Here is a 43,955-nt window from a genome sequence, read left to right as displayed (position 1 = left end):
TGGCAGATCGGGGTTATGACAGCGATCACATCCGAAATGTGATCACAAGCCGAGGCGGTACCCCTGTCATAATGGGCAAAGCAAACCGCAAAGTGCCAATCCTCGTCGATACAATAACTTACGCCTTACGAAACCGCGTTGAGCGGTGGTGCGCTTCGCGGCCCTTCGGGTCAACAAACTCAAATGCTCCCGCCGCTTCGCAACACGCTACGATAAAACCGCCGCAAGCTATCTCGGCTTCACTCAAATCATCGCCGCTCGCCTCTGGGTCAAGAGTTTGTCAACGTGACCTAGAATCGGAGCGTCTCCATGAATAAAATCTTCGCCTCCACTGTAATTGCCGTAACAAGTTTAGCGGCCATCCAACCCGCCGACGCGCAAGGCTATAATCAAGGGCGCCCGTCAATTACTTTGTTTACCGGCTTGGACTACAAAGGTCAGTCTGTAACCATTACGTCCGACACCCCGAACTTGCGCGATTTGAACTTCGACGAAGTCAGTAGCAGCCTCGTCGCACGCGGGGAGTGGGAGGTTTGTCTCGATCCCAACTATGGTTCACGATGCCGGACCTATAATAGCTCGATCACCGATCTGCGGTCATTTCGCGGACGCATTTCGTCAATCCGTTATGTTGGACGCGATGGCCAAGCCAACTCTAGACCAGACTATAACGGCGGCTATGGCAATCCACCCCGATACCCGGGACAATCCACACTAGGCCGAGCCACGATCTTCTTTCCGGGCTCGATCAATCTGGGGGGAGCTTCAGCGCGGATGGATGGCAACCAGTTTTGCCGATCACAAGGTTTGAGTGGGGTGGTCTATGCAGGACAGGACCGGAACGGTTACCTTGAAGACGTGTTGTGCCGCCGCTGAGACGATTTTAGCTAAACAATCAGAAAGGTCGCGGTGTTTACAGCGCGGCCCTTTTTTGCCTCTTATACTTCTTTTTATCCACGAGTGCCTTCGACGGAATAGAGCACAGCTATTCGCTGCATCTGGATTTCAAATCATAGCTCTAGATGCTTCTGCGTCTGACAGGGCAACCAATTGCTGCCCTTTTTCGCTTCTCGTGCGCTTAGTCAAACATGAACGGAAGTGAAATGGCCGCCTCACAGGTCGTTCAGATCGCCCCAGTTAGAAGGGTGACATCGCCCCAAGCACTTGGCCTTGGTGCTTTTTCCTGGAGACTTAAGATGAAAAAAGCTCTGTTACTTGCCTTAACCGGCCTTGTCACTCTGGCCAGCGCCCCTGCTGCTGAAGCTCAGCGTTTTGACCGCGGTCGCCCTTCCATCACCTTATACACCGGAACCGACTTCCGCGGCCAAGCCGTAACCATTACCAGCGACGTGCCAGACCTGCGTCAACTCAATTTCGACGAGGCCGCAGGCAGTCTGGTGGCACGCGGGGATTGGCAGGTCTGTCTGGACCCCAACTATGGCAGCCGCTGCCGAACCTATAGCGACTCCATACCCAATTTGGAATCGTTTAAGGGCCGGATTTCATCCATTCGTTATGTCGGCCGTGGGAGCTCCCTTGATCCCCGCCCTGGCGGTGGCTTTGGTCCTCCAGGTGGCGGCTTTGGCAATCCTCCACGTTACACGGGTCAAACAACTACGGGTCGCGCTACAGTGTTCTTCCCTGGTCCCATTGCCCAAGGCCAATTCGGAGGGCGCAATGATGCCAACCAGTTTTGCCGGGACCAAGGTTTGCGCGATGCGGTCTACTCAGGCCAAGATCGCAATGGCAATCTGGAAGACGTTCTCTGCCGCCGCTAATCCCGGTCAGCTCACAACAAAAAAGGCCGCGGTGTTCCCACCGCGGCCTTTCTTTTTGGTTTGTGCGTCAGGCACTTAGAAGTCGAGCGAAACGCGACCGTACACATAACGGCCCGAGAAGCCGAATGGCGAATAACGCGAGAACGCCGATGCGCCCGAGTTATTCAAGGTGGTGAAGGTCGAAGGTGTCAACACCGTGGTGCCTGGCGTCATACGTGGGTAGACGTCGGTTGCGTTTTCAACGCCCAAAGTCAGGCTGACCTTGTCGGTCAGCTTGTAGCGGCCTTCGATGTCGAACAGGACCTCTGGGGTCAGCACGATATCGCGCGCGGCATCGGTGCCGGGCTCAGTCACTTCACCATAATAGGTGGCCTTGAAAGTCGTACCAAACTTGCCAAGGCTCCAATTGGTGTTGAAGGAGGCCTTTTGCTTTGGCTGGCCTTCGGTCAGCGTCAGGGTGTTGATGCGGTTGAACAATTGGGTTGGGGTCAAGCCAATTGCGGTCAAGGCTGGGATGACCGGGGTCTTGTCCAACTTGGTTTCGTTGACGCTCAAGCTACCGGTGAAGTCAAAACGACCAAAGTCTGTGCGCAAGCGATAGCTAGCAACCAGATCAGCGCCCTTGGTGGTGCTGTCCACACCGTTCAAGAAGAAGCGAACGGCGTTGATGCCGACGATGCCATTGGCAGCAAGCAAGGTCGCCACGGCTGGCTGGTTCAGGTTTTCCGACAACACGATGCGGTCGGTCAACTCGATCTGATAGGCATCCAAGGTGAGGTTGAAATCACCAAAGCGCAGAACGCCGCCGAACGAATAGTTCACCGATTCTTCTGGCTTCAAAGCCGTGCCGCCCAAAGCGAGACCAATCCGGTCGGTCGAAGGCACAGTCAGGATTTCCAGAGGCACACCAGCAACCACGTTTGTGGAAGAGGCGGTGAAGAATTGCTGCTGCAAGCTTGGTGCACGGAAGCCGTTAGAGACCGAACCGCGCAGGGCGAAAGATTCGGTAAAGTCATAACGACCCGAAATCTTGCCGCTGACATTGTTGCCAAAGTCAGTGTAGTCTTCGACGCGAACCGCGCCCGAGACCAACAACGCGTCGGTTACATTGACTTCAAGGTCGATATAGCCCCCGATCGCATCGCGCGAACGACCGACTTCGTTAGATGGCTTAAAGCCACCAAAGCCTTGCGAACCAGCCACAAAAGCGCCCTGTTGGAAGTAGGAGCCAGATTCACCAGCGAAAATCTCATAATGATCGCGACGGGCTTCAAGGCCGACTGCAACGTTCAAGTCAGATGCCAAGCCAACATTATAGCCCTTAACGCCCGACAAATTGACGACGGTTTGGGTATTGTTAAAGCCACCGGCATTGAACGAGGTTGGGCTTGCGACGCCCAAAGACCGGTTCAGCGTGTTACGGATTACGAATTCCATTTCGTTGAAGCCGCGGTTCAAGCTCAGATCAACGTCCCAACCATTCCAATTGGTTTCCATGCCCAGAGCAAACGAGCTATCGGTGATGAGCGAGTTGATCTTTGGCAAGAAGCCGTTTGGATAGATTTCGACAACGTTGCGGCTGTCAGCTGGCCAACGGAAGAAGGCTGCAGACGTCGAGTCGCGGCCTTGAACGCTTGCCCAACCATAGAGACGGGTGGTGTCGCTCAACTCGATACTGGCGTTAGCGAACAAAGTTCCTTGGATCAGCTCACCGTCACCATATTGTTGGTTCCAGCGGTTGATGGTGGCTTCACGTGGATCGAGCGCGCCACCTGGCAACAAGTTATAAAGGCGACGGGTGTCATAGCCTTGACGGTTGATCGACTCGCGGTTTTGAATTTCCGCTGCAATGGTCAAAGAACCATTGTCGAACAAGGGCAAACCGACCCAGGCGTTGACCGTCGTGGTGGCACCGTCGTTCGCATCGCGCGACTTGATTGTTTGCCAGCTTGGGTTGGCAACAATGTTGGCTGCGGTGAAGTTAGTGGTGCCGTTTGGCAAAGCAGGTGCCGGATCGGTGGTCACCGTGGTTTGGCGTTGGCCATAAGATACGGTGACATTGCCGCCTTCGCGGCGCTGCTTGAGGCGCAAGTTGATCACGCCCGCGATTGCATCAGAACCATATTGAGCCGACGCGCCATCGCGCAACACTTCAACCGTTTCCAAAATCCCGGTTGGAATGGTGTTCATATCAACTGCAGAAGAACCGCGACCGATCGAGCCATTGATGTTGACCAAGGAAGCGGTGTGCCGGCGCTTGCCATTCACCAAGACCAAGGTTTGGTCAGGAGCCAAGCCGCGCAAGGTTGCTGGACGTACCGAGTCGGTGCCGTCCACAATGGCAGGGCGTGGGAAGTTGAAGCTTGGGAGCGCGGTTGCCAATTGCTGGTTCAATTCTGGCGAACCTTGTTGAGACAATTGGGCAGACGACACGACGTCCACTGGTGCAGCAGTGCTGAGTGCAGAGCGCGCTGCCACACGGGTGCCGGTCACAACAACGACTTCGGCTTCCTTAGTGTCTGGCGCTACTTGCGCAAACGCTGGAGCAGCCAAAGCGGCAGCGCCCATCGCGATGATCATCGCGCGTATAGAAATGTCCATGATTTTTCCTTTAGAGCGGGTACTAACCTCGGAGGCGTATGTGACGTTCGATCTTCGAGGTTTCAAGTCAACCCGTCACACAATCGTGACTTAAGGGGGGGGAATCGCCGCCTTACCTAGCCACATGTTGCACAATGGTCACAATTTTGGATTCACACGGAACTGACTTGCATCCTGCTGCGTGGGGTGGCACGACTATCGTTGCGCCGAGATCACGAAGAATCTTGCACTTTGGGAGACGTCCATGCATCCAGTTCACCATGCGGCACAAACACCAGATAAGGCTGCTGTCATCATGGCAGGCCGTGGCCAAAGCTTAAGTTATGCCACGCTTAATTCTCGCTCGAACCAAGTCGCCCATCTCCTCCGTAGCCATGGGCTGAAAGCCGGGGATACCATTGCCGTCTTGCTCGACAATTGCCCCGACTATTTTGAGATCGCTTGGGGTGCCCAGCGGGCGGGCCTTTATTTCACCTGTCTTTCCACCAAGCTGCAAGTCGATGAGATAGCCTATATCCTTACAGACTCCCACGCCAAGGTCTTATTTGTCGGGGCTAATCTGTTGGCACTGGCGGAAGAAGCATTAGCACATGCTGGCGTGAAACTTCCTGTTCTAGTTATCGGTGGCGAGCCCCAGGGCCATACCGCTTACTCAGACGCGCGAGACGCACAGCCAGAAGGGCCAATTGCCGATGAAAGTGCTGGGGCCGATATGCTCTATTCTTCCGGCACCACCGGTCGGCCAAAGGGTATCAAAATTCCTCTGACCGGTGCACCGATCGACGCACCCAATGCCCTACAAATGATGGCTCAAGCCATTTATGGCATCTCAGCAGATAGCCAGTATCTCTCACCCGCGCCCCTTTATCACGCGGCACCGTTGCGCTGGTGTATGTGCGTCCACAAGATTGGCGGCACCGTTGTGGTGTTGGAGAAGTTTGACCCTGAGACCTATTTGGCCACCGTGGAGCGCCACGCCATTACGGACAGCCAATTAGTACCTACGATGTTTGTGCGCATGCTGAAACTCGATGAAGCGATCCGCAACGCTTATGATTTGTCATCACTCAAAATGGCCGTTCACGCGGCAGCACCCTGCCCGGTCGCCATCAAAGAGCAAATGATGGATTGGTGGGGCCCGATCATCCATGAATATTATGCGGGAACCGAGGGTAATGGCTTCTGCACCATCTCGCCACAGGATTGGCTGCGCAAAAAGGGAAGCGTCGGTAAAGCTTTATTGGGTGAGCTCCGGATTGTTGGTGAAGGTGGCGAGGTTGTGCCAACGGGCGAGTCGGGAACCGTCTATTTCGCCAATGGCCCGCAATTTGAATACCATAATAGCCCGGAAAAAACCGCCGACAGCCGCAATGCTTTGGGATGGTCGACTTTGGGTGATGTTGGCTATGTCGATGAAGAAGGCTTCTTATTCCTGACAGACCGCAAAGCCTTCATGATCATCTCTGGCGGGGTTAATATCTATCCGCAAGAAAGCGAAAATGTGTTGGTGACCCACCCCAAAGTGGCTGATGTTGCCGTGTTCGGGGTACCGAATGAAGAATTTGGCGAAGAAGTCAAAGCCGTGGTTCAGCCGATGGATATGGCCGATGCGGGTCCGGAATTAGAGGCCGAACTCCTCGCCTTCTGTCGCGCCAGCATCAGCCATGTAAAGGCACCACGCTCCATCGACTTTATGGCGGAATTACCTCGATATACGACTGGCAAACTGTACAAGCGGCTGTTGCGCGACCGCTATTGGGCCGGTCGGGAGAGCAAACTTGTCTGAAGGTAAAAACCAAGCACAAAAAGAACTATGGAACACATTTGCGGGGGAGCGTTGGACGAGGCGGCAAGTCGAAATTGATGCCATGCTGCTGCCCTTTACTCAGACCCTGATGGAAGCATCAGGGCTATTGGATAGTGCGCCGCAAATTGTTCTGGATGTGGGCTGTGGCTCTGGCGAAACATCCTTGCTAATGGCAGACCTTGGTCATACGGTAACAGGGGTGGATATCTCGACCTCTTTGCTGGCCCTGGCCCGCAAGCGGGCGGGCGCTCGCAGGAACGTATCGTTTCTAGAGGCTGATGCCTCTGACGCAACCTTTAATGGTCAGTTTGACCTATTGATCTCCCGCTTTGGGGTGATGTTCTTTGACAATCCACAAGCAGCCTTCAACCATTTGGTGCAACAGATAAAGCCCGGCGGGCGGGTCGTGTTTGTCTGTTGGCGACCGCCTAGCGAGAATGAATGGGTGACCATGCCCATGGGGGTTGTGGTCAGTGTAACTGAACCACCCGCCCCGCCGCCACCCGATGCGCCTAGCCCGTTTGCATTTGCCAATCCAGAGCGGGTCACCGCTATTTTGGAAGGGGCAGGCTTAAAAGATGTGAGGTTTACTCCAGTCAATGCGGCCATGCCGATGGGTTCCGACAAGGGTGCCGTCCAGGCCGCAGATTTTATCATGGAAGTTGGCCCTGCCGCCCTTCCCATCGCGCAATTGTCGCCTGAAGGTATCGCGATGGTCCGCGAGAAAATGGAACTGGAAATCCAACCGCGTCTTGAGGATGGCCTCTTGACCCTAGGAGGCGCGATTTGGGTTGTTGAGGCGCGAAAGCCTTAAGGGCGCGCGATTTAAGGCTTATCCCGATACTTATTGGTGATGGGATAGCGCCGGTCGCGGCCAAAGTTGCGCGTGCCAATTTTTACGCCAGGGGGCGCTTGGCGGCGCTTATATTCAGCGACATAGAGCAAATTCTGGATCCGGTGCACCACCGCCGGATCGTGACCACGCGCGATCACATCCTCAATCTCGGCCTCTTCTTCAACAAAGCCATGCAGCATGTCGTCGAGTGCCGGATAGGGCGGCAGACTATCTTGATCGGTCTGGTTCTCGCGCAGCTCAGCTGAGGGGGCTTTGTCGATGATGCGCTGGGGAATGACTTCCCCGGATGCTCCCAAACCAATGTGGCAAATATGGGCATTACGCCAGCGCGACAGGCCATAAACCTCCATCTTATAGAGGTCTTTCAAGGCATTATAGCCGCCACACATATCGCCGTAGAGCGTCGCATAGCCGACTGCCATCTCGCTCTTATTCCCCGTTGTCAAAACCATGTGGCCAAACTTGTTGGATAGCGCCATCAGCAAAACAGCCCGGCTACGGCTCTGGATATTTTCCTCAGCGATCCCAACTTGGGTGCCCTCAAACTGGCCGCTCAGCATGTGAGCGAAAGCGTCCACCGCTGGCTCAATTGAAATGACGTCGTAGGGAATGGCCAAGCGGCGCGCATTGTCTGCAGCATCTTCAAGGCTTTCTTGGCTGGTATAGCGCGACGGCATCATAACACAACGGACCCGGTCCGGTCCTAAGGCATCAGCGGCCACTGCCGCACTCAGTCCAGAATCAATTCCGCCCGAAAGTCCCAAAAGAACGCCGGGAAAGCCATTCTTGGTGACGTAATCCCGTAAGGATAAAACCATGGCGGCATAATCGGCCGCCTCGCCTTCAACCTGGTCAAGTTGTTCCGCAGCAAAACAAACCCAAGCCCCACCTTGTTTTTCCCAATGCACGCTCGATAGGCACTCTTTAAAATTGGGTAGAGATTGGACACACTCCCCGTTTGCATCCAGAGCAAAGCTACCGCCATCAAAGCAGAGCTCATCCTGACCGCCGACTTGATTGACATAGATGAGCGGAAGCCCGGTTTCTGAAACCCGCGCCCGCGCGCTGGCTAAACGCTCTTGCTTTACGGGACGACGATAGGGCGAACCATTGGGCACGATGAGAAGTTCGGCACCTTGTTGCTTTAAGCTCTGCGTCACGCGGTCGAACCAGATGTCCTCACAAATGGGGATTCCGACTTTGATACCCGCAATGCTCACCGGCGCAGGCAACGGCCCAGAGTTAAATACTCGCTTCTCGTCAAACACGGCATAATTGGGCAATTCGTGCTTAAACCGCAGCTCAGCCACACGCCCCTCTGACAGGATAGCCACCGCATTATAAAGGCCATCTGCATCGCGCCAGGGTGTGCCGATGATAACAGACAGCCGCGTCCCAGCCGTTTCGACCGCTAATTCCGCAACAGCCGCCTGACAGTCTTTCACGGCTGCGGGCTTCAGCACCAAGTCTTCTGGCGGATAGCCAATCAAGAACAGCTCAGTGAAAACAAGGATATCTGCATCAAGGCTCAAAGCCTCACGCAGGCTTGCCTTAGCTTTGGCGAGATTGCCCGAGATATCCCCGACAATCGGGTTTAATTGGGCAGAGACGATGTGCAGTTTCTGTTGGGTCTGGCTCATAGGCCTAAACTAACCCGTTACGCGGCTCGGTTCAAAGGTTTGCGCTGAGAATGGTTTCAATCTGCAGGGCAAGGTCCATTGCAGATAGCGCATCTTGATTGGAGACCTCGGCATAGGGGGCGGCGCAGGCGGCCAAAAACTGAGCCAACATTTGGGCGACTGGGTCTGAATCTTGGACCACAAAGGGCTTTGGGTTTGGCCAATTGACCCCGTGAGAAACAACGCCGCGCACAAAGTCGACGCTCATGTGCGATTGCCCTTGGCCTGTGTCCATAGTCCATTGCGTGGTCCGAACACTGGCGGTGCGTGTCGCCCGCAAGCGGGCTTCGCAACCACCTTTGAAGCGGATGCGCGCTTCAGCAGAATCAATTGCAGCACCCCGTCCACCCAGTTTTGTTGCTCGAACTGAAACCGCGCGCGCGCCAAACAAAACGGCCGCGACATAGATATCTTGAATCATCAGGTCCAGAATAACCGACACATCGCTAACATGTTCACGCGGGGGGGCTTCGCGAACGGCCTCAAAACTTCGCAATCCGGCCATCCCAGGTGCGAGGCCGAGAGCGGCGAGCATTGGGCCTTCACGGTGGCCGACTTGTAAGATTAACTGCCTAGCGCGCGCCTCTCCTACCATCTTTTGAGCTTCGTCGCGGGAAGTCGCAATCGGTCGCTCAACAAGCACATGACAGTCATGCGCCAGAGCGTGCAGACTCAAGCGCCCATGCGTGCCCGCGGGCGCTGCGATGATCACTGCATCGGCCTGCTCTAACAAGTTGTCTAGCGGCAAAGGTTCAATCCCAAATCGCGCGCACAAGCCCTCAGAGCGCCGCTCATCGGGTTCATAGAGACCGATCAGGCTTGCCCCCGGCGTCACGCGTAGCGCGGCAGCATGCCGCTCGCCTGCAACACCGGCACCAATGAGTCCTACCTTCAACAAGCGCTTACCGGCCCCTTTACCCATTATTTGGCAACCATCATCGGGCACCTATTTTCGGGCCTGTCGTCCCGGCTTGTCACAGAGATTTCACGTTTCTGTCACAAGCGAGAGGTGCTCAAGCATAAAACGCGGGCGTCCATCAATCGTGCGCCAAAAAAAACTTCAGTAAACCAGCGATTTCCCTCAATCATTTGCAGCAAGCCCCAAAAGCCTTCGTCAAGATGACTTGACCCGCCTCTAAAAAGGCCGTCATTCCCCCTCACAAGCGCACATGCGTGCCAATAACTTACAGGGAGAAGCACATGCCAGCAGTCACATCAAAGGAAGTACGCTTGAAGTCGCGGCCAGAAGGTTCGCCGCTTGCGGAAAACTTCGAGATCGCCAGCGTCGAAATCGCAAGTCCAGCTGCTGGCTTCGTCCAAGTCAAGAACCATTGGATGAGCGTCGACCCCTACATGCGCGGGCGGATGTATGACCGCCCCAGCTATGTGCCACCTTTCCAATTGGGCGAAGCGCTGCAAGGCCACGCCATTGGCGAAGTGATTGAGAGCGGCGATCCTGACTTCCAAGTGGGCGATATCGTTACCCACATGCTGGGCTGGCGAGAATATGTTACCGGGCCCAAAGTTCTGTTCACCAAGATCGACACCCACGGAATTCCATTGCAAGCCTTTTTGGGCGTGATGGGCATGCCCGGCATGACCGCCTATTGTGGTTTCCTCGAAATTGGCGCGCCAAAGCCCGGCGACACCGTGTTTGTTTCCGGAGCTGCTGGGGCTGTAGGCTCGCTCGTCTGCCAGATCGCTAAGATAAAGGGCTGCAAGGTCGTGGCTTCATGCGGCTCGGACGAAAAAGGTGCTTGGCTGAAGTCCGTCGGCGTGGATGAGGTCGTCAATTACAAGAAGGTTCCAAACCTGTTAGACGCAGTTCGCGCCGCCGCACCGCAGGGCATTGATATCTATTTCGACAATGTCGGCGGCGAGCATCTGGAAGTCGCGCTCGAAGTGGCCCGCCCGGGTGCGCGCTTTGCCGAATGCGGCATGATCAGCCAATATAATGCTACGGAGCCCACCCCCGGCCCAAGCAATTTGGTCTACATTGTGGGCAAGAGCCTGAAGATTCAAGGCTTCATCGTGTCCAATTATGCCAGCATGCAAGGCCAGTTCTTGGCGGAAATGGGCGGCTGGATCAAAGACGGTCAAATCAAGTGGGAAGAGACCGTGATGGACGGAATTGATCAGGCTCCAGCTGCCTTCATGGGTCTGTTCAGTGGGGCCAATGCTGGTAAAATGCTAGTCAAACTCGCCTAAGAGGCTGGCCTATGACCGAAAAGCCTAGGCCAGTTCTGCACGCCTGCGCGGACTGGCCTTGCGCATTGTATTTCTTGGGTGACGAACGTCGTCTTGCCCTGTAGAAGCCGCGCTTCAAATTTCGACCCTGAATAGGAAACGTCCCATGAGCCGCCTTTTCGACAATTATGTAATGGTTGACTGGTCGGCTGCGGCCAAGCCTGCAACTGGGGCGGATTCCATCTGGATCGGGACGTTGCGGCGCGATGTGCGTCTGCAATTGCGTTTTGAAGCGCAAAATCCACCGACCCGCAAAGCCGCCCTTGAGGCAATTAGCAGCCTATTGGCCGAGTTTGACAAGCGCGGCGACCGTACCCTGATCGGCTTTGATTTCCCTTTTGGCTATCCGCAAGGAACCTCTGCTGCCCTGAAGTTTGAGGGTGCCCCATGGCTTACCATGCAAGCCTTTCTTTCTAAGGAAATCAAAGACAAACCCGATAATGCCAACAATCGTTTCCAAGTGGCTGCCATGATGAACCGCCTGATTTCAGGTGGGCCATTCCCATTCTGGGGCTGTCCGCCACGCGATGTGCTGACCACACTTCAATCGAAGAAGACCCGCCCACATGGGCCAGGGGATCTGCCGGAGCACCGTTTGGCAGAGCAGGCCGCAAAGGGCGCTAGCCCGATTTGGAAGCTTTACACGGCAGGTTCAGTAGGTTCGCAGGCTTTGATGGGGATCCCGGTTGTTAAGAAGCTGCGCGACGCCCGCGCTGACGCTCGCATTTGGCCCTTTGAAACCGGCTATAAGGCTTTGACGCGAGAAGACCTCGACGGCGTCAAAATTGTGATGGCCGAGATTTATCCATCCATCGTCAAGGCAGTACATGCCAGCGGCGAGGTAAAGGATTTGGCACAAGTTCGCGCGATTGCTGAGCATTTTGCCGCTCTGGACGAAGCTGGAAAACTAGCAGCCGCATTTGGCCCAGCTAAAGGCATGACCGAAGCGCAAATCGAGACGATTGAGCAAGAAGAAGGCTGGATTTTGGGGGTCTAGCTGGGCCAAGCGAGCTTTAGCGTCTTAAGACCCAGCCAATGACTGCGCCACCGACAACCGATGCTCCGGCATACAGGGTCCAGTGCGCGGGCTCGCCTTGATTAAACACGGCGAAAATGGCGATTGGTAACAGCGCAGCTGATGTGCCGAGCAAGCCTAGAAAGGCGGTTGCGCCCGCTGTGCGTAAATGCCGATTGCCAAAAGTGCGCACGATTGCCTCCCATCCTGTGCCGAAACCGTACAGGTGGGTGAAAGACAGCAAGATCGAGTCCAGCGCAAATCCTTCAATCGCTATTTATGGGGATAAGTCCTCACTGGCTTGGGGATTGGCTGCCTTTGCAACTTCGGTCGAATTGATAGGCCCTAGGAGCAAGAGACGAAGCACCAAAATGCCCGCAGAAACGATACTGGCGAGGGCAACCGCTTCAACAAGACCCCGCGCACCGCGTTCAAAATGGATACAAAACAGCCATCCCAAGGGCGACATCACGAGCACGTAGGAGACAAAGTGGCTTATTGTGGGAAACCACGGTTTGCCAAGCGCACGGAGTGCTTGGGCTGCAACCACTTGGATGAAGTCGGGCACCGCCATCAACCACAAAAGGCCAACTAAAACAGCGCCATAGGCGATCAAGCTGGGGTCGGTCGTAAAGGCGCTGGCAATGGGCTTGGCGGCAAGCCACGTCACCACGGAGAATAAGGCAGCATAGACTCCAGACAAGCCAAGGCCAATCCAAGCAATCTTGCGCGCCCCCACCAAATCGCCTGCACCGCGCGCATTTGAGGCGATCACAGCGGTTGCGGACGCAATGCCCATCGCCGGCATAAAGCCGATCGACATGATATTCATCACAATGTTGAACGCGCCGACTTGAACAACGCCAGCCAGACCGGCGATAATCGTGAGGATATTGAAAGAGCCTGCCTCCAAAATCCCACTACCTGCCGCCGAGAGGCCAATGGAGACTTGTTCTTTGGCCTCGCCCGGCGCGGCACGGGTGGTGAAGTCCAAAAATCCAAATTGCTTGGCATCTGGCATATTTAAGAGCCAGATCAGGGCACCCACAGCGAGGAACAATCGCGCACCTAGCGTACTCCAAGCCGCACCGTCTGCCCCTTGTAGCGGCACAAGGTAGGTGGCTAGCGCCAGATTGACCACATTGGCACCTGCCATCAGGGCCAGGGCCACACGTGGTCGTGATAGGGCTTCGAGGGTTTTCGCGCAGGTTAGATAAATGGCATTGGGCAGCAAGCTGAGACCCAAGATAGCCGCACACGATGCCGCCCCTTTTGCCAAATCGGGTTGTTGGCCCAAATGGTTCAAAGCCCACAAAGCGCCAAAGTGCAGCACAATGGCCAAGATGAAACCCATAGCGATGGAGGTCACGATGCCACGCCGCCAAATCAGGCCAATTGCAAGGGGATTGTTCTCGCCATAGCGGCGCGCAGCCAAGACCTGGACGCCCACCAACAGGCCGATAGTCGCCACCAAGGCGGTACCATTCAGGCTCCATGCCAAAGCCAGTTCTGCAAGCTCGTTAGCAGAATGGCGGCCTACCAAAATGGCATCGACCAGGCCCATCAACATGACGAGGACATTCGACCCCGCAACGGGACCAGCTAACAGTAGGAGTTTTTTCAACAGCCCACCTTGCGGCAGAACTGCCGCATCGGGGGCAGAAGTCATGGTTTACCGGCGTCCTGACACCATTTTCGAGCGTGCCCACTGACGGCAATCGTCAGCGACCTCGAAGGCAGAGCGAATCTGCGCTTCACCCGGCATTTGTGGATCGATATGGGTTGCAGCGTCCACGGCTTGCTTAAACGCAATCTCTGCCGCCCCAATCTGGCCAGAACGCAGATAAGCCCAAGCCTCCACTAAGGATGGGGCGATTGGATCACGTGCCAGAAGCGTGAAAAACGGTTCGTCGGTCTCAGCCTTAGAGTAGGCGTCAAACTGGCTTGGCTCGATCTTGCTGCTCATGGGTGCTTCCTGTTCCGTTGATCGACCATAGCAATCCGCCCGAGATAAGAAAGGGGGCGAATGAGGGAGAGATGCGAATTCTTGGCCGAATCCGGCATAGTGTTGCAGCGATGCCCGACATGACCCTTGAAACAGACTATGCCAAACAATTGCGCGTGCCGCTGCATTCGGTGTGCGGGATTGATGAGGCCGGACGCGGGCCCTGGGCGGGCCCCGTTGCCGCTGCAGCCGTGATCCTGAACCCTAATGATCTACCAGAGGGAATTGATGATTCTAAACGTTTGACGCACGCTCAGCGCGAGGCCTTGTATGACGTCATTCGCGATCAAGCTTTGGCAAGTTGCGTTGTGATGATCTCTGCGCAGGAAATTGATTCTACAAATATTCTCAAAGCGACTTTAGAAGGCATGGCTCAAGCGGTTCAGGGATTAGCCTGTGCACCCAGTCTCGGGCTGATCGATGGCAATCGCGCACCGACGCTTCCATGCCCCAGCTTTTGTGTGATCGGCGGCGATCGTCTCTCTCTGTCCATTGCAGCCGCTTCCATTCTGGCCAAGGTCGCGCGCGATCGGCTTATGGCCGAGGCGGATGATCTATATCCCGGCTATGGCTTCGCCCAGCATAAGGGCTATGGCACAAAAGCCCATCAGCAAGCCTTAGAACGGTTGGGCCCCTGCCCGATCCATAGGCTGAGTTACAAGCCGGTCGCGAAAGTCCTTCAGGGCCTGCAACATTAAACTTCTGCAACATTGCAACCACTGCAGACGGAACTGCGACACGAAAGACGTTTCTTATCTCGACGGGAACAAACCTATGGAGATGTGAAATGAAACCTATTCAAAGCTTGTTCGCTGCTGCCGCAGCGCTCGTCCTCTTGTCCGGTGCCCCTGCTACTGCCAAGGATCGCGACAATAATCCCCCCGGTCGAGCTGGTGGCCCCGGTACCAATTGGGAAAACCCACCAGGTGCCCGTGGTGGCCCCGGCGCTTCACCTGATCGCATTTACCGCCACAAAGGGACACGCTACACCTTCGCGCCTCATCATCACGGCTATTACTACAATGCCCATTTCGGCTATTGGCACCCGACATTTGGGTTCTGGAACCAAAAATCGCGCTGCTGGCTCGACAACGACAATAATCCACCAGGTCCAGTTGGCGGACGCGGCACCAATTGGGAAAACCCACCGGGCATCCGCGGTGGCGCAGGTGCATCACCCAATCGTTATCGCAGCTGCCGCTAGGTTTGGAGCGGGTCCTTACAAAGGCCCGTTACCAAGGATCGCCTAAGCCCTGAGGAGGTCTAACACGTGCCGCCCTCTGACACCCCCCTTCAGAGGGCGGCCAACGTGGAAAAAAGATTTTACTGCAGGATTGCAGAAAAAAAGAATCACTGACTCAATTTGTGAATCCTTTTTTAACCCTAATAGATTCAATTGCCCCTAATACTCAAAGGGGCAAAGAATGTCAGCAAATTATGAAAACCGCATTTTGATTGGCGATTGCATCGAGCTCATGAACAGCCTGCCTGAAGGCTCTGTCGATATGATTTTTGCAGACCCCCCTTACAATCTTCAACTGGGTGGCGATCTGACCCGTCCCGACAATTCTAAAGTTGCTGGCGTCGATGACGACTGGGATAAGTTTGCTGACTTCGCAACTTATGACGCCTTTACCAAGGCTTGGTTGGCCGCGGCGCGACGCTGCCTATCCGACACCGGCACGATCTGGGTGATCGGTTCTTACCATAACATCTTCCGCGTCGGCGCGGCTTTGCAGGACCAAGGCTTCTGGATCTTGAACGACGTCATCTGGCGCAAGACCAATCCAATGCCAAACTTCAAAGGCACGCGCTTCCAAAACGCTCATGAGACCATGATCTGGGCAACCAAATCCGCCAACCAGAAGCGTTACACCTTTAATTATGATGCGCTGAAGGTCCTCAATGACGACCTGCAAATGCGTTCTGACTGGTCCATCCCCATTTGCTCAGGGCATGAGCGCTTGAAGGATGTGACTGGCAAGAAAGTGCACCCGACACAAAAACCAGAAGCTCTGCTGCATCGCATCATGATGGCTGCCAGCAAGCCAGGCGATCTGATCTTGGACCCCTTCTTCGGCTCGGGCACCACCGGAGCGGTGGCTAGAGCCTTAGGACGCCGCTGGATCGGCTTAGAGCGTGATGCTGGCTATGCCTTGGCCGCTGAGCAACGCATTTCGCGGGTTGAGCCCGGCCATCTCGACGACCTCGCCGTCATGAAGTCAAAAAAGGACGAGGTACGCGTACCCTTTGGCACCATTGTGGAACAGGGCCTCTTGCGGGCTGGTGATGCGATTTACTCGCCGCGCGGCGATGTCGCCGCCCGCGTGCGCGCCGATGGGTCGATCATGGCGGGTGAGATGGTAGGCTCCATCCATCGGGTGGGTGCACAGGTTCAACACGCACCTGCTTGCAATGGCTGGACCTATTGGCATCTGCGCACCGATTCCGGCCTCGTTCCAATTGACACGTTGCGGCGTGAGATGCGCGCTCGCATGGCGGCCTAGAAGCTAAAAATCGCAACGGGCCGGCGAGAAATCGGCCCGTTTGCATGCAATTTCCCAATCATCTTTAGCCCAATAATAACCTCAGGGTCGTATACGAAGGGTAATGAACCTGCGTATTGTACTCCCTCGTGCTTTCAATTTGACAGCCAGCCTGACGGTTGCGGTTGCTGCGTTTCTTGCACCGATTGCACTTCTGCTTATCTTGTTTCTGCAAGAACAGCAGAAAGCTATCGACTTTGCGCAAAAAGAAATTCGTGGCGTTGAAATGGCCAAGGCCATCAATAAGGCCGACATCAGCCTGGGCCAAGCGATGTTTCAGTCCGAAACCAGTGGCGCGCTAACCTCTCAGCTTTTTACCTCTATGTCAGACCTCAAGCGGGCTCAAAGCCGCTATGGCCAAACATTTTCCACCGAGGCCACAGTTGAGCAAGTTTCAGAAGATTTACTCGAAATTGCAGCCAGTGGCAAAGCTGAGATCGGCGCAGTGAACTCTAGTCGTTCAAAATTACGGACGCTGACCAGTCAAGTTGGGGACGCGTCCAATTTGATCTTGGATCCAGAACTCGATTCCTATTATCTCATGGACCTGCTGATTGTTCGCTTTCCGGAGACACAAGCGATCCTAGACGCCAAAGCCGCAGCGATGGGCTATTTCCGGAGTGAAGATAAGTCAAATGTCACGACGGATGGCAATGAGCTTCTGCGCCTAAGTGGCGGCTATCGCGTGGCGATCAGCCAACTTCAAGACTCAGCTTCGTCCAGCTTACGCCATTCGCGTCGCGCAGAGCGACTTGGGATTTTCCAGCATGAATTTGCTGAAGGTATTCGCGCGCTAGATCGCCTCGAAGTCTATACGCGCCGCCTATCGGGTGGGACAGAGAGCTTTGACCCGAAAGTGGCCGCCTCCCTTGACTGGCAGGCGCGCAAGCAATTTCATGACGTCAGCCTGATTGTTGCGAACGAGCTTACTAGTCTTTTGGAAGATCGGATTGAGCGCCTAGAGACGGCGCGAAACCAATCGCTCTTCGCAACATCTTTTCTGTTTGTGATAGCATTGGTCTTTGTGTTCGCTTTTTTACGCTTACGCGTCACGAAGCCTTTGACACTTCTGACCCAAGTCGCCGAGCGCTTTGTAGGCGGTGACCTGAGCGAAGAAACACCGCTTCAGGAACGGGCCGATGAAGTAGGTGCCTTATCGCGCGCCTTCGAGCGTTTGCGCATTGATGCAGCGGGGCGGCTTGAGGCCGAGGCAGAACGAGCAAGTGCGGTTGCGGCCAATAAGGCGAAGTCCGCATTCTTGGCCATTATGAGCCATGAATTGCGCACGCCGCTCAACGCTGTGATCGGCTATGCTGAACTCCTTGAAGAAGACCTGCAAGTTACAAACCAGTCCCAAAGCCGTGCCGATGCAGAACGGATTAAGGCCGCAGGCAAGCATTTGCTGGGTGTTATCAACCAGATCTTAGATTTGTCGAAGATTGAAGCAGGTTCCATGGAGACCGAGGTGATACCTTATTCACCGACGGTTATTCTGCAAGAAATCGCCGATACCATACGCCCGACTCTTGAGGCCAATGGCAATGTGCTCGCCATCCAATCTGAACCGATCACAAACGCCCTCGGTGACCCAATGCGTTTGCGGCAATGCCTCTATAATCTTGCCTCCAACGCAGCGAAATTTACGAGCAATGGAGTTGTCACGCTTGAGTTGAAGCAGCGGGGAGATCATTTCCTGTTCCAAGTCAAAGACACTGGAATCGGGATGACGGCTGAGCAAGTGACGCGCATCTTTGAACCGTTTGTGCAGGCAGATGATTCAACGACACGGAAATTTGGTGGCACAGGCCTTGGGCTGGCTATCACGCGCAAGCTTGCTCGATTGATGGGTGGAGATGTGACGGTTAGCAGCGAGCCCGATGTCGGCTCGATGTTTGAATTGACTATCTTGCAATATGACGAAGCGCACCGTGTCCCTGAACCAGTTTTTGAGCAAAAAAGTTAAGCAAAAGCGTCGTTCATTGGCTGCTTAGGGATTGCTCGCCAAATCGAGGGCGCGTTGACCCGAGGCGATTATCTTCTGCATCAGACTGGGAAGAGCCGCCGTCGCCAAAGCCCCCAAGGCTAAATGATGATAGCCGTCCAAGCTTTTTATGTTGGCGGTGTAAATAGTGAAAACGCGCATCCGAAGCTCGAAATGGGTGAAGACGTGGCGAACAACTTCACCCTCAATCCACGTGGCTTCTGGATCCATTTCCGAAGTCACCATTTCAGTCTTCTTATAAGGCGTATCGCGCCAAGCTAAGTTTGGCACCTCCAACATGCCACCCAACAGGCCTTCATTCGGCCTGCGCCGAACCAAAACACCGTTAGGATCGAGGTAAACAAAGGCGACTCCAAAACGAACGAGCTTAGCCTTTTTGGCTTGCTTCTTAGGATAGTCGGCAGCAGATCCGTTCGCATAAGCGGCACAACTTCCAGACCACGGACAAAGCCCACACGCATGGTTGCGTGGCGTACAAATTGTCGCACCCAGATCCATTATCGCTTGGGCGAAATCACCGGGCCTATGGGGATCCTCGAACTTAGACGCCGCGTCGCGAAAAATAGGTTTGGCTGCAGGCAAAGCCGCTTCAATCAACCATAGGCGTGACAAAACCCGCTCAACATTTCCGTCCACAGGCACATGGGGCAAGTCAAAGGCGATGGCCGCTACCGCTGCGGCCGTATAGGGGCCAATGCCCTTGATCGCGAGTAGGCCCGTCAGAGAGGCTGGAAATCCTCCCATTGCTGCAGCCGCTTTTGCCCCTGCATGCAGATTGCGAGCCCGGGCATAATAGCCAAGCCCCGCCCACAGGCCCAAAACATCGTCCAAAGGCGCAGCGGCCAAGTCTTCCAGTTTTGGATAGCGCGCCAAAAAGGCAGCAAAATAGGGCTTAACCGTAACAACACCGGTTTGCTGCAACATGATTTCCGATAGCCACACATGATAAGGGTCCGGGCGTCGCCCTGCTTGGCCCTCAGCCGGTGGCACGCGCCACGGCAGTTGACGTGCATGCGCGTCATACCAAGCCAGCAATTGGTGTCGCAGGACGGCAATCATATCAGGCGGCGGTTTATCCATGACCCGTCCCTAACTGCTTCGCGCCTCAAATACATCAGGGCCTCGCAGAGTGGCATTGAATAGGGTAAGTATCCCTAATGCCCGATCAACCTTTGCCGGATCACGACGACCACAGCTTTGACCCGAACTTAGAGGTTGCAGCAGCGGCATGGCTGTCGCAACGGCGCGGTAAACCCGTTTGGGCCGGGCCACCGCCAGTAGCGCGCCTCATCGCGAATTTGGTCCCACAGGATCAACGCAAAGCGGGCATGACCGCACGAGAGCTACAAACCCGTTGGGCCGAGATTGTGGGTGACAAGATTGCAACCATTTGTCAGCCAGATCAGATTAAAGGCGAAACACTGGTTCTAAAGGTCGTTGCCGCAGCAGCCCCCCTGCTTTCGATGCGATCAACCGAAATTATCGGACTAGTTCGTCTCGCTGGGGCCAGCAAAATCAAGAAGTTGTCCTTGGTTCGTGCGCCACTCAAACAAGCAGTGAAAGCACCAGCCACAGCGACTAAACGAAAATTGAACGCCACTGAGCAGCGAAAACTGGATGAACAGCTTGAACAGGTGACACAACCAAGCTTGAAAGCAGCCTTGACTCGGCTGGCCGAAGCCACCGCAACTATCGACTAAGTGATGACCTTGCCCGATAAGGGCTCTTAGGATGACAAAGCGGCCTCGCCTCCAAACGATGCAGGCGCAAGAGGAGTGACCAGATGTCTATACAATACCGCACTTTTGGTTTTGCAGCCAAATTCGCCGTCGTTGCCGCAGCTTTGGCTTTGAGCGCCTGTAGCCCATCGGCTGGCGGCAAGTCTGGGGGTGCGCCAAGCAGCGCGCTGGAGAACGCCACAGATTTTCCCATGGGCTCTAAGGATGCCAAAGTGGTGATGATTGAATATGCTTCAATCACATGCCCACATTGCGCCAATTTCCATACTAACGTTCTACCATCGATCAAAGAAAAGTACATCACGCCCGGAAAAGTGCGTTATGTGTTCCGCGAATTCCCAACCTTGCCGGTTGAACTGGCAACTGCTGGCCATTTGTTGGCGCGGTGTGCAGGCGGTGAAAAGCGCGACCAAGTCATAGACGCTTTGATGCGCGGGCAAACGGATTTAGTCACACAAGCCCAAGGCCCATCGGGCGCCAAACAAGCGCTTTTGAATGTTGCGGTTTCGGTTGGTATGAATGAGTCCCAGTTTGACGCCTGTATGGCCAATCAGGATCTGCTCAAAGTCTTGGTGGAAGTGCAAGAAGGCGGCGTCAAAGCAGGCGTACAGGGCACCCCAGCCATCTTCATCAATGGTGAAAGCTTCGAAGCACCAGGCGGTCGCGAAATGACTGCCGATGATGTCAGCAAAGCACTCGACGCGGCACTGGCTAAGGCGAAGTAAGGTCATACGCCGTTGCACCAACGCCGCCCGTTGCAGGACTGTCGTCGCGCCATAAACTGGCAGGCACGGGCGGCTGCTTGCCTAATCGCAGGGCTCGCCGCTTTGGCGGTGCCAAGCGATGGGGCGGTGGCTAAGGAAAAGCCGAAAACATCAGCGGCAAAAGCACAAGCACCTGCTGCTCCGCCACCTGTGGCGGATTGGCCATTAGGATCAGAACGCGCGCAGGTTACGCTGCTTGAATATGGCAGCCTCACCTGTTCGCATTGCGCAGACTTCAATAATCAAGTCTTGCCTAGGATAAAGGCGACTTATGTCGACACAGGGCGCGTACGCTATGTGTTTCGCGCCTTTCCAACCCCACCCATGGGGCTTTCTTATCCGCTGCATAGCTTAGCCCGGTGTGCGGGGCCTAAGGCTTATCATCGTGTCGTGGATGCTTTCTTCCAACAGCAAAAGGTCATCTTTGACGCCGCCCAGCAAGGTACGGGCGCGAAAAATGCGGTCTATTCGATCTTTACCGAAGCAAGCGGCATGAATGCAGCCCAAGCAGATGTGTGCTTGCGCACCCAATCCCATGCTGATGCCGTCAATCAGCAATCCGTGAAGGGGGCGGAGATGGGGGTTCAGGGCACCCCCACGATCTTCATTCAAACCGCCAAGGGCGCTACGCTTCTGGCTCCGCCCTATGATGTCGAAGGCGTAAGCCGGGCTTTAGATGCCGCCCTTGCCGCCCTGCCGCCAAAACCCGCTGCGAAGCCAGCTAAAGCCAAAGCGCCAACAAAGGTCAAACCCAAGGCCAAAAAGCCATGAGGGTAACCGATCTACGCGTGGTCGGGTTTAAGTCCTTTGTGGACCCGGTGCATCTAAAGATCGAGCCGGGCCTGACTGGCATTGTTGGGCCTAATGGCTGTGGCAAATCCAATATTCTTGAATCCCTGCGGTGGGTGATGGGGGCAACGTCGGCCCGCGCCCTGCGTGGCGGCGAAATGGATGATGTGATCTTTGCGGGCACCGATAAGCGCCCTGCCCGCGATATTGCCGAGGTGGTTATCAGCCTAGATAATCGCGAAGGCCGCGCCCCTGCCCCATTTGATCAAGATCCGGTGCTGGAAGTTTCGCGCAAGATCCGTCGGGCTGCTGGCTCTAGCTTCAAGATCAATGGCAAAGAAGTTCGCGCCCGCGACGTGCAGCTTCTGTTTGCCGATGCGTCTACGGGAGCGAATTCCCCTGCTTTGGTTCGGCAAAACCAAGTCAGTGAATTGATCAATGCTAAGCCTGAAAACCGGCGGCGGATTCTGGAAGAGGCGGCAGGCATTTCCGGTCTTTATACCCGCCGTCATGAAGCTGAACTGAAACTGCGCGGCGCGCAAACAAACCTTGAGCGGCTCGACGATGTCATCCAAGCGATGCAGGACCAATTGAATGGTCTGCGTCGCCAAGCCCGCCAAGCGACAAAGTATCGTGCAGTCGCTGAGGAAATCCGCACGCTGGAAACCTTCCTATTCGCGCAGCGCTACAACGAAGCCCAATCCGCCCTAACTCTGGCGCAGGAAAACCAGCGCAAAGCCGAACAAGAACTGGCAGACGCCACCTTGGCTGCCAATAAGGCCGCTGCGGCAGCAGAGAACTCAGACGAAAGTTTGGGCAGTCTTCGCGAAGAACAGGCAGTAGCCGAAGCCCTCCTACGCCGACTTGAGGGTCAACGCATCGCGTGCGAGCGCGATTTGCAAAGTGCGCGGGATGCCTTGCAGGCCGCTGAAGGCGACCTTGTTCGCATTCGCAACGATAAAGCCCGCGAACAAACCCTGTTTGAAGATGCCAACCAGAATCTCCAACAGGTCACAGAAGCTCTGGCAAACATACCTGACCGCAGCGCTTTGGATGGCGAGATCGAACTAGCAAAGGCCGCGACTGCGCAGGCGAATGAGATACGCGAGGCTGCTGAGGCTACTTTGACCGCGGCCATTTCGCAGCGCGCTGCCGCTGTCGCTGAACGCAATGCACAGACGCGCGCTTTTGAAGATGCCAAGGGACAACTCCGCCGTCGACAAGAAGCCGTTGCGCGTATTGAGGCTGAGGTGGCGAGGCTGCGCCAAGCCCTGCCGAACGACGATGTTTTGATCATTGCGCGCAAAGAAGCCGAAGCTATTTCAGAGGCTGCAAATGCAGCCGCAGAGCGCGCAGATCAGAGCGAGAAAGAAGCGGAAGAAGCAGCCAGCCACGAGACAGAGGCGCGCGAAGCTGCCCGCCAAGCACAGAACCAGCTCGACCGACTAACATCGGAACTTAAAGCCTTAGAGGCCATGACCAAAAAGCCAGTCGCAGGCTCTTGGGCCAAGGTTCTCGACACCATTCGCCCCCAAGCGGGTTATGAGCGCGCCGTAGCAGCTGCCTTTGGCGATGAATTACAAGCAGCCCTTGATGCGAACGCGCCAGCCGCTTGGACGGGTCAAGAGGTGCGCGGCTTTGAATGGCCTGAAGGGGTCACCGCCCTGACTGCCTTTATCACGCAAGTGCCACCACAGCTCGAGGCGCGGCTGGCGGGAATTGGCCTGGTTGATAGCCGCCAGTTTGATCGTCTAGCAGACTTGCCGACCGGTGGACGACTTGTGACTTTGGAAGGTGACATGCGGCGCTGGGACGGGTTTGTCCGACGCAAGGATGCCGTTTCCTCAGCCGCTGTAGAGCTTGAACAACGAACCCGGCTTGAAGCCCTGCGGGGCCAAGTCCCAGCGGCGCAAGAAACCGCGCAAGGCTTTGCTAAAGCTGCTGCCGAAGCACGTGCGAAGGCGGATCAAAAACGAGCCCAAGCCCGCCACGCGCGCGCAGAAGCCCCCCGCGCTTTTGCAGCCGTTGCCGGGGCACGAGACCGCATTGCCCGCCTAGAGGCAGATTTTGCGCGGGCCAGAGCCAGCTTTGAACAGGCCGAAGTCAGCGCCGCTGCTGCCTTAGAAGAACAAAACCAAGCGAGCTTACTGGTCGATGTGGCCACTGATTTGCTGGCCGCGCTGCCGCCAGAAGAAGACACGAGCCACTTGAATGAGGTGCAAGGCCAAGCGCAAAGCGCGCGGGCCGGGGCTAATCAAGCCCAAGCAGGCTTGAACCAAATCCTATCCCGCGCCCAAGCTCGCGATAGCCAAGAAGCCAATTTGAAGCGTGATTTGGCTTCGTGGCAGACGCGTTTGAAAGCTGCCGAAGCGCGTCTTTCTGAGTTGGACCAAGAAAGCGCCAAAGCGATGACGCGCAAACAAGCCGCCACAGATGCGCCGATCGAAATTGAAAAGCGCCAGCGCGAGCTATTGTCCCATGTGCCAGCCGCTCAAGCCCGTAAAGCCAAAGCCGATGATACTCTGAGCCAGACTGAAGCCACCATCCGAAGCCTGCGCGACCAAGACCGCTTGGCCAGCCAAACCCTCTCAACAGCGCGAGAGACCCGCGCTGCCGCGACAATTCGCACGGAATCTGCCACAGATCGGCTGCAGGAATTAAGCGATGAGATTAAGCGCGCCCTCCAATTAGACCCCGCAGATTGCGAGCGCCGCGCGCGCGCGGCTATGGGCGAAGCCTTTGACCAGACCACGATCCACGCGACCGAACAAAGACTGGCCAAACTTCTCTATGATCGAGAAGCTATCGGTGGCGTCAATTTGCGGGCGGATGAAGAAGTAGCCGAACAAGAAGCCCGTTTAGACGCCCTGGTTGCCGATAAGGACGATCTGACCTCGGCCATTGCCAAGCTGCGCGGCGGCGTCGACCAGATCAATGAAGAGGGCAAGGAACGCCTGATAGCAGCTTTTGATACCGTGCATGGCCACTTCCGGGTCCTGTTCGAGGCCCTGTTTGACGGCGGCACGGCTGAATTGCGCTTAACCGAGAGCGATGATCCGTTGGGCGGTGGTTTGGAAGTTTATGCCTGCCCGCCCGGAAAAAAACTGCAAAGCCTGACCCTGATGAGTGGTGGGGAACAAGCCCTTACGGCGTCAGCTTTGATCTTTGCAGTCTTTTTATCAAATCCATCGCCCATCTGCGTGCTGGACGAAGTTGACGCGCCCTTAGACGATTCAAACGTTGATCGGTACTGCCGCTTGTTGAATGAAATGCGTCAGCGGACGGAAACCCGCTTTATTGTTATTACCCATCATCCCATCACCATGGCCCGTATGGATCGCCTGTTTGGCGTCACCATGGCCGAGCGCGGCGTGTCTCAATTGGTAAGCGTGGATCTGAGTCGCGCAGAGGCCTTGATCTCCGCCGAATAGGCTAAGCCCGATCGAATGACTTTGCCCAAAATTTTTGCCAATCGATTGCACAACTTTCATGCATGCACCTCACAAATTTGTGACCGTTCTGCAACAAGTTTGAATCAAAGTCGCTCTCAACCGGAGTTTCGTGCCAAATTTCAGAAATTTGGATGTTGCGCGCCTTGTCATAACATTTTTGTGAGATAACGACGGGAAGTCAGTGTTTTTACAAAACTGACTTCGATAAGTCATAATTAAGAATAAAACATCCAAGAAGAAAACGACGAAACTGAGCGGCGCAAGCATGCTGGCCCTGTCGGTCGCCTCGGCGCTGATCGTAGCTGCTCCCCAATTCGCCCTCGCCCAAGCAGCGACCACAACGGCTGACGAACCAGCCGCACAAGAAGTGGTCATTGTTACGGGTACGCGCCGCGTGTCGCGCTCTGCTGCTGACACCCCCGCTCCTGTCGACATCATCGGCGGTGCTGAAATCGCCAAACAAGGTGAATCCGACACTTCCAACCTGATCCGCAACTTGGTTCCGTCATTCAATGTGAACACCCAAGCGATCAACGACGCATCGTCGATCGTTCGTGCGGTCAACCTGCGCGGTTTGGCTCCAGACCAAACCTTGGTACTGGTCAATGGTAAGCGCCGTCACCGCGCTGCCGTCATCAACTTCTTGGGCGGTGGTGTCTCTGACGGTGCACAAGGTCCAGATATTTCCTCGATCCCCAGCATTGCGCTGAAGCAAGTTGAAGTCCTGCGCGATGGTGCGGCGGCTCAATATGGCTCTGATGCAATCGCCGGCGTGATGAACTTTATCTTGCGCACCGATTCGGAAGGCGCAGAAGTTGAAGCCAAATACGGCCAATTCTACGAAGGCGATGGCACCAGCTATCAAGTCGCTGGCAATTTCGGCCTTGGCCTTGGCGAGAATGGCTTTGCCAATATCAGCCTTGAGTATCGTCAAAACGGTGCCACCAGCCGCTCGGTCCAGCGTGGCGACGCAGCTGCTTTGGCAGCCGCTGGTAACACTGCCATCCCTAACCCAGCTCAAATCTGGGGTCAGCCAGAGTTGAAGAGCGACTATAAAGCGTTCGTCAACGCCGGTTTCGACCTTGGCAATGGCCGCAGCATCTATGCCTTCGGTAACTATGGCACACGCGAAACCGATGGTGGCTTCTACTATCGTAACCCAAACACCCGCGGTGGCGTGTTCTCCAACGACGGCGGCACAACACGTCTGATCGCTGACACCACCCCAGGCACGGGCACCACCTGCCCTGTGATCACGATTGGTGCAGCAAACGAAGCAGCCTTGATTGCCCAAATCAAATCGGACCCAACCTGCTTTGCCTTTATCGAAAAATTCCCCGGCGGCTTCACGCCACGCTTTGGCGGTGAGTTGGTGGATTACGCCGGTGCCGTTGGTACCAAGGGCAATGTTGGCAAGTTGAACTATGACGTCAGCTTCAGCGCTGGTCGTAACGATGTGACCTTCCATATCAACAACACGATAAACGCGTCCTTGGGCCCCGACTCGCCAACTGAGTTCACCCCCGGTCAGCAAATTCAAACTGAAAAGAACTTCAACATCGACTTGAGCTATGCTGTTCCAGTCAAGGGCTTTGCTTCGGATCTGAACATCGCTGGTGGTTTTGAATGGCGCAATGAAGAGTTTGAGTTGATCGCAGGGGATGCGGCTTCTTACACCGTTGGTCCTTATGTGAACCAAGGCTTCTCGATCGGTTCGAACGGCTTCAACGGCTTCCGTCCATCTGACGCTGGCGTATGGGACCGGACCAACACGGCATTCTACATCGACTTGGAAGCAGACGTGACCGAGAAATTGGTTCTGGGTGCAGCAGTCCGAACTGAGGATTTCGACACTTTCGGCCAAACTACCAATAACAAGCTTTCTGGCTTGTTGCGGGCTACCGATGTGTTGACCTTGCGCTCAACCTACTCGACCGGTTTCCGCGCACCAACCCCAGGTCAGGCTAATGTGGTGAACACCACAACGAGCCTGATCGGCGGCGTTTTGGCAAACACTGGCACGGTGTCGCCAACCAGCGTCTTGGGTCAATTGTTGGGCGGCAAGGATTTGAAGCCTGAAGAATCCAAGAACTTCTCCTTCGGTGGTGCTTTGGACCTTGGTGGCCTGAAACTCACTGTCGACTACTTCAATATTGAGATGGAAGATCGTATCCGCTTGCGTTCGGGCGTGCCTTTGACCCCTGCGCAAATCGCCTCTCTGACGCCAACCCAATTGGCGGCAGTCAACGCGATCGGTGGTTTGACCACGGACTTCACCAACTTCAAATACTTCGTCAACGGCGTGGACAGCACGACCCAAGGCGTTGACTTTGTTGCGTCCTACCCGCTCGACCTGTTCAGCGGCAAGACCAGCTTGAACTTGGTAGCCAACTGGACCGAAACCGACATCACCCGTGGTGAGCGTCTGGCCGGTATCGAAGCCGATGGTTCGGCAGGTCTGTTGCAGCTTGAGCAAGGCTTGCCCAAGTATCGTGGCAACATCTCGATCAACCACTATCAAGACAAGTGGAGCGTTTCGGCTCGTCTGAACTATTTCGGCGAATTCTACGACCCACATGCCGATGACCCAACGCTGCCGATCTATGCGGACGCACAAGTTACCTTCGACACCGAAGTTGGTTATGACCTGACCGACAAGTTGAAGATCTCGGTAGGTGCCGACAATTTGTTTGACAGCTACCCCACCAGCAACCCTTACGCGACCATCCTTGGCGCGAAGTACTCCGTCTCAGCGCCTGCGGGCTTCAACGGCGGCTTCTACTATTTGAAGCTTAGCTACAAGCACTAGTCGCGAGATTAAGTTCTGAAAGATTGGGGCTCGGCAGTGTTCTGCCGGGCCCCTTTTTTGATTTTGACAAAGCCTGCGCGTCAAGCTCGCCCTTAGCGGTACCCAAAACCCGCCTCAAAAACCCATTTTTCTGCGCCGAAATCCATCGAAAATTGACGCACTGCACCATCGCACTGTAAAAATCCCGAAAAAGTGATCAAAATCAGAACCGTAGATGCACATCTGCTCGGGTTGACTTGGGATAAGGGCGCCTCTAGTTTCCGCCCGCGTCGGCAAGGGGGCAAGTCCGCACTTTTGTTGTTCGCACGGCTGATTCATGGCTGACCCTAGACACCCACATGGCTCTGATGCCCTTGATGATTTGGCCAAACGTGTGGCTGCGATCCATCAAGAGCGAGAGAATGCAGGGCCAAAGGCCAGCATAGATCGGTCGGGCATGTCCCTAGGGCTGCGTCTGGCTTCTGAATTTGCTTCGGCAATTCTGGTCGGGGGGCTGTTAGGATATGGTGTTGATGTTGTTTTGACGATGCAGCCTTGGGGCCTTTTGGTCGGTTTGGCGCTCGGCTTTGTGACCGGCACGGTGAATTTAATTCGGGCGTCGCGTCAGATGACGCAGGCCCACCCTGTTGATCCCCAAGCATCCGGCTTGAAGGACAACCTAGACGAAGACGCGTGAAGCAGGAGACAAGCGGCGTGGCCAGCGATCCGATGCACCAGTTCCAGATTGCCCCCATGATCCCCATGGAGTTGGCCGGCTATGATGTGTCGTTCACGAACGCGAGCCTGTTCCTTGTCTTGGGTGCAGCACTCCCTGCAGCCTTCATGTTGGCAAGCTCGGCTAAGGCAGCTTTGGTACCTGGCCGGATGCAGACCTTGGGCGAAACCGCATATGGTTTTGTCTATAACATGCTCTACAGCTCTGCGGGTTCGGACGGCGTCAAGAAGTTCTTCCCACTGGTTTTGAGCTTGTTCTTGTTCATCTTCACGGTGAATATGGTTGGCCTGTTTGCCTATAATTTCACGCCAACAAGCCAAATCATCGTGACTGCCATGATGGCACTTTTGGTGTTTTTCACCGTGATCATCGTTGGCTTTGCCAAGAATGGCTTGGGCTTCCTCAAGCTGTTCGTGCCATCGGGCATACCTTGGCCACTCTATATTATTGTGACTCCGATCGAGATCATTTCCTTCTTCTCGCGTCCTTTGTCACATGCCGTTCGTCTCTGGGCAAACATCCTCGCCGGTCACATTCTGGTTAAGGTGTTTGCTGGTTTCGTGCCCATGATGGCCGAGACCGGAGCCGTGGGTGCCGTCGGGGCTATCTTGCCCTTCGTCATGACGGTTGCCCTCTATGCACTAGAAACCCTCGTTGCATTCCTTCAGGCCTATGTGTTCACCATGTTGACCTGTATCTACCTCAATGACGCGCTGCACGCAGCGGATCACTAAGTCACCCTTTTCTTATCGTCCCTTAATCCCTCAGGAGAATTCATCATGGACGCAGAAGCCGCAAAGTACATTGGTGCAGGCCTTGCTTGCTTGGGCATGTTGGGCGCCGCCATCGGCGTGGGCAACATCTTCGGCAGCTTCTTGGAAGGCGCAATGCGCAATCCTTCGGCCGCTCAAGGCCAGTTCGGTAACCTGATCTTCGGGTTCGCCGTGACCGAAGCACTCGGCATCTTCTCGCTGCTGATCGCCATTTTGTTGTTGTTCGTGGTCTGATCCAGATTTCTAATCTGGTCTTTCATCAAAGACCCGGAGTGGTTTGAATATGGCTGGCGAATCTCACGCAGTCGATGCTGCGGGTAAAGCAGGCGAGCATGCAAGCGGTGGCTTCCCACCGTTTGACCCGAGCCTGTTTTCTTCGCAGATCTTTTGGTTCTGGGTTGCCTTTGGCGCGCTCTATATCGTGTTGGCAGCGGTGGTTATCCCCCGCTTTGCTAAGACGTTGTCTGACCGTAAGAACGCCATTGAAGGTGATCTAAAAGCGGCGGCTGAACAAACTGCGGCCGCTCAGGCAGCACGCCAAGAAGCCGAGAAAGCCCAAGCCGAAGCCCGTGCCCAAGCTCGGAAGACGGTTGAAGCAGCCCGCCATGACCATGAAGTAGCCGCAGCGAAAGCTGAGGCTGCTGCCACCAAAAAGGCCAATACCAAAATCGCAAAAGCTGAAGAGAAAATCGCAGCTTCCCGCGACGCCGCTTTGGTCAGCGTGAATGAAACAGTCGGCGAACTGGCCGGTGCGATTGTGGAACGTGTTTCCGGGATCAAGCCAACCGCCAAAGCGCTCGACACAGCAGTTAAATCCGTCGCAGGGGCAGCATAATGGCAGTTGGATTTGACGCGACCCTCGTCGCCGCCGTTGGCTTTGCTACCTTCATCGGTGGCATGATTTATCTCAAAGTTCCTGGCATGTTGACCAAGGCTTTGGATGATCAATCGACCAAGATTTCAAAAGAATTGGACGAAGCCAAGCGCTTGCGCCAAGAGGCTGAAGCTTTGTGGGCATCTTATGAGGCCCAACACGCCAAAGCTGTTGCAGATGCAGCTGCCATCATCGCGAAAGCAGAAGAAGATGCGTTGCGGGTAAAGGCTGAAGCCGAAGCTCAGTTAGAGCGTTCAATTGCTGCGCGCAGCAAGCAAGCTGAAGAACGTATCCGTCGCGCTGAAGAAGCTGCTATCTCTGACGTCCGGGCAGCCGCCTCCAATGCAGCCATGGCTGTCGCAGAACGTGTCTTGGTTGCCAGCGTTAAGGGCAAAGCCGGCGAAAAGCTGGTTGCCAATGGCATAGCTGCCGTTGAGAGCAAGTTCGGCTGAACAAGCTTTTAGGGGCGGACGTGGTGACACCTAAACCGCCCCTGATCCTTTCCCTATCTACCATTCAAACCTTGCGTGGAGTTGCGGCCTTAATGGTCGCGATTGCGCACTTGCATGCGGTGGAAAACCGCTTAGGCGGCACGCCCTTGCTAGGCAATTGGGCGCTGGCAGGTTTTGGCGGGGTTGATCTGTTCTTTGTTATTTCAGGCTTTGTCATGGTCTGGGTTACCCGCGCAGATCAAGGCAAGGCCGCAGCGCTTCCAAGCTTTTGGTTTGCCCGTCTCGCGCGCATTTACCCGCTTTGGTGGCTGGTTCTTTCGGCTCTGGTGGCCGTCTGGATGGTTAAGCCTGACTGGGTTTATGCCAGCCATGAGTCGAGCCCTGAACTCTGGAAATCCTATCTGCTGGTTCCGGACAAAGAGCTTCCGCTGCACGCGGTCGGCTGGACCTTGATCCATGAACTTTGGTTCTATCTCGTATTCGGATTGATGCTCCTCCTGCCTGTGCGCTGGTTCCCTGCGGCATTGGCAATTTGGGCGATTTTGACAGCTGCTGCGGCCAGCATCCTACCGAGCCCTGAGAATCCTTTTGTCGCGCTGATACGCCATCCTTTAACGCTGGAATTCATCCTTGGGGCCGCCGTTGGCCTTCTATCCCAAAGGCAGATTTTCCCAACTCCACGTCTCATGGTGCAGTTTGGGGCCTTTTGGATGTTGCTGAGTGCCCTAGCGCTACGTGAAAATGCCCCGGCCATGTTTGGGCAGGAATGGCAGCGGCTAATCTATTTTGGCGTCCCAGCCGCTCTATTGGTTTGGGGTTGTGTTGGCTTGGAACAAGCCGGCTATAGAAGCCCGCAATGGTCGAAATCCTTGGGGGATTGGTCCTACGCGCTTTACCTCATCCACGTGCCAGTTTTCGCGGCTTTGGGCCGCTTGGCAGAACCCTTCTCTGGCCCAGGGCCACTGGACAATCTGATCCTGCTGACGGTCGCCTTAGCGGCTGCAATTGTAGCAGCTTGGATCCTACATGTGGGCTTCGATAAGCTGCTTCAAAGATTGGTGGCCCGGCTGCGCGGCAAGCCTGCAATGGGCGGCTGACGGCCTCTTTTTCAAGAAGCCGCCAGCCTAAAGTTCATCAGCTTATTCAGCAGCGATCTTGTTCGCTTCAACCGGTGGACTCCATTTGAGCACGGGCTTTCTAGCTGCGCGCGTCTCATCCAGCCGCTTCACAGGGGCATGGTAGGGCGCACCGGTAAAGCGGGCCGTATCGCCAGACTTGGCGGCTTTTGCTAGGCCCGTCATGGACGCGACAAATGCATCCAAGCTCGCCTTGCTTTCACTTTCCGTCGGCTCAATCAGCATGGCCCCATGGACCACCAGCGGAAAGTACATGGTCATGGGGTGATAGCCTTCGTCGATCATGGCTTTGGCAAAATCAAGCGTGGTGACGCCTGTACCTTCGAGCCAGGAATCGTCAAACAAAGCCTCGTGCATACACACGCCATCAAAGGCTGGGCTCATATGCTCTTTCAAGCAAGCCTGAACGTAATTGGCGTTCAGCACCGCATCTTCTGAAGCTTGCTTGATGCCATCCGCACCATGGCTCAACATATAGGTCAGAGCGCGGGTATACATGCCCATCTGACCGTGGAAAGCCACCATCCGGCCAAACGGCTCGCCGTCGCTATCCACTTCATGCTCAACCATATCCAACGTGCCGTCTGCGCGGGTAACCACGTAAGGCACCGGCGCAAATGGGGCCAAAGCGTCGGACAACACCGTTGGGCCAGAACCCGGACCCCCGCCACCATGTGGGGTGGAGAAGGTCTTATGCAGATTGATGTGCATGGCATCGACGCCCAAATCGCCCGGACGTACCCGGCCTGCAATGGCGTTAAAGTTCGCGCCATCACAATAAAAATAGCCACCGGCTGCGTGGATCAAATCCGCAATCTCACGGATATCGCGCTCAAACAGACCGCAAGTATTCGGATTGGTCAACATGATGCCAGCGACATCATCGCCTAGTTTGGTTTTAAGGTCGCTGAGGTCAACGCGACCGTCTGGCGCCGCCTTGATTTCATCCACGATGAACCCGCACTGCACGGCGGTCGCAGGATTGGTGCCATGCGCGCTTTCAGGCACCAGCACCCGGCGGCGGTGGGCTTGGCCTTGCGCGTCGAGCGCGGCACGGATCGCCAACATGCCGCACAACTCACCATGCGCCCCTGCCTTTGGCGACAAGGCAACGGACTTCATGCCCGTCAAGGTGATCAACCAATGCGACAACTGGTCCATCACGCTCAAAGCACCTTGCACGGTCGAAACTGGCTGTAGTGGATGCACATCGGCAAAGCCGGGCAAACGCGCCATTTTTTCATTCAAGCGCGCATTATGCTTCATGGTGCACGAACCCAAGGGGAACATGCCCAGATCAATGGCATAGTTGCGCTGGCTCAAACGCACATAATGGCGCACAGCCTCTGGCTCTGACAGGCCCGGATTACCTGTGGTGGTGGTCCGCGCCAAGCCGCCCAGCCGCGACTTCACGCCTTTGACAGGTGGAAAGTCTACGCCAGTACGGTCGATTGAGCCAGTCTCGAAGATCAGAGAGGTTGGCTGTAACAACCCACGTGCGCCGGAAAAGGTGGTTGGAGCTGCCGCATCATTGGCGACGGCTGCGGTGGGGCGGCCAACATTATTCATAGCCATGATCAAATCACCTTTTTCAGGGTATCGGCGAGGGATGCGATATCCTCAGCCGTGGTCGTTTCCGTCGCTGCAATCAGCAGCACATTCTCAAAGCCGGGCTCTTGGCGCAGACGCGAATAGGGTACGCCACCCAACACATCTTGCGCGGCCATCGCCTCAACCACTTTGGCGGCATCACCTTGCAAGCGCACCGCGAATTCATTGAAGAAGCTCTCACTCAACAATTCAACGCCATCAATCGAGGAAACGGCGTCAGCCGTTTCGCAGGCCGCCTCGTGGTTCAATTGCGCCAAATGCTTGAGACCCTTGTCGCCCAACAGGGTCATATGGATTGTGAAGGCCAAAGCACAAAGCCCTGAATTAGTGCAGATATTGCTAGTCGCTTTGTCGCGGCGAATGTGCTGCTCGCGTGTCGACAGTGTCAACACAAAGCCACGTGTGCCATCGGCATCGACCGTCTCACCAGCCAAGCGCCCGGGCATTTGGCGGACATATTTGTCCTTGGTAGCAAACAGGCCGACGTAAGGACCGCCGAAATTCAAGCTATTGCCAATTGACTGGCCTTCACCAGCCACAATATCAGCCCCCATTTCCCCCGGAGGCTTTACGAGACCAAAAGCAACCGCTTCGGTAAAGACCGCGATCAGCAACGCGCCCTTGGCTTGCACCGCTTTGGCGAGCTCGGTGAAATCGGTCAGCGTGCCAAACACATTCGGGCACTGAACCACGACACAGGCGGTATTTTGATCTACCGCTGCCAAAACGGCTGCCTCGTCATTGATCGCGATTGGCAGGCCAGCAATCTCGAGGCCAGAATGCTTGGCCAAGGTGCGGGCGGCGCGGCGATAATGGGGATGCAAGCCGCCCGAGAAGACCACTTTTGTGCGCTTGGTGACGCGGGCCGCCATCACGACCGCTTCCGCACAAGCGGTAGAGCCATCATACATCGACGCATTGGCCACATCACAAGCTAGCAAGCCTGCCACTTGGCTTTGGAATTCGAACAAAGTCTGCACCGTGCCTTGCGCCATTTCTGGCTGATAGGGGGTATAGGTAGTCAGAAATTCCGAGCGCTGGATCAAATGATCAACACTGGCTGGCACCGCATGGCGATAGGCCCCTGCCCCACAGAAAAACGGCACACTGCCCGCTGCCACACTGGCGTTTGACAGGCGCTGCATGTGGCGCTCAACCGCCAACTCGCCTTGCGCAAATGGCAAGTTGTGGATTGGACCATCCAAGCGTGCGATTTCAGGAACATCGAGGAATAAATCTTCGATCGAAGCAACGCCAACTTTGGCAAGCATTTGCTCACGATCTGAAGGGGTAAGAGGCAAATATCGCATCAGGTTTTCTGACTTTCTTTTTGCATTTCAAGGGAAAGTAGCTGGTGGGAGGTATGCGCGGAGGCAGCAAATGCCTCCTGCACGGATTGGAAATCTGCCTGTGGCTTACCTTGGTTGATCTTGCGTTTGGCAATCAACGCGGTCACTCGGATCTTTAGGCCGACAATCCCGCGCTCTAGGCTGGAGATATAATCGGCGGGCGCATCGTCAACGGTCCAAGGTTTAGTTCCAGTCGCTTCCATCTCATTTGTTGCAGGCTCTAGATAGGCCCGCATTGCGCGCGGATCAGTTTCGACATGTAAAATGCCGCGCGCCTCTGCCGCCAAATAGGCCCATGTAGGCACCACTTTGCCGTGAATCTGCTTCGACGGATAAAGCGAAGGGCTTACGTAAGCATCGGCACCCCGGAAGACAGCTACACAAGGTCCACCAACAGCGGGAACAGCTTCATGGAAGGGATTGGCGCGCGCGACATGGCCAATAAGTTCGAAGGTATCGGCCGCTTCATCATGACGAACAACCAAGGGCACATGCGCGATCATCGGCCCTTCTGGGCCGTTGACGCACAGAACCGCAAAAGGATGGGCTTTCACAAAAGCCCACGCTTCCTCTGGGTTGTCCACCTGATTGTGAACCGGCACATACATGAGACTTAAAGACCTGCCAGATAGGCGTCGTAAGCCGCGCGATCCATTAGGGCATCAAGCTCTGCGGGGTCGGTCAACTTCAGCTTCGTGAACCAGCCCGTCGTCTCTGCCGCCTCATTGACGCCTTCTGGTGCCTCAGCCAGAGCTTCATTGACGTCGACGACTTCGCCCGAGACGGGCGCGTATACGTCCGAAGCTGCCTTCACGCTTTCTACCACAGCCACTTCATCGCCTTGGGAAACGATCCGACCAATATTAGGCAATTCCACAAACACGACATCGCCCAATTGTTCGGCGGCATAGGCGGTGATGCCACAGGTGGCGATATTGCCAGAGACAGATACCCATTCGTGGTCTTTAGTATATTTGGTGCTCATGTTTCAGCCTTTCCGGTGGTAATTATGAGGAACAAAGGGCAAGGGTGCGACGACCCAGCGGCGAGGTTGATCGCGAACGATCAAATCTAATTCGGTGCCGACGGCAGCAAAGGCCAAGTCAACATAGCCCATAGCAATTGGCCCACCGACACTGGGGCCGTAGCCGCCCGAAGTCACGATGCCGACCTTCTCGCCAGCGAGATTGCGGATTTCAGCACCTTCCCGCGCCGGTGCTTTATCCTTGGGCAAGAGGCCAACGCGCTTGCGGGCGGGCTTCTCAGCAAGCTCTTTCAGAATGCGGACAGCGCCTGGGAAGTCCGCGCGCTCTCGCCGGACTTTTTGAATGGTCCAAGCAAGGCCTGCTTCAATCGGGCTCGTGGTTTCATCAAGATCGTGGCCATAGAGACAAAGGCCAGCTTCCAAGCGCAAACTATCGCGCGCACCAAGACCAATCGCCTTCACATGCGCGGTGGCCAACAAGGTACGGACAAAGGCTTCAGCCTTGTCGGCCGCGATCAATACCTCAAAGCCGTCTTCGCCTGTGTAGCCAGAGCGGGACACGACGACTTCGCCATAAGGGCCCTTAACGGTCGCAAATTCCATAAAGCCCAAGCGCTTTGGCCCGTCGCCAACATTACCAATGACATCTGCGGCTTTGGGCCCTTGGACGGCGATCAAGGCGCGATCATCGGCCCGCGTCAGCGTCGCCTTACCCGCACAAGCAGCAGCGATAATGGCAAAGTCCTGTTCTTTGCAGCCGGCATTGACGACGAAATAGAGCGTGCCTTGATCGGCATCTGCTTTTGGGCGACCGACAAACAAGTCATCCATCACGCCACCTGTTGCATTTGGCAACGTCGTATAGCGCAACTGACCGGGGGCGAGGCCGGCGACATCGCACGGCAGGATGGTCTCCACCAAGGCCGCAATCGCCGCATGGGCGGCGTCACCCGTCAAGCTTGCATCATTGAGCTTCAAGAAGGCGGGGCCCATGTGCGACACATCAAACAGGCCGCACTTTTCGCGCGTCCACACATGCTCTTTCATGACCCCTTCAGGAAATTGCACCGGCATCAAATAGCCAGCAAAGGGCACCATACGGCCACCCATGCCCTGCCAAAGCCCAGTTAGGGGTGTGGTTTTCAATGAAGTGTCTTCAGACATTAAAAGGCTCCGACAGGTATGCGACACGCCAAAGGGTTCCCCCGTTATGGCGCGCGCCCCAGCTGTCTAAAACCTGAGAGTTTTCGCGGGGAACCTTGATTGTTCAAGGGACCGCTTGCTCCTTCGGCGGTTGGGCGATTTGCCCAACACTCTCCAGCGTATTGACGTAGCTGCGGTCCTTTTGCCTGAGAGTTTCCGGGGCGGTTGCTCCTTCGGCGCGGTCCTTTGGGGGATCGTCTCTCCCGCAGTCACACATGAGCTTGGGCCGGTATCATCCGAGCGCGGCACAAGAAGCGCCCTCCTGCCCGCGCGCGCGCGACACGTCAACTGGTTTGATCGTGTCACCGCCATTCATCGACAGGCTTTTGCAGCATCTGCGGGCAAATTGAAGGATTCTTAGGCACAAAAGCGCTGAACCGCTTTCCTTCGAAATCTTAAGCGGCGGATCATGTGTTGGCCGACGCGGCCGCTTGCTGTGGCGTGAGAGCCAGCACCGTCAGCACTAGCCACAACGCGATGACGATGTGGAAAAGGTGCCAGCTAAGGTCTGGGCCTAGAAACTTTGATTGGCGCAGAAACAAGACGTTTGGCAACATCACGCCAAAGCCCAAAGCCGCACCCATGTTCGGCTTCCCGCCAAGGCGGTCCAAGCCAAACAGGGCGATCCCACCTACTAAGGCAAGGATGTAAATGGGTGCGCCAGCCGCTGGCAGAATAATCGCCAGCCCCACAGCGCTGACACAGATAGCTGCCGCATAAACCGAGCGAGCAGGGCCGACAGTCGTCTTAAAAATCTGCCAGAGAAGCAGCAGCAAGCCTAACAGACTGCCAAACTGTGAGGCAAACCGGTGCGCCCCAGCGAGAGGCTCGATCAGCCCGCTGGTGACCCGTACAGTGCCAATGGCCGCAGCGAGCCCAAACAAGGCCACACCCAGCGCCCCAACTGGCTTACCAGCCTTAAGCAGGTGCCAAGCCCCCCAAGCAGCAGCGATAAAGACCAAGCCGTCGGTAAGCGCGTAGTGCAGCGGCATCATTGGGCGTTGGTCTCGGCAGCAACTGGATCGCTAGGCTTGGCACCAATGCCGGCTGCTCGTTTGATGTCGGTGCTGGAGAGACGGGATCCATCATGGCTCCACCCCGGGGGGGCAAAGATATAGCAAAAGCGTTGGAAAAGGGTCAGCCCCCGTTGGCTCGCATCTTTAGCAATGCCGATATATTCGTGCGACAGAATCCTGAACATATTAAAGGTGTTAAGGTTTTTGACTAAGCCATAGACAGGGCGATCCGCCTCATCCTCGGCAGCAAAGGTTCCAAAGAGCCGGTCCCAGATGATCAAGGTCCCAGCATAATTGGCGTCTAAATAACGCGCATTGCTGGCATGGTGCACCCGATGGTGCGACGGCGTGTTGAAGACCGCTTCAAACCAGCGTGGCAGCTTGTTGACGGTCTCGGTATGCAACATGAATTGATACGTGGCATTCAAGACGCCGCAGAAGGTCACCATCACCGGGTCAAAACCGATCAGAACCAAAGGTACTTTGAAGAGCATGGTGCCCGTAAAATGCTTGGTCCAGCCTTGTCTGAGGGCGACTGCCAGATTGTATTCCTGACTGGAATGGTGGACGACATGCATGGCCCAAACCCACCGACAACGATGGGCGACCCGGTGATGGCAATAAAAGCGCAAATCATCGAGGATGAAGCACAGCAAAAACGTCCATGGGTTTACTGGAATCGCGTAAAACTGGAACGGCTGAACGAGGGACAAAATGCCGAGTGTGATGAAGGCTGACATCGCATTGACCGGATCGCTCAACACCCCCATCAGAACACCTAGAGAGGCATCTTTGGCGGGCATTTTGCCTTTTGCCCGAAACAGCTTGATCGCGATCAATTCAATGCCAAGTAGCGTGAAAAAGAAGATCGCCGAATAAAGGCCGATGTTTCCTTGAATGAACTCGCTGGTCGTCATTCGCTTCCCCCAATGCCGTTTTTGGCCCGCTTTATCGCGTTCCCGCGGGAGGTTAGGCGAGCTGTTCGAAGCCTACAATTGAATAATAATCTAATATTATGTAGACATTGGAACATGTCTATTGATCTTGTCCTGATCCAACGGTTCGAAGCGGTCTATCGCTTAGGCAGTTTCTCTCGCGCGGCGGAGGAGTTGTTGATCACCCATTCCGCGCTGACCAAAAGCATCCAAACTCTGGAGGCAAAGTGGGATATGCGTCTGTTTGATCGCACGACCCGGTCGATCACTCCGACCGAGGCTGGCCGGCGATTGGCTCTGACCGCTTCAGATCTGCTGGCGCACGCCGAAAAGGTCCGCGCAGACGCGATAGCTGGGGAGTTACAACTCAACCTTATTTGCGGCCCGGCTGTTATCGATACGCTGATGCATGGCGCCCTCTTGGAGTTTCGCAAAACCCATCCCCAAGTGGCCGTGCAAATCGAAACCATGCCGCCAGACCTTGCCAGTGAGAGACTGCTCCGCCGGCAGGCCCACCTTTTGCTGTTTCATTCGACGACCATTGAAAGCCTGAAGAACCGAAGCGAACTAAAACTCCAGAGACTGGCTTCTGAGCCCTATAAAGTCGTCTTTCGCCCCGGCCATCCCATTGAAGAAACCGACGGCTCTCTCCTCGCCATCTTGGCCTTTGATTGGGCCATCGCCGGGTTTGATACTAGGTTTCAAAATGCGCTGCCGTTTGAACAACGCGAACTATTGCGGCAGCGAGGGTTTCCCAAATACCGGATCTTGAACCAAAGTGCCTGCCTCGAACTGGCCATGCGGTCTGATATTGTCACCATGTTGCCAGCTTCAGCTGCGGCACCTTTGGTCGCAAAAGGGGCGTGTCGGACCCTCCCCTTTCCAGGCGACGCTTTTTTCGCAATTAGCGCGGTGACCCATGCCGCCCAAGTGCCGTCGCGGACCGTTCAAGCGTTTATCGGCGCGATCAAGACTTCTTTCGCTAGCTGAAGGGGACATCACGCCTCGCCTAAGAGAACCAAAGTGTTGGGTGCTGCAAGGCAGACTCAATCGACTACAAACGCACAAAGGCCGCACTGGTTTCCCCGTGCGGCCTGCTCTCAACAAGTTGAGTGCGACGGACCCAAGTGCTAGGTATAGCTTTCGCTTCGCCTTCAGAAGTATTCGTTAGAATTAGACTATGTTGACCCCACCTATTGAAAGGCGTTTTCTTCTTTTGTCGCCTCGCTAACTTTTTACTCCCGCTCTTGCTTCCGTGAAGTCAAGATTACGCCTGATTTTTATTTTGACAAGAAGTTTTTTTCGTGTCGCGAAACTTAGATTCACGCATAGAATCAGCGGTATCCGGACTATCCCCAAATTTATCCACCATTTTATCCACAGGAAAGCGAGTGGGCTCTTTCAATCTGGTTTGGCAATACACATATTCCTCGCGGGCAATGATTTAGGGTAGGCTTGGTACGACGTTTCGTACCGCTCTGTGGCCTGCGCTTCATTGCTCCTTATTGGGAGGGTAATTCATGGAATTTTTTTGGTTTTCCGCCGCATTGGTTGTTATGGCGGTCATTTTTGTCACCACATTTGTCAAAATCGTTCCACAAGGTCGCCAATATACGTTGGAGCGCTTTGGTCGCTATTTGCGTACCCTGCACCCCGGCATTCACTTCATTACCCCGATTATGGACCAAATCGGCCGCAAGATTTCTATGATGGAAAGCGTTTTGGACGTCCCGCGCCAAGAAGTGATCACGCGTGACAACGTGATGGTGCGTTGCGACGCGGTGGTCTTCACCCAAGTGTTTGACGCCGCCAAGGCCGCCTATGAGGTCGAGGATTTGCGCTTGGCGATCACCAATCTATCGCTAACCAATTTGCGCACCGTGATCGGCTCAATGGAATTGGACGAAGTCCTATCTCAGCGCGATACCATCAATGCGCGGCTGTTGCAGACCATTGATGCCGCCACCAATCCCTGGGGTGTCAAAGTGGTGCGGATTGAGATCAAAGACCTGTCGCCCCCTGCAGACCTCAATGAGGCCATGGCCAAGCAAATGAAGGCTGAGCGCGAGCGTCGTGCCGAAATCACGTCCGCAGAAGGCGACAAGGCAGCGGCCATTCTGCGCGCTGAAGGTCATAAGCAAGCGGTTATCTTAGAAGCTGAAGGTCGCAAGGAATCGGCTTTCCGGGACGCAGAAGGCCGGGAACGCTCAGCAGAGGCTGAAGCAAACGCGACGCGCATGGTGTCCGACGCGATCTCAGCCGGCGACGTCAATGCGCTGAATTACTTCCTCGGCCAATCCTATGTCGAGGCCTTTGGCAAGCTGGCCTCCTCGCCCCAACAACGCACAGTGATTGTGCCCACCGAGTTGAGCGCAATTGCTTCAGCGATCGAAGGCGTGCGCCAATTGACCATGTCCGGCACGGCAACTCAAGGCCAAGGACAAGGCCGCACCTCTGTTCCAACCACGAAGGGCTAAGACCATGGAAGCAATTATCAGTAATTGGGCGGGCTTTGGCGCGTTGACGTGGCTTGGCATTGGGGCGGCGCTTTTGGCGGCTGAATTGCTGACCGGTACAGCGTATTTGTTGTGGATCGCGACGGCAGCAGCCCTAACCGCCGCACTTGCCGCGATCTTCCCTGAAGCAAGTCTGCCGTTGCAATTGGTTGCGTTTGCCATGTTTGCATTGGCAACGACCGTTGCAGGGCGCCGCTTTTTCAAACCAGATACGACGCCATCTGAAGATCCTACTCTAAACTCCCCGCTTCAGCGTCATATTGGGCAAACATCGATTGCGGTCGATAACTTTGTTGGCGGCATGGGTCGGGTGCGCCTAGGTGACACAGAATGGGCAGCTAAAACCTACGACGGGGCCGAACCAGCCAGCGGCAGTGTTTTGGTGGTGACAGGGGTTGAAGGCGCGGTCCTTCACGTGACACGCGCCAATTAAGCCTTCCCATTCAAGGACAGGTGCGGCTATAGGTTTCTGATGGATCGATTATTGGAAGGCTATAGCCGTTTTCGTCGCGATGCTTGGCCGCACCAGCGCGAACTCTATGAACAATTGGCCGATGGCCAAACCCCGCGCTTGCTGGTGATTGCGTGCTCGGACTCTCGCGCCGATCCCGGTCAAATCTTTGACGTGTCGCCGGGTGAGCTGTTTGTCGTGCGCAATGTGGCCGCCCTTGTGCCGCCGTTTGAGCAAGGCGAAGGCCTGCACGGTACCTCAGCAGCGATTGAATTTGCGGTCCAGGCGCTGGGCGTGAAAACGATCCTTGTCATGGGCCACGCCCGTTGTGGCGGGGTAAAGGCTGCGATCGACCGGGGGCGATGGGGTACCAAGGCTGGGCATAAAGGCCAAACAATGCGGTTTGTAACCCAATGGATCGATGTGCTGGTCCCTGTCGTCGTGGCCTTAAACACCGAAGAGATCGAACCGTGCGAACGCGCGAGCGTAGAGCTCTCAATGTCCAACTTGTTGAGCTTCCCGTTTGTCGCGGAAAAGGTCGCAGCCGGCACCCTCAATCTAGAAGGCGCGCGCTTTGACATCGCCACTGGCGGGTTGGACTTGTTCAACCATGAACGCGGCTGGGTGCGAGCAGACCCACGGGCGGCGGATTAGGGCATTAAGCTCGCTAGCGTCGGCCAATCGCTTATCATCGCCGAGACCGCGAAGTAGGCAGGTATCCCGATGATGATATTGAACGGCAGGGTAATACTGATTGAGGTGGTGAGGTAGAGGCCCTCGTTCGCCTCTGGCATGGCCATACGCACGGCGGCAGGGGCCGCAATATAAGATGCACTGGCAGCCATGGTAGCGAAAACGGCTGTCCCGCCAACCGAGAAGCCCGCGAAGTGGCCGACGATCAAGCCAATCGCCCCAAACACGATGGGCATCGTGATGCCAAAGCCTAGCATAAAGGGCAAAGGTGCCTTCGATTCCCGTAGGCGTTTTAATGCTACCACGCCAAGTTCCAACAAGAAGAAAGCCAAGACGCCTTGGAAAGGCGTAATGAAGACAGTGGAAACCGCTTCAATCCCTTTGGCGTCCGTCAATAGGCCAACCAGCAAACCACCGCCCATCAGCATAACACTCTTGCTGGTGATTGCTTCGCGCAGCACATGGTTGACGCTGATCGTGCGGTTTTCCGACATGAGGCGCGCCAGCACGATGCCAATAATGATGCCGGGTACCTCCAGCACGATCAGCAGTGCGGTCAGATAACCTTCGATCTGAAACCCACTCAACGTCGCGAAGTTCAATGCGGCCATAAAGGTCACAGCACTGACCGAGCCGAAGTGTGCGGCCATGGCGCCAGAGTCGACGATGCTTTGTTTGCCGATCTGTCTTGCGACGTAAAAGGCAATCAAAGGCGTCAAAACACCCATAAAGATGGTGGCTAGGAAAGGCAGCAACATCGAAGCGCCTACCGAATTATCAAGCGCGATCCCGCCTTTGAGGCCAATCGAGAACAAGAGGTACATCGAGATGGTCTCGTGTACCTGCTGGGGGACGCGCAAATCGCTCTTCACATAAGCGGCAAAGGCACCCAAAGCGAAACAAATAACGGCGGGCGAGAGAAGGTTTGCTGCGACGAGGTCAAAGTTAAACATGGCGGGGCGCTACCCCGAAACCCACCAGTTTGCAAGCTTTGGTCCGACTTTCTCAACCACTTCTGTGTGATCAACCGTCGTCGGACCAAAACCTGTGATTTGGTTCCTACTTCTCGAGCTCGACTTGCAGCGAGACTTGGATCGAATAGCTTACCTCGCCTGCAGCCACAGGTGTTGGTGCAGCGGAGTCAGCCATCGCAGCGC

Annotated in this window: 41 protein-coding genes, 1 pseudogene and 1 riboswitch (1 of these 43 only partly in view); of the genes and pseudogenes, 26 read left to right on the top strand and 16 right to left on the bottom strand. The window is 55.5% G+C overall.

Annotated elements, in window-relative coordinates; genetic code table 11:
• The 3 genes and pseudogenes from ACIQ20_RS01840 to ACIQ20_RS01830 all read left to right on the top strand — a co-directional run.
• Positions 1–289: pseudogene (locus ACIQ20_RS01840) on the top strand (IS5/IS1182 family transposase); the annotation flags it as partial.
• Between the two features lie 20 nt (positions 290–309).
• The gene (locus ACIQ20_RS01835; protein WP_395776850.1) at positions 310–876 is read left to right on the top strand and encodes a beta/gamma crystallin-related protein; all 567 of its coding nucleotides are present in this window, start codon (positions 310–312) and stop codon (positions 874–876) included.
• A 320-nt stretch (positions 877–1,196) separates the two neighbouring features.
• Positions 1,197–1,778: a beta/gamma crystallin-related protein gene (locus ACIQ20_RS01830; RefSeq protein ID WP_395776848.1), complete on the top strand. Its 582-nt coding sequence runs from the start codon at positions 1,197–1,199 to the stop codon at positions 1,776–1,778.
• 75 nt (positions 1,779–1,853) lie between these two features.
• On the opposite strand, the gene ACIQ20_RS01825 is transcribed toward ACIQ20_RS01830, so the two are convergent.
• The gene (locus ACIQ20_RS01825) at positions 1,854–4,379 is read right to left on the bottom strand and encodes a TonB-dependent receptor plug domain-containing protein (protein ID WP_395776846.1); all 2,526 of its coding nucleotides are present in this window, start codon (positions 4,377–4,379) and stop codon (positions 1,854–1,856) included.
• Between the two features lie 244 nt (positions 4,380–4,623).
• Between ACIQ20_RS01825 and ACIQ20_RS01820 the strand changes: the two genes are divergently transcribed.
• Both ACIQ20_RS01820 and ACIQ20_RS01815 read left to right on the top strand, forming a co-directional pair.
• A complete protein-coding gene (locus ACIQ20_RS01820; protein WP_395776844.1) occupies positions 4,624–6,165 on the top strand; it encodes an acyl-CoA synthetase in 1,542 nt (513 codons plus the stop codon).
• The gene (locus ACIQ20_RS01815) at positions 6,158–7,000 is read left to right on the top strand and encodes a class I SAM-dependent methyltransferase (protein ID WP_395776842.1); all 843 of its coding nucleotides are present in this window, start codon (positions 6,158–6,160) and stop codon (positions 6,998–7,000) included. The genes ACIQ20_RS01820 and ACIQ20_RS01815 overlap by 8 nt, the downstream gene beginning before the upstream one ends.
• An 11-nt stretch (positions 7,001–7,011) precedes the next feature.
• On the opposite strand, the gene ACIQ20_RS01810 is transcribed toward ACIQ20_RS01815, so the two are convergent.
• The gene (locus ACIQ20_RS01810; protein WP_395776840.1) at positions 7,012–8,682 is read right to left on the bottom strand and encodes an NAD+ synthase; all 1,671 of its coding nucleotides are present in this window, start codon (positions 8,680–8,682) and stop codon (positions 7,012–7,014) included.
• A 31-nt stretch (positions 8,683–8,713) separates the two neighbouring features.
• The gene (locus ACIQ20_RS01805; protein ID WP_395776838.1) at positions 8,714–9,643 is read right to left on the bottom strand and encodes a Gfo/Idh/MocA family protein; all 930 of its coding nucleotides are present in this window, start codon (positions 9,641–9,643) and stop codon (positions 8,714–8,716) included.
• A gap of 278 nt (positions 9,644–9,921) precedes the next feature.
• Here ACIQ20_RS01805 and ACIQ20_RS01800 point away from each other — a divergent pair, with 278 nt between their 5' ends.
• Both ACIQ20_RS01800 and ACIQ20_RS01795 read left to right on the top strand, forming a co-directional pair.
• On the top strand, positions 9,922–10,929 hold the full coding sequence (locus tag ACIQ20_RS01800; RefSeq protein WP_395776836.1) for an NADP-dependent oxidoreductase: 1,008 nt from the start codon (positions 9,922–9,924) through the stop codon (positions 10,927–10,929).
• A 145-nt stretch (positions 10,930–11,074) separates the two neighbouring features.
• The gene (locus tag ACIQ20_RS01795) at positions 11,075–11,965 is read left to right on the top strand and encodes a cobalamin biosynthesis protein CbiG (protein ID WP_395776834.1); all 891 of its coding nucleotides are present in this window, start codon (positions 11,075–11,077) and stop codon (positions 11,963–11,965) included.
• Between the two features lie 16 nt (positions 11,966–11,981).
• On the opposite strand, the gene ACIQ20_RS01790 is transcribed toward ACIQ20_RS01795, so the two are convergent.
• The 3 genes from ACIQ20_RS01790 to ACIQ20_RS01780 all read right to left on the bottom strand — a co-directional run bounded on the left by ACIQ20_RS01790 (position 11,982) and on the right by ACIQ20_RS01780 (position 13,949).
• Positions 11,982–12,176, bottom strand: a complete 195-nt coding sequence (locus ACIQ20_RS01790; RefSeq protein WP_395776832.1) for a hypothetical protein — start codon at positions 12,174–12,176, stop codon at positions 11,982–11,984.
• 84 nt (positions 12,177–12,260) lie between these two features.
• Positions 12,261–13,652 (bottom strand): MATE family efflux transporter, encoded by a 1,392-nt coding sequence (locus tag ACIQ20_RS01785; RefSeq protein WP_395776830.1) that lies wholly within the window; start codon positions 13,650–13,652, stop codon positions 12,261–12,263.
• A 3-nt stretch (positions 13,653–13,655) separates the two neighbouring features.
• Positions 13,656–13,949 carry a hypothetical protein gene (locus ACIQ20_RS01780; RefSeq protein ID WP_313587206.1) on the bottom strand — a complete coding sequence of 98 codons (294 nt, stop codon included), beginning with the start codon at positions 13,947–13,949 and terminating at the stop codon, positions 13,656–13,658.
• 110 nt (positions 13,950–14,059) lie between these two features.
• Between ACIQ20_RS01780 and ACIQ20_RS01775 the strand changes: the two genes are divergently transcribed.
• The 4 genes from ACIQ20_RS01775 to ACIQ20_RS01760 all read left to right on the top strand — a co-directional run bounded on the left by ACIQ20_RS01775 (position 14,060) and on the right by ACIQ20_RS01760 (position 18,497).
• Positions 14,060–14,686: a ribonuclease HII gene (locus tag ACIQ20_RS01775; protein WP_395776854.1), complete on the top strand. Its 627-nt coding sequence runs from the start codon at positions 14,060–14,062 to the stop codon at positions 14,684–14,686.
• Positions 14,687–14,775: 89 nt separating this feature from the next.
• Positions 14,776–15,192 (top strand): hypothetical protein, encoded by a 417-nt coding sequence (locus ACIQ20_RS01770; protein ID WP_395776828.1) that lies wholly within the window; start codon positions 14,776–14,778, stop codon positions 15,190–15,192.
• Positions 15,193–15,412: 220 nt separating this feature from the next.
• Entirely contained in the window at positions 15,413–16,495 is a 1,083-nt protein-coding gene (locus ACIQ20_RS01765; protein ID WP_395776826.1) for a site-specific DNA-methyltransferase, read from the top strand.
• A gap of 103 nt (positions 16,496–16,598) precedes the next feature.
• Positions 16,599–18,497, top strand: coding sequence for an ATP-binding protein (locus tag ACIQ20_RS01760; protein ID WP_395776824.1), 1,899 nt, complete (start codon positions 16,599–16,601; stop codon positions 18,495–18,497).
• A gap of 24 nt (positions 18,498–18,521) precedes the next feature.
• Here ACIQ20_RS01760 and ACIQ20_RS01755 read toward each other — a convergent pair whose 3' ends face one another.
• Positions 18,522–19,616, bottom strand: coding sequence for an A/G-specific adenine glycosylase (locus ACIQ20_RS01755; RefSeq protein ID WP_395776822.1), 1,095 nt, complete (start codon positions 19,614–19,616; stop codon positions 18,522–18,524).
• A gap of 77 nt (positions 19,617–19,693) precedes the next feature.
• Here ACIQ20_RS01755 and ACIQ20_RS01750 point away from each other — a divergent pair, with 77 nt between their 5' ends.
• The 11 genes from ACIQ20_RS01750 (at position 19,694) to ACIQ20_RS01700 (ending at position 32,000) form a co-directional block, all read left to right on the top strand.
• Positions 19,694–20,236: a DciA family protein gene (locus tag ACIQ20_RS01750; RefSeq protein ID WP_395776820.1), complete on the top strand. Its 543-nt coding sequence runs from the start codon at positions 19,694–19,696 to the stop codon at positions 20,234–20,236.
• An 83-nt stretch (positions 20,237–20,319) separates the two neighbouring features.
• A complete protein-coding gene (locus tag ACIQ20_RS01745; RefSeq protein ID WP_395776818.1) occupies positions 20,320–21,000 on the top strand; it encodes a DsbA family protein in 681 nt (226 codons plus the stop codon).
• Positions 21,001–21,012: 12 nt separating this feature from the next.
• Positions 21,013–21,810: a thioredoxin domain-containing protein gene (locus ACIQ20_RS01740; protein WP_395776816.1), complete on the top strand. Its 798-nt coding sequence runs from the start codon at positions 21,013–21,015 to the stop codon at positions 21,808–21,810.
• Positions 21,807–25,259: a chromosome segregation protein SMC gene (gene smc, locus ACIQ20_RS01735; RefSeq protein ID WP_395776814.1), complete on the top strand. Its 3,453-nt coding sequence runs from the start codon at positions 21,807–21,809 to the stop codon at positions 25,257–25,259. Before ACIQ20_RS01740 ends, smc begins: the two co-directional genes overlap by 4 nt.
• Positions 25,260–25,545: 286 nt before the next feature.
• Entirely contained in the window at positions 25,546–28,089 is a 2,544-nt protein-coding gene (locus ACIQ20_RS01730; protein WP_395776812.1) for a TonB-dependent receptor plug domain-containing protein, read from the top strand.
• A gap of 316 nt (positions 28,090–28,405) precedes the next feature.
• On the top strand, positions 28,406–28,765 hold the full coding sequence (locus ACIQ20_RS01725) for an AtpZ/AtpI family protein (protein ID WP_395776810.1): 360 nt from the start codon (positions 28,406–28,408) through the stop codon (positions 28,763–28,765).
• Positions 28,762–29,538 (top strand): F0F1 ATP synthase subunit A, encoded by a 777-nt coding sequence (locus tag ACIQ20_RS01720; protein ID WP_395776808.1) that lies wholly within the window; start codon positions 28,762–28,764, stop codon positions 29,536–29,538. Before ACIQ20_RS01725 ends, ACIQ20_RS01720 begins: the two co-directional genes overlap by 4 nt.
• A 45-nt stretch (positions 29,539–29,583) precedes the next feature.
• Positions 29,584–29,811: a F0F1 ATP synthase subunit C gene (locus ACIQ20_RS01715; protein ID WP_085340465.1), complete on the top strand. Its 228-nt coding sequence runs from the start codon at positions 29,584–29,586 to the stop codon at positions 29,809–29,811.
• Positions 29,812–29,860: 49 nt separating this feature from the next.
• Positions 29,861–30,412 (top strand): hypothetical protein, encoded by a 552-nt coding sequence (locus ACIQ20_RS01710; protein WP_395776806.1) that lies wholly within the window; start codon positions 29,861–29,863, stop codon positions 30,410–30,412.
• Positions 30,412–30,903, top strand: coding sequence for an ATP F0F1 synthase subunit B (locus ACIQ20_RS01705; RefSeq protein WP_395776804.1), 492 nt, complete (start codon positions 30,412–30,414; stop codon positions 30,901–30,903). Before ACIQ20_RS01710 ends, ACIQ20_RS01705 begins: the two co-directional genes overlap by 1 nt.
• A 20-nt stretch (positions 30,904–30,923) precedes the next feature.
• Complete coding sequence (locus tag ACIQ20_RS01700; protein WP_395776802.1) at positions 30,924–32,000, top strand: acyltransferase family protein; 1,077 nt, start codon at positions 30,924–30,926, stop codon at positions 31,998–32,000.
• Between the two features lie 42 nt (positions 32,001–32,042).
• On the opposite strand, the gene gcvPB is transcribed toward ACIQ20_RS01700, so the two are convergent.
• The 7 genes from gcvPB to ACIQ20_RS01665 form a co-directional block, all read right to left on the bottom strand.
• Positions 32,043–33,614, bottom strand: a complete 1,572-nt coding sequence (gene gcvPB / locus ACIQ20_RS01695; protein ID WP_395776800.1) for an aminomethyl-transferring glycine dehydrogenase subunit GcvPB — start codon at positions 33,612–33,614, stop codon at positions 32,043–32,045.
• 2 nt (positions 33,615–33,616) lie between these two features.
• Positions 33,617–34,960, bottom strand: coding sequence for an aminomethyl-transferring glycine dehydrogenase subunit GcvPA (gene gcvPA / locus ACIQ20_RS01690; protein ID WP_395776798.1), 1,344 nt, complete (start codon positions 34,958–34,960; stop codon positions 33,617–33,619).
• Complete coding sequence (locus tag ACIQ20_RS01685; protein ID WP_346382635.1) at positions 34,960–35,607, bottom strand: FMN-binding negative transcriptional regulator; 648 nt, start codon at positions 35,605–35,607, stop codon at positions 34,960–34,962. Before ACIQ20_RS01685 ends, gcvPA begins: the two co-directional genes overlap by 1 nt.
• A 5-nt stretch (positions 35,608–35,612) precedes the next feature.
• Positions 35,613–35,984, bottom strand: coding sequence for a glycine cleavage system protein GcvH (gene gcvH, locus ACIQ20_RS01680; protein ID WP_346382634.1), 372 nt, complete (start codon positions 35,982–35,984; stop codon positions 35,613–35,615).
• A 3-nt stretch (positions 35,985–35,987) separates the two neighbouring features.
• Positions 35,988–37,148 (bottom strand): glycine cleavage system aminomethyltransferase GcvT, encoded by a 1,161-nt coding sequence (gcvT, locus tag ACIQ20_RS01675; RefSeq protein WP_395776796.1) that lies wholly within the window; start codon positions 37,146–37,148, stop codon positions 35,988–35,990.
• Positions 37,149–37,311: 163 nt separating this feature from the next.
• Positions 37,312–37,403: riboswitch (glycine riboswitch) on the bottom strand.
• 191 nt (positions 37,404–37,594) lie between these two features.
• Positions 37,595–38,182, bottom strand: a complete 588-nt coding sequence (locus ACIQ20_RS01670; protein ID WP_395776794.1) for a hypothetical protein — start codon at positions 38,180–38,182, stop codon at positions 37,595–37,597.
• Entirely contained in the window at positions 38,179–39,120 is a 942-nt protein-coding gene (locus tag ACIQ20_RS01665) for a sterol desaturase family protein (protein ID WP_395776792.1), read from the bottom strand. The genes ACIQ20_RS01670 and ACIQ20_RS01665 overlap by 4 nt, the downstream gene beginning before the upstream one ends.
• 114 nt (positions 39,121–39,234) lie before the next feature.
• On the opposite strand from ACIQ20_RS01665, the gene ACIQ20_RS01660 reads away from it, so the two are divergent.
• The 4 genes from ACIQ20_RS01660 to ACIQ20_RS01645 all read left to right on the top strand — a co-directional run bounded on the left by ACIQ20_RS01660 (position 39,235) and on the right by ACIQ20_RS01645 (position 42,759).
• Positions 39,235–40,128 (top strand): LysR family transcriptional regulator, encoded by an 894-nt coding sequence (locus ACIQ20_RS01660; RefSeq protein WP_395776790.1) that lies wholly within the window; start codon positions 39,235–39,237, stop codon positions 40,126–40,128.
• A 530-nt stretch (positions 40,129–40,658) separates the two neighbouring features.
• Positions 40,659–41,615 carry an SPFH domain-containing protein gene (locus ACIQ20_RS01655; protein ID WP_395776788.1) on the top strand — a complete coding sequence of 319 codons (957 nt, stop codon included), beginning with the start codon at positions 40,659–40,661 and terminating at the stop codon, positions 41,613–41,615.
• A gap of 4 nt (positions 41,616–41,619) precedes the next feature.
• Positions 41,620–42,087 carry an NfeD family protein gene (locus ACIQ20_RS01650; RefSeq protein WP_395776786.1) on the top strand — a complete coding sequence of 156 codons (468 nt, stop codon included), beginning with the start codon at positions 41,620–41,622 and terminating at the stop codon, positions 42,085–42,087.
• A 39-nt stretch (positions 42,088–42,126) separates the two neighbouring features.
• Entirely contained in the window at positions 42,127–42,759 is a 633-nt protein-coding gene (locus ACIQ20_RS01645) for a carbonic anhydrase (RefSeq protein ID WP_395776784.1), read from the top strand.
• Here ACIQ20_RS01645 and ACIQ20_RS01640 read toward each other — a convergent pair.
• On the bottom strand, positions 42,756–43,751 hold the full coding sequence (locus ACIQ20_RS01640; protein ID WP_395776782.1) for a sodium-dependent bicarbonate transport family permease: 996 nt from the start codon (positions 43,749–43,751) through the stop codon (positions 42,756–42,758). The two genes, ACIQ20_RS01645 and ACIQ20_RS01640, sit on opposite strands and share 4 nt — an antisense overlap.
• 106 nt (positions 43,752–43,857) lie before the next feature.
• Positions 43,858–43,955 carry the end of an SIMPL domain-containing protein gene (locus ACIQ20_RS01635; RefSeq protein ID WP_395776780.1) on the bottom strand. The gene runs 670 nt beyond the window's last position, so 98 of the gene's 768 nt are visible here — the last part of the coding sequence; the start codon falls outside the window, past its right edge; it ends in the stop codon at positions 43,858–43,860.

It is taken from the genome of Aquidulcibacter sp. (genome assembly GCF_044346625.1).
Classification (GTDB): domain Bacteria; phylum Pseudomonadota; class Alphaproteobacteria; order Caulobacterales; family Aquidulcibacteraceae; genus Aquidulcibacter.
Note: the sequence above shows the minus strand (reverse complement) of the source record. Positions and strands in the feature narration are given on the sequence as shown.

Excerpts from the sequence above, each read along its gene's own strand:
- ACIQ20_RS01835 (WP_395776850.1), top strand. The coding sequence starts at position 310 with ATGAATAAAATCTTCGCCTCCACTGTAATTGCCGTAACAAGTTTAGCG.
- ACIQ20_RS01830 (WP_395776848.1), top strand. The coding sequence starts at position 1,197 with ATGAAAAAAGCTCTGTTACTTGCCTTAACCGGCCTTGTCACTCTGGCC.
- ACIQ20_RS01825 (WP_395776846.1), bottom strand. The coding sequence starts at position 4,379 with ATGGACATTTCTATACGCGCGATGATCATCGCGATGGGCGCTGCCGCT.
- ACIQ20_RS01820 (WP_395776844.1), top strand. The coding sequence starts at position 4,624 with ATGCATCCAGTTCACCATGCGGCACAAACACCAGATAAGGCTGCTGTC.
- ACIQ20_RS01810 (WP_395776840.1), bottom strand. The coding sequence starts at position 8,682 with ATGAGCCAGACCCAACAGAAACTGCACATCGTCTCTGCCCAATTAAAC.
- ACIQ20_RS01805 (WP_395776838.1), bottom strand. The coding sequence starts at position 9,643 with ATGGGTAAAGGGGCCGGTAAGCGCTTGTTGAAGGTAGGACTCATTGGT.
- ACIQ20_RS01800 (WP_395776836.1), top strand. The coding sequence starts at position 9,922 with ATGCCAGCAGTCACATCAAAGGAAGTACGCTTGAAGTCGCGGCCAGAA.
- ACIQ20_RS01795 (WP_395776834.1), top strand. The coding sequence starts at position 11,075 with ATGAGCCGCCTTTTCGACAATTATGTAATGGTTGACTGGTCGGCTGCG.
- ACIQ20_RS01785 (WP_395776830.1), bottom strand. The coding sequence starts at position 13,652 with ATGACTTCTGCCCCCGATGCGGCAGTTCTGCCGCAAGGTGGGCTGTTG.
- ACIQ20_RS01780 (WP_313587206.1), bottom strand. The coding sequence starts at position 13,949 with ATGAGCAGCAAGATCGAGCCAAGCCAGTTTGACGCCTACTCTAAGGCT.
- ACIQ20_RS01775 (WP_395776854.1), top strand. The coding sequence starts at position 14,060 with ATGCCCGACATGACCCTTGAAACAGACTATGCCAAACAATTGCGCGTG.
- ACIQ20_RS01770 (WP_395776828.1), top strand. The coding sequence starts at position 14,776 with ATGAAACCTATTCAAAGCTTGTTCGCTGCTGCCGCAGCGCTCGTCCTC.
- ACIQ20_RS01765 (WP_395776826.1), top strand. The coding sequence starts at position 15,413 with ATGTCAGCAAATTATGAAAACCGCATTTTGATTGGCGATTGCATCGAG.
- ACIQ20_RS01760 (WP_395776824.1), top strand. The coding sequence starts at position 16,599 with ATGAACCTGCGTATTGTACTCCCTCGTGCTTTCAATTTGACAGCCAGC.
- ACIQ20_RS01755 (WP_395776822.1), bottom strand. The coding sequence starts at position 19,616 with ATGGATAAACCGCCGCCTGATATGATTGCCGTCCTGCGACACCAATTG.
- ACIQ20_RS01750 (WP_395776820.1), top strand. The coding sequence starts at position 19,694 with ATGCCCGATCAACCTTTGCCGGATCACGACGACCACAGCTTTGACCCG.
- ACIQ20_RS01745 (WP_395776818.1), top strand. The coding sequence starts at position 20,320 with ATGTCTATACAATACCGCACTTTTGGTTTTGCAGCCAAATTCGCCGTC.
- smc (WP_395776814.1), top strand. The coding sequence starts at position 21,807 with ATGAGGGTAACCGATCTACGCGTGGTCGGGTTTAAGTCCTTTGTGGAC.
- ACIQ20_RS01730 (WP_395776812.1), top strand. The coding sequence starts at position 25,546 with ATGCTGGCCCTGTCGGTCGCCTCGGCGCTGATCGTAGCTGCTCCCCAA.
- ACIQ20_RS01725 (WP_395776810.1), top strand. The coding sequence starts at position 28,406 with ATGGCTGACCCTAGACACCCACATGGCTCTGATGCCCTTGATGATTTG.
- ACIQ20_RS01715 (WP_085340465.1), top strand. The coding sequence starts at position 29,584 with ATGGACGCAGAAGCCGCAAAGTACATTGGTGCAGGCCTTGCTTGCTTG.
- ACIQ20_RS01710 (WP_395776806.1), top strand. The coding sequence starts at position 29,861 with ATGGCTGGCGAATCTCACGCAGTCGATGCTGCGGGTAAAGCAGGCGAG.
- ACIQ20_RS01705 (WP_395776804.1), top strand. The coding sequence starts at position 30,412 with ATGGCAGTTGGATTTGACGCGACCCTCGTCGCCGCCGTTGGCTTTGCT.
- gcvPB (WP_395776800.1), bottom strand. The coding sequence starts at position 33,614 with ATGGCTATGAATAATGTTGGCCGCCCCACCGCAGCCGTCGCCAATGAT.
- gcvPA (WP_395776798.1), bottom strand. The coding sequence starts at position 34,960 with ATGCGATATTTGCCTCTTACCCCTTCAGATCGTGAGCAAATGCTTGCC.
- ACIQ20_RS01685 (WP_346382635.1), bottom strand. The coding sequence starts at position 35,607 with ATGTATGTGCCGGTTCACAATCAGGTGGACAACCCAGAGGAAGCGTGG.
- gcvH (WP_346382634.1), bottom strand. The coding sequence starts at position 35,984 with ATGAGCACCAAATATACTAAAGACCACGAATGGGTATCTGTCTCTGGC.
- gcvT (WP_395776796.1), bottom strand. The coding sequence starts at position 37,148 with ATGTCTGAAGACACTTCATTGAAAACCACACCCCTAACTGGGCTTTGG.
- ACIQ20_RS01670 (WP_395776794.1), bottom strand. The coding sequence starts at position 38,182 with ATGATGCCGCTGCACTACGCGCTTACCGACGGCTTGGTCTTTATCGCT.
- ACIQ20_RS01665 (WP_395776792.1), bottom strand. The coding sequence starts at position 39,120 with ATGACGACCAGCGAGTTCATTCAAGGAAACATCGGCCTTTATTCGGCG.
- ACIQ20_RS01660 (WP_395776790.1), top strand. The coding sequence starts at position 39,235 with ATGTCTATTGATCTTGTCCTGATCCAACGGTTCGAAGCGGTCTATCGC.
- ACIQ20_RS01655 (WP_395776788.1), top strand. The coding sequence starts at position 40,659 with ATGGAATTTTTTTGGTTTTCCGCCGCATTGGTTGTTATGGCGGTCATT.
- ACIQ20_RS01650 (WP_395776786.1), top strand. The coding sequence starts at position 41,620 with ATGGAAGCAATTATCAGTAATTGGGCGGGCTTTGGCGCGTTGACGTGG.
- ACIQ20_RS01645 (WP_395776784.1), top strand. The coding sequence starts at position 42,127 with ATGGATCGATTATTGGAAGGCTATAGCCGTTTTCGTCGCGATGCTTGG.
- ACIQ20_RS01640 (WP_395776782.1), bottom strand. The coding sequence starts at position 43,751 with ATGTTTAACTTTGACCTCGTCGCAGCAAACCTTCTCTCGCCCGCCGTT.